Origin of the sequence: Streptomyces sp. NBC_00285 (assembly GCF_036174265.1) — a bacterium.
In the GTDB taxonomy this organism is placed as follows: Bacteria; Actinomycetota; Actinomycetes; order Streptomycetales; family Streptomycetaceae; genus Streptomyces.
Genome location: NZ_CP108055.1, coordinates 3,197,515 through 3,253,160, shown reverse-complemented (window position 1 = coordinate 3,253,160; position 55,646 = coordinate 3,197,515). Strand labels below are relative to the sequence as shown.

Annotated in this window: 54 protein-coding genes, 1 other RNA gene, 1 pseudogene and 1 riboswitch (1 of these 57 running past the window's edge); of the genes and pseudogenes, 27 read left to right on the top strand and 29 right to left on the bottom strand. The window is 70.2% G+C overall.

Annotated features, from left to right (window positions below; genetic code table 11):
• From OHT57_RS14990 to OHT57_RS14965, 6 genes are all read right to left on the bottom strand, one after another.
• Nucleotides 1-349, bottom strand: the 5' end (the start) of a protein-coding gene (locus OHT57_RS14990) for an ECF transporter S component (protein WP_328746893.1). It extends 515 nt beyond the left edge of the window; the window shows 349 of its 864 coding nt (coding positions 1-349); it begins with the start codon at nt 347-349; its stop codon lies beyond the left edge, outside the window.
• A complete protein-coding gene (locus tag OHT57_RS14985; RefSeq protein ID WP_328746892.1) occupies nt 346-2,061 on the bottom strand; it encodes an ABC transporter ATP-binding protein in 1,716 nt (571 codons plus the stop codon). The genes OHT57_RS14990 and OHT57_RS14985 overlap by 4 nt, the downstream gene beginning before the upstream one ends.
• Nucleotides 2,058-3,095, bottom strand: coding sequence for a CbiQ family ECF transporter T component (locus OHT57_RS14980; protein ID WP_328753204.1), 1,038 nt, complete (start codon nt 3,093-3,095; stop codon nt 2,058-2,060). The genes OHT57_RS14985 and OHT57_RS14980 overlap by 4 nt, the downstream gene beginning before the upstream one ends.
• A gap of 100 nt (nt 3,096-3,195) precedes the next feature.
• Complete coding sequence (locus tag OHT57_RS14975) at nt 3,196-3,822, bottom strand: SCO2322 family protein (protein WP_328746891.1); 627 nt, start codon at nt 3,820-3,822, stop codon at nt 3,196-3,198.
• Complete coding sequence (locus tag OHT57_RS14970) at nt 3,819-4,994, bottom strand: prenyltransferase/squalene oxidase repeat-containing protein (RefSeq protein WP_328746890.1); 1,176 nt, start codon at nt 4,992-4,994, stop codon at nt 3,819-3,821. Before OHT57_RS14970 ends, OHT57_RS14975 begins: the two co-directional genes overlap by 4 nt.
• Nucleotides 4,995-5,138: 144 nt before the next feature.
• Nucleotides 5,139-5,242, bottom strand: a riboswitch (cobalamin riboswitch).
• 77 nt (nt 5,243-5,319) lie between these two features.
• A complete protein-coding gene (locus tag OHT57_RS14965; RefSeq protein WP_328746889.1) occupies nt 5,320-6,345 on the bottom strand; it encodes an MBL fold metallo-hydrolase in 1,026 nt (341 codons plus the stop codon).
• A gap of 168 nt (nt 6,346-6,513) precedes the next feature.
• On the opposite strand from OHT57_RS14965, the gene OHT57_RS14960 reads away from it, so the two are divergent.
• The 3 genes from OHT57_RS14960 to OHT57_RS14950 are packed head-to-tail and all read left to right on the top strand — an operon-like array spanning nt 6,514 to nt 9,153.
• Nucleotides 6,514-7,971, top strand: a complete 1,458-nt coding sequence (locus OHT57_RS14960; RefSeq protein ID WP_328746888.1) for an aldehyde dehydrogenase — start codon at nt 6,514-6,516, stop codon at nt 7,969-7,971.
• A 3-nt stretch (nt 7,972-7,974) separates the two neighbouring features.
• Nucleotides 7,975-8,247, top strand: coding sequence for a ferredoxin (locus OHT57_RS14955; RefSeq protein WP_328746887.1), 273 nt, complete (start codon nt 7,975-7,977; stop codon nt 8,245-8,247).
• Nucleotides 8,248-8,286: 39 nt separating this feature from the next.
• A complete protein-coding gene (locus OHT57_RS14950; protein WP_328746886.1) occupies nt 8,287-9,153 on the top strand; it encodes a tetratricopeptide repeat protein in 867 nt (288 codons plus the stop codon).
• Here the strand turns inward: OHT57_RS14950 and OHT57_RS14945 are convergent.
• Nucleotides 9,150-9,818, bottom strand: coding sequence for a TetR family transcriptional regulator (locus OHT57_RS14945; RefSeq protein WP_443053447.1), 669 nt, complete (start codon nt 9,816-9,818; stop codon nt 9,150-9,152). The genes OHT57_RS14950 and OHT57_RS14945 overlap by 4 nt on opposite strands.
• A 230-nt stretch (nt 9,819-10,048) precedes the next feature.
• Here OHT57_RS14945 and OHT57_RS14940 point away from each other — a divergent pair, with 230 nt between their 5' ends.
• From OHT57_RS14940 to OHT57_RS14930, 3 genes are read left to right on the top strand one after another with little or no spacing between them, the layout of a single operon-like run.
• Nucleotides 10,049-11,458, top strand: a complete 1,410-nt coding sequence (locus OHT57_RS14940) for a glycosyltransferase family 4 protein (protein ID WP_328746885.1) — start codon at nt 10,049-10,051, stop codon at nt 11,456-11,458.
• Nucleotides 11,452-12,186 carry a class I SAM-dependent methyltransferase gene (locus OHT57_RS14935; RefSeq protein WP_328746884.1) on the top strand — a complete coding sequence of 245 codons (735 nt, stop codon included), beginning with the start codon at nt 11,452-11,454 and terminating at the stop codon, nt 12,184-12,186. Before OHT57_RS14940 ends, OHT57_RS14935 begins: the two co-directional genes overlap by 7 nt.
• On the top strand, nt 12,183-13,253 hold the full coding sequence (locus tag OHT57_RS14930; protein ID WP_328746883.1) for a prenyltransferase: 1,071 nt from the start codon (nt 12,183-12,185) through the stop codon (nt 13,251-13,253). The genes OHT57_RS14935 and OHT57_RS14930 overlap by 4 nt, the downstream gene beginning before the upstream one ends.
• 163 nt (nt 13,254-13,416) lie before the next feature.
• Here the strand turns inward: OHT57_RS14930 and OHT57_RS14925 are convergent, their stop codons facing one another.
• The 4 genes from OHT57_RS14925 to OHT57_RS14910 all read right to left on the bottom strand — a co-directional run bounded on the left by OHT57_RS14925 (nt 13,417) and on the right by OHT57_RS14910 (nt 16,726).
• Nucleotides 13,417-13,710, bottom strand: coding sequence for a hypothetical protein (locus tag OHT57_RS14925; protein WP_328746882.1), 294 nt, complete (start codon nt 13,708-13,710; stop codon nt 13,417-13,419).
• Nucleotides 13,711-13,750: 40 nt separating this feature from the next.
• Nucleotides 13,751-14,761 (bottom strand): LLM class F420-dependent oxidoreductase, encoded by a 1,011-nt coding sequence (locus OHT57_RS14920; RefSeq protein ID WP_328746881.1) that lies wholly within the window; start codon nt 14,759-14,761, stop codon nt 13,751-13,753.
• A 103-nt stretch (nt 14,762-14,864) separates the two neighbouring features.
• The gene (locus OHT57_RS14915) at nt 14,865-15,713 is read right to left on the bottom strand and encodes a DUF5336 domain-containing protein (RefSeq protein ID WP_328746880.1); all 849 of its coding nucleotides are present in this window, start codon (nt 15,711-15,713) and stop codon (nt 14,865-14,867) included.
• Nucleotides 15,714-15,799: 86 nt separating this feature from the next.
• Entirely contained in the window at nt 15,800-16,726 is a 927-nt protein-coding gene (locus tag OHT57_RS14910) for an N-acetylmuramoyl-L-alanine amidase (protein WP_328746879.1), read from the bottom strand.
• Between the two features lie 119 nt (nt 16,727-16,845).
• On the opposite strand from OHT57_RS14910, the gene OHT57_RS14905 reads away from it, so the two are divergent.
• Nucleotides 16,846-17,061, top strand: coding sequence for a chaplin family protein (locus OHT57_RS14905; RefSeq protein ID WP_328746878.1), 216 nt, complete (start codon nt 16,846-16,848; stop codon nt 17,059-17,061).
• A gap of 13 nt (nt 17,062-17,074) precedes the next feature.
• Here the strand turns inward: OHT57_RS14905 and OHT57_RS14900 are convergent, their stop codons facing one another.
• From OHT57_RS14900 to OHT57_RS14875, 6 genes are all read right to left on the bottom strand, one after another.
• Entirely contained in the window at nt 17,075-17,725 is a 651-nt protein-coding gene (locus OHT57_RS14900; protein ID WP_328746877.1) for a class I SAM-dependent methyltransferase, read from the bottom strand.
• 98 nt (nt 17,726-17,823) lie between these two features.
• Nucleotides 17,824-18,987 carry a sialidase family protein gene (locus OHT57_RS14895; protein ID WP_328746876.1) on the bottom strand — a complete coding sequence of 388 codons (1,164 nt, stop codon included), beginning with the start codon at nt 18,985-18,987 and terminating at the stop codon, nt 17,824-17,826.
• A gap of 56 nt (nt 18,988-19,043) precedes the next feature.
• Nucleotides 19,044-19,535: an RICIN domain-containing protein gene (locus OHT57_RS14890; protein WP_328746875.1), complete on the bottom strand. Its 492-nt coding sequence runs from the start codon at nt 19,533-19,535 to the stop codon at nt 19,044-19,046.
• A gap of 89 nt (nt 19,536-19,624) precedes the next feature.
• The gene (locus OHT57_RS14885) at nt 19,625-20,125 is read right to left on the bottom strand and encodes an RICIN domain-containing protein (RefSeq protein ID WP_328746874.1); all 501 of its coding nucleotides are present in this window, start codon (nt 20,123-20,125) and stop codon (nt 19,625-19,627) included.
• A 175-nt stretch (nt 20,126-20,300) separates the two neighbouring features.
• Entirely contained in the window at nt 20,301-21,290 is a 990-nt protein-coding gene (locus tag OHT57_RS14880; protein WP_328746873.1) for an AraC family transcriptional regulator, read from the bottom strand.
• Nucleotides 21,291-21,433: 143 nt separating this feature from the next.
• A complete protein-coding gene (locus OHT57_RS14875) occupies nt 21,434-23,173 on the bottom strand; it encodes an MFS transporter (protein ID WP_328746872.1) in 1,740 nt (579 codons plus the stop codon).
• Nucleotides 23,174-23,440: 267 nt separating this feature from the next.
• Between OHT57_RS14875 and OHT57_RS14870 the strand changes: the two genes are divergently transcribed.
• Together OHT57_RS14870 and OHT57_RS14865 are read left to right on the top strand one after the other, a co-directional pair.
• Entirely contained in the window at nt 23,441-23,980 is a 540-nt protein-coding gene (locus OHT57_RS14870) for a SigE family RNA polymerase sigma factor (RefSeq protein WP_328746871.1), read from the top strand.
• A 29-nt stretch (nt 23,981-24,009) separates the two neighbouring features.
• Complete coding sequence (locus OHT57_RS14865) at nt 24,010-24,792, top strand: hypothetical protein (protein ID WP_328746870.1); 783 nt, start codon at nt 24,010-24,012, stop codon at nt 24,790-24,792.
• A 4-nt stretch (nt 24,793-24,796) separates the two neighbouring features.
• Here the strand turns inward: OHT57_RS14865 and OHT57_RS14860 are convergent, their stop codons facing one another.
• The 4 genes from OHT57_RS14860 to OHT57_RS14845 all read right to left on the bottom strand — a co-directional run bounded on the left by OHT57_RS14860 (nt 24,797) and on the right by OHT57_RS14845 (nt 28,787).
• Nucleotides 24,797-25,429, bottom strand: coding sequence for a response regulator transcription factor (locus OHT57_RS14860; RefSeq protein WP_328753201.1), 633 nt, complete (start codon nt 25,427-25,429; stop codon nt 24,797-24,799).
• Nucleotides 25,430-25,633: 204 nt separating this feature from the next.
• On the bottom strand, nt 25,634-27,130 hold the full coding sequence (locus OHT57_RS14855; RefSeq protein WP_328746869.1) for a sensor histidine kinase: 1,497 nt from the start codon (nt 27,128-27,130) through the stop codon (nt 25,634-25,636).
• A 14-nt stretch (nt 27,131-27,144) separates the two neighbouring features.
• Entirely contained in the window at nt 27,145-27,861 is a 717-nt protein-coding gene (locus OHT57_RS14850; protein WP_328746868.1) for an ABC transporter permease, read from the bottom strand.
• The gene (locus OHT57_RS14845) at nt 27,861-28,787 is read right to left on the bottom strand and encodes an ABC transporter ATP-binding protein (RefSeq protein ID WP_328746867.1); all 927 of its coding nucleotides are present in this window, start codon (nt 28,785-28,787) and stop codon (nt 27,861-27,863) included. The genes OHT57_RS14850 and OHT57_RS14845 overlap by 1 nt, the downstream gene beginning before the upstream one ends.
• Before the next feature lie 586 nt (nt 28,788-29,373).
• On the opposite strand from OHT57_RS14845, the gene OHT57_RS14840 reads away from it, so the two are divergent.
• The 3 genes from OHT57_RS14840 to OHT57_RS14830 are packed head-to-tail and all read left to right on the top strand — an operon-like array spanning nt 29,374 to nt 32,291.
• Nucleotides 29,374-30,231 carry a MaoC/PaaZ C-terminal domain-containing protein gene (locus tag OHT57_RS14840; protein WP_328746866.1) on the top strand — a complete coding sequence of 286 codons (858 nt, stop codon included), beginning with the start codon at nt 29,374-29,376 and terminating at the stop codon, nt 30,229-30,231.
• Between the two features lie 30 nt (nt 30,232-30,261).
• Nucleotides 30,262-31,338 carry a Zn-dependent alcohol dehydrogenase gene (locus tag OHT57_RS14835; protein WP_328746865.1) on the top strand — a complete coding sequence of 359 codons (1,077 nt, stop codon included), beginning with the start codon at nt 30,262-30,264 and terminating at the stop codon, nt 31,336-31,338.
• Between the two features lie 14 nt (nt 31,339-31,352).
• Complete coding sequence (locus tag OHT57_RS14830; protein WP_328753200.1) at nt 31,353-32,291, top strand: 3-oxoacyl-ACP reductase; 939 nt, start codon at nt 31,353-31,355, stop codon at nt 32,289-32,291.
• Nucleotides 32,292-32,366: 75 nt separating this feature from the next.
• Here the strand turns inward: OHT57_RS14830 and OHT57_RS14825 are convergent, their stop codons facing one another.
• A complete protein-coding gene (locus tag OHT57_RS14825; RefSeq protein ID WP_328746864.1) occupies nt 32,367-32,519 on the bottom strand; it encodes a hypothetical protein in 153 nt (50 codons plus the stop codon).
• A 97-nt stretch (nt 32,520-32,616) separates the two neighbouring features.
• Nucleotides 32,617-33,846, bottom strand: coding sequence for a hypothetical protein (locus OHT57_RS14820; protein WP_328753199.1), 1,230 nt, complete (start codon nt 33,844-33,846; stop codon nt 32,617-32,619).
• A gap of 197 nt (nt 33,847-34,043) precedes the next feature.
• On the opposite strand from OHT57_RS14820, the gene OHT57_RS14815 reads away from it, so the two are divergent.
• The 3 genes from OHT57_RS14815 to OHT57_RS14805 are packed head-to-tail and all read left to right on the top strand — an operon-like array spanning nt 34,044 to nt 36,910.
• On the top strand, nt 34,044-34,883 hold the full coding sequence (locus tag OHT57_RS14815; RefSeq protein WP_328746863.1) for a Nif3-like dinuclear metal center hexameric protein: 840 nt from the start codon (nt 34,044-34,046) through the stop codon (nt 34,881-34,883).
• Entirely contained in the window at nt 34,880-35,623 is a 744-nt protein-coding gene (locus OHT57_RS14810; RefSeq protein ID WP_328753198.1) for a zinc ribbon domain-containing protein, read from the top strand. Before OHT57_RS14815 ends, OHT57_RS14810 begins: the two co-directional genes overlap by 4 nt.
• Nucleotides 35,624-35,635: 12 nt before the next feature.
• The gene (locus tag OHT57_RS14805) at nt 35,636-36,910 is read left to right on the top strand and encodes a bifunctional RNase H/acid phosphatase (protein ID WP_328746861.1); all 1,275 of its coding nucleotides are present in this window, start codon (nt 35,636-35,638) and stop codon (nt 36,908-36,910) included.
• A gap of 120 nt (nt 36,911-37,030) precedes the next feature.
• Here the strand turns inward: OHT57_RS14805 and OHT57_RS14800 are convergent, their stop codons facing one another.
• Both OHT57_RS14800 and yaaA read right to left on the bottom strand, forming a co-directional pair.
• Entirely contained in the window at nt 37,031-37,732 is a 702-nt protein-coding gene (locus OHT57_RS14800) for a bifunctional 4-hydroxy-2-oxoglutarate aldolase/2-dehydro-3-deoxy-phosphogluconate aldolase (protein WP_328746860.1), read from the bottom strand.
• 76 nt (nt 37,733-37,808) lie between these two features.
• On the bottom strand, nt 37,809-38,591 hold the full coding sequence (gene yaaA, locus OHT57_RS14795) for a peroxide stress protein YaaA (protein WP_328746859.1): 783 nt from the start codon (nt 38,589-38,591) through the stop codon (nt 37,809-37,811).
• A 75-nt stretch (nt 38,592-38,666) separates the two neighbouring features.
• Between yaaA and OHT57_RS14790 the strand changes: the two genes are divergently transcribed.
• The 5 genes and pseudogenes from OHT57_RS14790 (at nt 38,667) to rnpB (ending at nt 43,050) form a co-directional block, all read left to right on the top strand.
• Nucleotides 38,667-40,085, top strand: a complete 1,419-nt coding sequence (locus OHT57_RS14790) for an RNB domain-containing ribonuclease (protein ID WP_328746858.1) — start codon at nt 38,667-38,669, stop codon at nt 40,083-40,085.
• Nucleotides 40,086-40,267: 182 nt separating this feature from the next.
• On the top strand, nt 40,268-40,846 hold the full coding sequence (locus OHT57_RS14785) for a Uma2 family endonuclease (RefSeq protein ID WP_328746857.1): 579 nt from the start codon (nt 40,268-40,270) through the stop codon (nt 40,844-40,846).
• A 48-nt stretch (nt 40,847-40,894) separates the two neighbouring features.
• Nucleotides 40,895-41,719: a helix-turn-helix domain-containing protein gene (locus OHT57_RS14780; protein ID WP_328746856.1), complete on the top strand. Its 825-nt coding sequence runs from the start codon at nt 40,895-40,897 to the stop codon at nt 41,717-41,719.
• Nucleotides 41,720-41,729: 10 nt separating this feature from the next.
• Nucleotides 41,730-42,512, top strand: a pseudogene (locus tag OHT57_RS47450) (DMT family transporter); the annotation flags it as partial.
• Nucleotides 42,513-42,645: 133 nt separating this feature from the next.
• Nucleotides 42,646-43,050, top strand: an RNA gene (gene rnpB, locus OHT57_RS14770) — RNase P RNA component class A.
• Between the two features lie 23 nt (nt 43,051-43,073).
• Here rnpB and OHT57_RS14765 read toward each other — a convergent pair.
• The 3 genes from OHT57_RS14765 to OHT57_RS14755 all read right to left on the bottom strand — a co-directional run bounded on the left by OHT57_RS14765 (nt 43,074) and on the right by OHT57_RS14755 (nt 47,795).
• On the bottom strand, nt 43,074-46,604 hold the full coding sequence (locus OHT57_RS14765) for a type ISP restriction/modification enzyme (protein WP_328746854.1): 3,531 nt from the start codon (nt 46,602-46,604) through the stop codon (nt 43,074-43,076).
• A 271-nt stretch (nt 46,605-46,875) separates the two neighbouring features.
• Entirely contained in the window at nt 46,876-47,448 is a 573-nt protein-coding gene (locus OHT57_RS14760) for a Fic/DOC family protein (protein WP_328746853.1), read from the bottom strand.
• Entirely contained in the window at nt 47,445-47,795 is a 351-nt protein-coding gene (locus OHT57_RS14755) for a type II toxin-antitoxin system Phd/YefM family antitoxin (protein ID WP_328746852.1), read from the bottom strand. The genes OHT57_RS14760 and OHT57_RS14755 overlap by 4 nt, the downstream gene beginning before the upstream one ends.
• Nucleotides 47,796-48,444: 649 nt before the next feature.
• Between OHT57_RS14755 and OHT57_RS14750 the strand changes: the two genes are divergently transcribed.
• From OHT57_RS14750 to OHT57_RS14730, 5 genes are all read left to right on the top strand, one after another.
• Complete coding sequence (locus OHT57_RS14750; RefSeq protein ID WP_328746851.1) at nt 48,445-49,209, top strand: cyclase family protein; 765 nt, start codon at nt 48,445-48,447, stop codon at nt 49,207-49,209.
• On the top strand, nt 49,206-49,952 hold the full coding sequence (locus OHT57_RS14745) for a thioesterase II family protein (RefSeq protein ID WP_328746850.1): 747 nt from the start codon (nt 49,206-49,208) through the stop codon (nt 49,950-49,952). The genes OHT57_RS14750 and OHT57_RS14745 overlap by 4 nt, the downstream gene beginning before the upstream one ends.
• Nucleotides 49,953-50,191: 239 nt before the next feature.
• A complete protein-coding gene (locus OHT57_RS14740; protein WP_328746849.1) occupies nt 50,192-51,466 on the top strand; it encodes a beta-ketoacyl-[acyl-carrier-protein] synthase family protein in 1,275 nt (424 codons plus the stop codon).
• Nucleotides 51,463-52,704, top strand: a complete 1,242-nt coding sequence (locus OHT57_RS14735) for a ketosynthase chain-length factor (RefSeq protein WP_328746848.1) — start codon at nt 51,463-51,465, stop codon at nt 52,702-52,704. The genes OHT57_RS14740 and OHT57_RS14735 overlap by 4 nt, the downstream gene beginning before the upstream one ends.
• Nucleotides 52,705-52,757: 53 nt before the next feature.
• Nucleotides 52,758-53,015, top strand: coding sequence for an acyl carrier protein (locus tag OHT57_RS14730; RefSeq protein WP_328746847.1), 258 nt, complete (start codon nt 52,758-52,760; stop codon nt 53,013-53,015).
• An 81-nt stretch (nt 53,016-53,096) separates the two neighbouring features.
• On the opposite strand, the gene OHT57_RS14725 is transcribed toward OHT57_RS14730, so the two are convergent.
• Entirely contained in the window at nt 53,097-53,543 is a 447-nt protein-coding gene (locus OHT57_RS14725; RefSeq protein WP_328746846.1) for a nuclear transport factor 2 family protein, read from the bottom strand.
• 208 nt (nt 53,544-53,751) lie between these two features.
• Between OHT57_RS14725 and OHT57_RS14720 the strand changes: the two genes are divergently transcribed.
• Nucleotides 53,752-54,537 carry an SDR family NAD(P)-dependent oxidoreductase gene (locus tag OHT57_RS14720; protein WP_328746845.1) on the top strand — a complete coding sequence of 262 codons (786 nt, stop codon included), beginning with the start codon at nt 53,752-53,754 and terminating at the stop codon, nt 54,535-54,537.
• A gap of 20 nt (nt 54,538-54,557) precedes the next feature.
• Nucleotides 54,558-55,505 carry an aromatase/cyclase gene (locus OHT57_RS14715; protein WP_443053612.1) on the top strand — a complete coding sequence of 316 codons (948 nt, stop codon included), beginning with the start codon at nt 54,558-54,560 and terminating at the stop codon, nt 55,503-55,505.
• The last annotated feature ends 141 nt before the right edge of the window (nt 55,506-55,646 follow it).

Genomic DNA, 55,646 nt, shown 5'->3' with positions numbered 1-55,646 from the left:
GCTCGATCCCGGCGGTACCGGCGCCGATCGGCCGGAGCGCGGCGCCGGTCGCCGCGAGCACCCCGAGCATCGCCACGGCCTTGGGCCCCAGCCCCGACTCCGCGATCGCCGCGGCGAGAACCGCGACGAGGAGGACGAGCAGGCCCGCGAAGAGCCACGGGGCGTCCTGGGTGTGGGTGCCCACCTGGGATGTGGGCGGGGCCAGGAAGGGCCAGCCGAAGGCCACGACCCCCACGGCGCTGACCAGGGCGAGGGTGACGAGGGAACGGGGGCCGAGACGGACGGCCCGGGTCGTGGCGGGGGAGACGGGCGTGGGAGAGGGGCGGGTCATGTCAGGGCGGCGGGTCATGCCAGGGCCTCCCTCACCTGGGCGACCGTGAGCCACCGCTGCGGGGCCAGGATCTTGCTGACCTGAGGGGCGAAGGAGGGGGAGGACGTGATCACCTCTGCCGCCGGACCGTCGGCGATCACCTCTCCCTCGGCCAGCAGGATCACCCGGTGGGCGAGCTCGGCGGCCAGTTCCACGTCGTGGGTGGCCAGGACGATCGCGTGGCCGGTGGCGGCGAGTTCCCTCAGCAGGCCGACCAGGCGGGCCTTCGCCGAGTAGTCCAGGCCCCGCGTCGGTTCGTCGAGGAGCAGGAGGGGTGGGCGGGCGGTCAGGACCACCGCGAGGGCGAGGGCGAGCCGCTGCCCTTCGGAGAGGTCCCGGGGGTGGGTGTCGTCGCTCACGCCGGGGAGCAGGGTGTCGACCAGGGCGCGGCAGGAGCCGGTCGGCGCGTCGGCGTCGGTGTCGGCGGCCCGGCATTCGGCGGCGACCGTGTCGGCATAGAGGAGGTCCCGGGGCTCCTGGGGGACGAGGCCCACGCGGCGGACGAGGTCGCGGGGGGTGGCGCGGTGGGGGTCCGCTCCACCGACCCTGACCGATCCGGCGGAGGGTTCGACGAGACCCACCAGGGTGTTGAGGAGAGTGGACTTTCCGGCGCCGTTGCGTCCCATGAGGGCGATGGTCTCGCCGGAGGAGATGGTGAGGTCGATGCGGTTCAGGGCCTGGACGCGGGCGCGGCGGACGGAGAGGTCGTGGACCGCGGCCAGGGGGGAGGTGGTGGGTGCGGGTGAGGCGGATCGCTTTCGGAACGTCGGCCGTCGGAGCGTCTTGTTGTGGCTCCCACCCGCACCACCTGAACCACCCGCACCGCCCGCGCAACTTTCGTTGTCGGGTGCGGGTGCGCTGTCCATAGGTGCGTGCCCGGACAGCCGCTCCCGCAGTTCCCCCGCCCGCCGCCGCGCGTCCCGGACCGTCAACGGCAGCGGGGTCCAGCCCGCCAGCCGGCCCAGCGCCACCACCGGCGGGTACACCGGGGACACGGCCATCATCTCGGCCGGGGTGCCGAGCAGGGGAGGTTCCCCGGGGGCCGGGAGGAGGGCCACCTGGTCGGCGTACTGGATCACGCGCTCCAGGCGGTGCTCGGCCATCAGGACCGTCGTGCCCAGGTCGTGCACCAGGCGTTGGAGGACCGCCAGGACCTCCTCGGCCGCCGCGGGGTCCAGGGCCGACGTCGGTTCGTCGAGAACCAGGACCCGGGGGTGCGGGGTGAGGACCGAGCCGATCGCCACGCGTTGTTGCTGGCCGCCGGAGAGGGTGGCCAGGGGGCGGTCCCGGAGCGGGACCAGGCCCAGCAGGTCAAGGGTCTCCTCGACCCGGCGGCGCATCACCGTCGGCGGCAGACCCAACGACTCCATGCCGTAGGCGAGTTCGTCCTCCACCGTGTCCGTCACGAAGTGGGACAGGGGGTCCTGGCCCACCGTGCCCACCACGTCGGCCAGTTCGCGGGGCTTGTGCGTACGGGTGTCGCGGCCGGCCACCGTGACCCGGCCGCGCAGGGTGCCGCCGGTGAAGTGCGGGACGAGGCCGCTCACCGCGCCGAGGATCGTGGACTTGCCGACCCCCGACGGGCCCACGAGCAGCACCAGTTCACCTTCCGGCACCTCGAAGCCGACGCCCCGCACCGCTGGTTGGGCCGCACCGTCGTACGTCACGGAGACATCCTCGAAGCGGATCACGACGACGGCTCCTTGGCGGCGGGGGCGAGGAAGGCCGGCAGCAGACCGACCAGGACGGCCGCGGCGGGCCGGACGGGGAGGACCGGGGCGACCAGGGGGAGTACGCCGGGGTGCAGGGCCGCCGGATCGCCGGCACCCGCGAGGAACATCGCCGCCGCCACGGCCGCGCCGGAGCCGGCGACCAGCAGGGAGCGGGAGTTCCAGCGGTCCGGACGGTAACGGGTGCGCGGAGTGCGGCGACCGCCCAGCCGCAGCCCCGCGAGTGCGGCGGCCAGACCGGCGACGAGGACGGGGATGCCGTACGTGCCGCCCTCGGCGGTGAGGAGGCCGTAGGTTCCCGCGCAGACACCGAGCAGGCCGCCCACGGTGAGGGCGGTCGTCGTACGGCGCACTCGGGGCGGGACGTGTGCCGTACGGCCGTAGCCGCGGGCGTCCATGGCCGCGGCGAGGGCGACCGAGCGCTCCAACGCGCCCTCCAGGACCGGGAGTCCGACCTGGAGGAGGCCTCGGACACCGGAGTCGGGGCGGCCGCGGAGACGGCGGGCGGCGCGCAGGCGCTGGACGTCGGCGATGAGATGGGGGGCGAAGGTGAGCGCCACCACCACCGCGACGCCGAGTTCGTAGAGGGCGCCGGGGAGGGACTTGAGGAGGCGGTGGGGGTTGGCGAGGGCGTTCGCCGCGCCCACGCAGATGAGGAGGGTGGCCAGCTTCAGGCCGTCGTAGAGGGCGAACACGAGGGCTTCCGCGGTGACCCTGCCACCGAGGCGGATGCCCTGGGCCCAGTCGGGGAGCGGGAGTTCGGGGAGCGTGACCAGCACATGGGTGCCGGGGACCGGGGAGCCGAGGGTGATCGTGAAGACGAGACGGATGAGGAGGACGGCGAGGGCGAGCCTGACGAAGGCGGAGTAGGAGCGGGACCAGGGGGTCGGTCGGCGGCAGGTCGCCACCACATAGGCGGAGACGACGATCAGGAGGGTCAGCAGGAGGGGGTTGGTGGTACGGGTGGCCGCGACACCGAGGCTCAGCGACCACAGCCACCAGGCGCCGGGGTGTACGGGTGCCCCCGCCGTCGTTCGGACGGGGCCGCCGCTCTCCGCGAACCGTGAGCCGCCCGGAGCGTACGACTGCCCGGTACTACCCACGTCGACGCCGCCGCGCCTGCCACACCGCTGCCGCTCCCAGCGCGACGATCGCCGCCGACCCCGCCAGCAGACCCACCGACGGACCCCCGTCCGGCCTGCTCTTCCCCGAACCCGCCTCCTCCTGCGCCACCTGCTCCCCGCACCCCGCCTCCGGGTATCCCGCGATCGCGCAGAGCAGGGCGTTGCTGCCGTACCGCAGGGGCTTCGCCACCGCGGCCAGAGCCTCCGCGGTGGTGGCGTCCCTGGGGACCGACGCACACTCGGTGCGGCGCGACGGCGGCACTTCTCCGGGCGGGGCGTCCGCCGGCGTACCGAAGTCGAGGACCAGGGCCAGCCGCTTATGGCCGTCCAGCGCCGGTGTGTTCGCGCAGATCGTCCCGAACGACGCCGTCCCGCGGGGTGTGACCGCGCTCGCCGAGTCCTTGCTCACCGCGAAGCGGAACCCCTGGACGTCACCGTCCGAGGGGACCGCCGTCGACGGGCCCTGCGTGGCGTACGTCCAGGTCGTGCCCGTGCGGTCCCAGAAGGACCAGTAGCGGTAGCCGGCGGCGTGCGCGGGGCTCATGGCGGCGAGGAACAGGCCCGTCAGGAGGGAGAGGACGACCGCCCGGCGGGTCACGGCTGCTTCCTCTCGTTGCGGCTGCTGAGGAGGAAGCCGATGCCGGCCCCGGCGGCGAGACCCGCGCCGACCACCCACCACACGGAGGTGCCGGAGTCGTCCCGGGACGCGGTGGCCGGCGCCGGGCCCGTCGCGGTCAGCCGCTTCACCAGGTCCGTGCCGCCGAAGTCGCGGGGGTCGGCGCCACAGGCCCGCGCGGCGAGGATCAGCTGGGCGTAGGCCGCCGGGCCGCTCTGCGCGGCCCACTTCGCGGAGTTCCGCTCCAGCCAGCGCAGCGGACCCGCGGCCGCCGTCGTCCCGCCCCGCGCGGCCAGCGCCACGACCGCGTCGGCCGTGTTGCCGTAGTCGGGCTGGTCCTCGGCGCCGGGGAGGACGGACTGCAGATAGCCCTCCTTCGCGACCGCCTTCGCCAGGTACGCCGCGCCGTTGGCCGCCGCCCGCTCCGGGGTGGGGTGGGCCGCGTCGGCGCAGGTGAGGTCGGCCGGCGCACCGGCCTTCGCCGACGTCATACCCAGGCCCAGCACACCGACGACGGCCGCCGCCGTGGCGTCCGCGTTGGCCGTGAGCTTGCCCTTCTTGTCGGGCTGGTAGGCGAAGGCGCCCCCGTCGGCGCACGGCAGGGACAGCTTCAGCAGGGCGTCGTAGGGAGACCTGCCGTCCTTGAGGACCTTGGCGGGGTCGGCGCCGGAGGCGTTCAGCGCGCCGATCACCACGGACGTGGAGTTGGCGTCGCTGGCACCGCCGGGCGCGTACCCCCAGCCGCCGTCCTTGTTCTGGACGGACTTCAGCCAGGTCACCGCCTTTGCGGTCCTGGTGTCGTGGCCGCCGAGCGCGGACAAGGCCTGGACGGTGGCGGCCGTGCTGTTGGTGTCGAGCATGAGCTTGGCGTCGCAGGGTTTCGACGGGTCCGCGCGGAACGCCGCGAACGCGCCGTTCGCGCACTGCTGTCCGGCCAGCCATCCGACGGCCGCGGTGGCGGGCTCCACGTCCACCTGGTGCTGGGCGATCAGGGCGAGGGACTGGCGCCAGACCCCGTCGTAGGTGGGGTCGGTGCTGCCGTACAGCCCGGAGGGCAACGCGGGAGACGGGGACGGGGAGGCGGCGACGGCGGGCGTGGCCGTGCCGATCACGACGGTGGCGGCCAGGACCGCGGCGCTGTGGCGGACGTGCATGATCGGCGGATGCCCTTCTCACGGAAGGAGCCGGACAGCACGGGAGGACCGCCCCCGGGCGGCTCGGCTCCGTATACCTCGACGGTGCCGCGCACCGGCCGGTTGCCGGTGCACGTGAGCCGGTCACGAACCGTGCGGGGCAGTCCGGCTCACCGCCGGGAGGCGGATCACGGTTGCGGGTCAGCGCCGGAATTGCACCGGCTTCCCCCTGTACGGGTGTGATGACGACCTGGCCACTGTACTCGCCCGTAGGCAGGCCCCTGAGAGCCGCCTGTGCGGCCTCGGCGACGGCGCCCTCGCCCCCGCGCCGCTCCCCGCCCAACGGCTAGACGGCCACGTACGTCACCGGCTCGGTCCCCGTCACCGCCTCCGCCCGGCCCAGCTTCACCAGGCGCCGCAGATGTGCCTCGGCCTCCGAGACCGCGATGGTCCTCGACCCGTACGGGATCTGCTCCCAGGGCCGGTTCCACTCCATGCGTTCGGCGAGCTGCCAGGGGGTGAGGGGCTCGGCGAGGAGGGAGTGCAGGTCGGTGAGGCGTTCCTCGTGGTGGGCGAGCAACTCCCGTACCCGGGAGGCCGCGTCGGTGAAGGCGTACTGGTGGGCGGGGAGCACCTCGGCGGGGGCGAGGCGGCCGACGCGTTCCAGGGAGTCGAGGTAGTCGCCGAGGGGGTCGGTGACGGTGGCGTCGTCGGGGTCCTCGTACAGGCCGATGTGCGGGGTGATCTCGGGGAGCAGGTGATCGCCGGAGAACAGGCGGCCGTGGCCCGGGAGTTCGGCCGGGTGCTCCTCCTCCAGGTGCAGGCAGACGTGGCCGGGCGTGTGGCCCGGGGTCCAGATCGCGCGGAGCCTGCGGCCGGGAAGGTCGAGGAGTTCACCGGGGACGATCTCGCGGTCGGGCAACGCGGGGGAGAAGCCGGGGAGTTCGCGGCGGCGGGCGGTGCGCAGCGGCGCCACGTGTTCCTCGGGGGCGCCCGCCGCCTCCAACTTGGCCGTCATGTAGGTGAACCAGCGCTCGGCACGGGTCTCCCGGGTGCGTCGCACGATCGCGGAGTCCGCCGCGTGCATGGCGATCCAGGCGCCGGAGGCATCCCGCACCGCGCCCGACAGACCGTGGTGGTCGGGGTGATGGTGGGTGATGACCACACCGTGGATCTCACCGACGGCGGTCCCGCACGCGGTCAGTCCCTCGGCGAGGGTGTCCCAGGACGCCGGGTCGTCCCAGCCGGTGTCGACCAGCACCGGCCCGCGGTCGGTGTCGACGACGTGGACGAGGGTGTGGCCGAGGGGGTTGTCGGGGATGGGGACCTGGATGGACCGGACGCCGCCGCCGTGGTCGTGCACCTGCGCCATGGGCTCCCCAATCACCGCGTTCCCAGCACTATAACTAGAACGGGTTTCGACGGTAGCCCGAGGTCACCAACAGCCGTGGTGCGCGGGCCGTGGACTCCTCCGAGTGGAACTGGTATCAGTTCCGTATCTGATGGATCGTCAGTAAGCCGCCTCAGGGAGGCAGTCGCCATGGCCGAGCTCTTGGAACACGGACAGCTGTTCATCGGCGGGGAGTTGACCGACCCCCTGGGCACCGACGTCATCGAGGTGATCTCCCCGCACACCCAGGAGGTCATCGGACGGGTGCCGCACGCCTCCCGGGCCGACGTGGACGCGGCGGTCGCCGCAGCGCGCACCGCCTTCGACGAGGGACCCTGGCCGCGTATGACCCTCGACGAGCGCATCGAGGTCGTCACCAGGATCAAGGACGGCATCGCGGTACGGCACGAGGAGATCGCCCGCGTGATCTCCTCCGAGAACGGCTCGCCGTACTCCTGGAGCGTCCTCGCACAGGCCCTCGGCGCGATGATGGTCTGGGACTCTGCGATCACGGTCGCGCGCGGCTTCACCTACGAGGAGCAGCGCGACGGAGTCCTCGGGAAGATCCTCGTGCGCCGCGAGCCGGTCGGGGTCGTGGCGGCCGTGGTCCCGTGGAACGTCCCGCAGTTCGTGGCCGCCGCCAAACTCGCGCCCGCGCTGCTCACCGGCTGCACGGTGGTGCTCAAGCCGTCGCCCGAGTCGCCGCTGGACGCGTACATCCTGGCCGAGATCACCAAGGAGGCCGGGCTGCCGGAGGGCGTGCTGTCCATCCTCCCGGCCGACCGCGAGGTCAGCGAGTACCTGGTGGGACACCCGGGGATCGACAAGGTCTCCTTCACCGGGTCGGTGGGTGCGGGCAAGCGTGTGATGGAGGTCGCGGCCCGCAACCTCACCCGCGTGACACTGGAGTTGGGCGGCAAGTCGGCGGCGGTCGTACTGCCGGACGCGGATGTCGAGGCGGCCGTCGCCGGTATCGTGCCGTCCGCCTGGATGAACAACGGACAGGCCTGCGTGGCCCAGACCCGCATCCTGCTGCCCCGCTCCCGCTACGACGAGTTCGCCGAGGCCCTTGCCGCGGCGGCGAGTTCACTGGTCGTCGGCGACCCGCTCGACCCCGCCACCCAGGTCGGCCCGCTGGTCGCCGAGCGCCAGCAGCGCCGCAACCTCGACTACATCCGCATCGGCCAGGAGGAGGGCGCCAAGATACTCACCGGCGGCGGCCGTCCGGCGGGCCTGGACCGCGGCTGGTACGTCGAGCCGACGCTCTTCGGGGACGTCGACAACGCGATGCGGATCGCCCGCGAGGAGATCTTCGGCCCGGTCATCTGCCTTCTCCCGTACGGTGACGAGTCCGAGGCCGTCAAGATCGCCAACGACTCCGACTACGGCCTGTCCGGCAGCGTGTGGACGGCCGACGTCGAGCGCGGCATCGACATCGCACGGCGGGTCCGTACCGGCACCTACAACGTCAACACCTTCAGCCTCGACATGCTCGGCCCCTTCGGCGGCTACAAGAACTCAGGCCTGGGCAGGGAGTTCGGCCCGGAGGGATTCGGCGAGTACCTGGAGCACAAGATGATCCACCTGCCGGCCGGCTGGGAGGCGTGAAGGATGGAGGCGTCTCCCGCACGGGCGAACCCGGGCGTGGGCACGGGGGACCGCTGGCACGTCGAGGTCGACCGCTCGCTCTGCATCGGCTCGGCGCAGTGCGTGCACACCGCCCCCGACGGCTTCCGCCTCGACTCCGCCCGCCAGTCCCACCCCGCCGACCCCAAGACCGACGCCAACGAGAAGATCCTGGCGGCTGCCGAGAACTGCCCGGTCGAGGCCATCATGATCTCCCTGCTGGGCAGCGGGGAGCCGGTGTTCCCGCCCGAGGAGTGACGGCGTACGCTCCTGCGGTCGTCGTGGGAGTGGGGTGGCATGGAGAAGTCCGAGGCCAGGAAGCTGATCGAGCAGGCGCGCGCGGCCTGGGACGCCGAGGACTGGCTGCGCGCCGCCGAGTCGTACGAGCGGGTGCTCGCGCACTTCCCTGACCTGAACGCGAGCGCGGTGTGGTGGTACGACGCCGCGCTCGCCCACAAGTTCCTGCGGAACTGGGCGAAGGCGTACGACCTGGGCCGTGAGGCCGCGGCCCGGGCTCCGCGCGGCGAGGGCGACCCGGCGTACTGGAACCTCGGCATCGCCGCCACGATCCAGCGGGACTGGGCGACGGCCCGGGAGGCCTGGACCGGCTTCGGCATCGAACTCCCGGACGGCGAAGGGCAGATCGACGGCCGCTTCGGCCTCGCCTGCGTACGGCTCGACACCGGCGGCGAGCGCGAGGTCGTCTGGATCGAGCGGCTGTGCCCGACCCGCGGCCGGGTCGTCAACGTGCCCGTCTCGGGCGGACGGCGCTACGGCGAGATCGTCGTCCACGACGGCGAACCGAAGGGCGAGCGGGTCGTCGACGGCTCGACGTACCCCGTCTTCGACGAACTCCTGCTCTTCGAGGCGTCCCGACTACCCACCCTGGAAGTCACGGTGGCGGCGGGTGAGGCGGCCGACCTGGAGGCACTCGTCGACCTGTTCACCGAGCACGGCTTCGGCGCCGAGCCCGCGAGCAGCGTCCGCCTCCTGTGCGCCTGCTGCAGCGAGGGCACCCACGAACAGAAACGCGACGTCGACGCCGGCGCCCAGCAGGTCTCCCTCGCCGCCCCCGAGGACGAGGCCCGGCAGCTCCTCGATCGGTGGGCGGGCGGCGCAACGGCGACCGGGCGGAACTGGAGTGGGCTCACGGTTGTCGGCTAGGGCCGGGGCGACCGGGGCCGGACCTCCGTGAGGTCGATCAGCCGGCACACCGTCTCGATGTCTATCTTCACCTGGGCGATCGAGGCGCGGCCCGAGAGCCAGGTGATCAGGGCGGAGTGCCAGGTGTGCTCGATGACCCGGACCGCCGAGAGCTGCTCGGGGGTCGGGTCGTCGAGGCCCATGGCGTCCAGGACGATCAGGGTGGTCTGGTGGGAGACCTGGTCGACCTCCGGACTCACACTGCGGTCCGCGAAGGTCAGCGCGCGGACCATCGCGTCGGCCAGGTGCGGCTCGCGCTGGAGCGCCCGGAAGGCCCGCATCAGCGTCTCCGCCACCCGCTCGGCCGCCGTCTCCCCCTGCGGCGGCTTCTTGCGGAGCGTGCCGTGCATGTGCTCCAGCTGGTCCTGCATCGTGGCGACCAGCAGATGGATCTTGGACGGGAAGTAGCGGTAGAGGGTGCCGAGCGCCACCTGCGAGGACTCCGCGACCTCCCGCATCTGCACCGCGTCGAACCCGCCGCGGCTCGCCAACTGCGCGCTCGCGTGCAGGATCCGGCGGCGCCGCGCCTCCTGCCGCTCGGTCAGCGGCGCGACGTCGGACCGTGCGGTACCGGCTTCCACTCTGCCCGACTTGGCCACCTTGTCCACCTTGGTCTCCGTGGTCACGGAACCCGTTTCCGTGACGGTCCGTGAGAGTTCGCGATCACACAGCATGGCAGGGTGCCGGGTCGTAGGGCGGTCGCGGTGTTCGTGGCGTGAATCACCTGATCCACCCCTCACAGGGCCCCTACCTGCCGGTAGATTCAGAGCCTCCTGAACGATCAAGTCTGAAACTTGTTCTAGATTACCGTCTCGTCGTAATCTCGCGGGACAGTGCAGGCAGAAGGGGGCGCAGAGTGACCGCTGAGGCCAGTCAGGCGGGGTCTTTCGAGGACCTGGCCGCCGACGGCGAGCGACCGCTCCGAATCGCGCTCCTCACCTATAAGGGGAACCCGTTCTGCGGGGGCCAAGGCGTGTACGTACGGCACCTCTCGCGCGAACTGGCCCGCCTCGGCCACCGCGTCGAGGTCATCGGCTCCCAGCCGTACCCGGTCCTCGACCCCGGGTACGAGGAACTGAGCCTGACCGAGCTGCCGAGCCTGGACCTCTACCGCTCCCCGGACCCCTTCCGCACCCCGAAACGCGACGAGTACCGGGACTGGATAGACGCCCTGGAAGTCGCCACGATGTGGACCGGCGGCTTCCCCGAGCCGCTCACCTTCTCACTGCGGGCCCGACGCCATCTCCGGGCCCGCACTGGTGAGTTCGACGTGGTCCACGACAACCAAACCCTCGGCTACGGCCTGTTGGGCGACATCGGCGCCCCTCTGGTGACCACCATCCACCACCCCATCACCGTGGACCGGCAGTTGGAGCTGGACGCCGCCGAGACCCGGCAGCAGCGATGGTCCAAGCGCCGCTGGTACGCCTTCACACGCATGCAGAAGCGGGTGGCCCGTCGCCTGCCGTCCGTGCTCACCGTCTCCGGCACCTCCCGCCAGGAGATCGTCGACCACCTGGGCGTCCGCGACGACCGCATCCACGTCGTCCACATCGGCGCCGACACCGACCAGTTCTCGCCGGATCCGTCCGTGCAGGTCGTCCCCGGCCGGATCGTCACCACCTCCAGCGCCGACGTCCCCCTCAAGGGCCTGGTCTTCCTCGTCGAGGCGCTCGCCAAGGTGCGCACGGAACACCCCGGGGCGCACCTCGTGGTCGTCGGCAAACAGCCCGAGGAGGGCCCGGTCGCCGCGGCGATGGAGCGCTACGGCCTCCAGGGCGCCGTCGACTTCGTCAAGGGCATCTCGGACGCGGAACTGGTCGACCTGGTCCGCTCCGCGGAGGTCGCCTGCGTGCCGTCGCTCTACGAGGGCTTCTCGCTTCCCGCGGCCGAAGCCATGGCCACCGGAACCCCGCTGGTCGCGACGACGGGCGGCGCGATCCCCGAGGTCGCGGGCCGCGACGGCGAGACGTGCCTCGCAGTGCCGCCGGGGGACGCCGGCGCGCTGGCGGCGGGCCTGAGCCGCCTGCTGGGCGATGCGGACCTGCGCGCCCGACTCGGCCGGGCCGGCCGAGAGCGGGTCCTGACGAGGTTCACCTGGGCGAAGGCCGCGGAGGGCACGGTGTCCCGGTACCGCGAGGCGATCGCCGGCTCCACCGCCGGCGCGACGACCCGCACCGAGGCCGCGGCACCAGGCGGCACACCGACGACCACCCCCCGAGTCACCGACGCCGATATCCATCCCGAAAGCAGGGCCACGTGCTGACCGTCGACTTCTCCCGGTTCCCGCTCGCGCCGGGCGACCGCGTCCTGGACCTCGGCTGCGGGGCCGGCCGGCACGCGTTCGAGTGCTACCGGCGCGGCGCGCAGGTCGTGGCACTGGACCAGAACGCCGGGGAGATCAGCGAGGTCGCGAAGTGGTTCGCGGCGATGAAGGAGGCCGGGGAGGCCCCCGAGGGCGCCACCGCCACGGCGATGGAGGGCGACGCCCTGGCCCTGCCCTTCCCCGACGAGTCCTTCGACGTCGTCATCATCTCCGAGGTGATGGAGCACATCCCCGACGACAAGGGCGTACTCGCGGAAATGGTCCGGGTGTTGAAGCCCGGCGGCCGGATCGCCATCACCGTCCCGCGCTACGGCCCCGAGAAGGTCTGCTGGGCACTGTCCGACGCCTACCACGAGGTCGAGGGCGGCCACATCCGCATCTACAAGGCGGACGAACTGCTCGCGAAGATCCGCGAGGCCGGCCTCAAGCCGTACGGCACCCACCACGCGCACGCCCTGCACTCGCCGTACTGGTGGCTGAAGTGCGCGTTCGGCGTCGACAACGACAAGGCGCTGCCGGTGCAGGCGTACCACAAGCTGCTGGTCTGGGACATCATGAAGAAGCCGCTGGCCACCCGGGTCGCCGAGCAGGCGCTCAACCCGCTGATCGGCAAGAGCTTCGTGGCGTACGCGACCAAGCCGCACCTGCCCGTCGTGGACGCGCGGTGACCACTCCCCGCACCGAACACCTCGTCCTGCCCGGAGTCCTCACCGCCGACGAGGCCGCCACGACCGTCGCCGGGATCCTGGCCGTGCAGCGCGACGACGGGGCGATCCCGTGGTTCCGGGGGCACCACCTCGACCCGTGGGACCACACCGAGGCCGCGATGGCGCTGGACGCGGCGGGCGAGCACGAGGCCGCCGAGCGAGCCTACGAGTGGCTCGAACGACACCAGAACGAGGACGGCTCCTGGTACGCGGCCTACCAGGACGGGGACTTCACCAAGGTCACCGACCGGGGGCGCGAGACGAACTTCGTCGCCTACGTGGCCGTAGGGGTGTGGCACCACTATCTGTCCACCGGCGACGACACGTTCCTCGACCGGATGTGGCCGATGGTGTTCGCGGCGACGGAGTTCGTGCTGGGGCTCCAGCAGTCGGGCGGGCAGATCGGGTGGAAGCGCGAGGACGACGGCAGGGCGGTCGCCGACGGGCTGCTGACCGGGTCGTCCTCGATCCACCACGCCCTGCGATGCGCCCTCGCCATCGCCGAGCAGCGCGAAGAGGCGCAGCCGGACTGGGAGTTGGCGGTGGGCGCCCTGCGGCACGCGATCCGCAGGCACCCGGAACGCTTCCTCGACAAGGACCGCTACTCGATGGACTGGTACTACCCGGTCCTGGGCGGGGCGTTGACCGGCGCGGAGGCCACGGCCCGCATCGAGGCGGGCTGGGACCGCTTCGTCGTACCCGGTCTCGGAGTGCGCTGTGTCGTCCCCAACCCGTGGGTCACCGGCGGCGAGTCGGCCGAACTCGCCCTGGCCCTGTGGGTGACGGGCGAGTCAGACCGGGCGCTGGAGATCCTCCAGTCGATCCAGCATCTGCGGGACGCGGAGAGCGGTCTGTACTGGACCGGGTACGTGTTCGAGGACGCGGCGGTCTGGCCGCGGGAGCTGACCACGTGGACCGCCGGGTCACTGCTCCTTGCCGTCGCCGCGCTCGGGGGGCACGAGGCCACCTGTGCGGTGTTCGCCGGCGACCGGCTGCCGGTGGGGCTGGACCCGGACTGCTGCGCCTGAGGCTCAGGGGGTCTTGTCCGGCGGCGGGTACGGGTTGTGTGGTTGCCCGCGCAGTTCCCCGAGCCCCTGGGTCGGCCTTGCTGCACCCACTCAGGGGCGCGGGGAACTGCGCGACCAGCCACGACGGGCGCCGCAGATGACGACGGCACCCCTGGTGGAGCGTTCAGTGGCGGTGCGCCCGGTTGGCGATCGCGTGGCCGACGAACAGATAGACCACGGCGGCCAGGCCGTAGCCCGCGACCACGCGTGCCCAGGCCTTGTCGAAGGTGAACAGGTCGTAGGACCAGCCGGCGAGCCAGCGGGCGGCATCGTGGATGAACTGCACGAAGTCGTTACCGGGGTTGGCGTCCAGCAGGTACATCAGGATCCACAGGCCCAGGATGAGGGCCATGATGTCGGCGACGATCGCTATGACCGTCCCAGCTGAATTGGCACCACTGCGTGTGTGAGTGGACATGGTGTTCGAATGGCCCCGAATTCCCCGGCGAAACCTGCCGTCACGCGTTGAGCTCCGCCAGCACCCGCAGACTGTGCGGATCGGGCGCGAGCGCCAGCAGGTCCGTCACCGGGCCCTTGCGCCACAACTCCAGCCGCTCGGCGATCCGTTCACGCGGGCCGACCAGGGAGATCTCGTCGGCGAAGGCGTCCGGGACGGCGAGCACGGCCTCCTCGCGGCGGCCCTCCAGGAACAGCCGCTGAATTCTGCGCGCCTCCTCCTCGTACCCCATGCGGGCCATCAGGTCGGCGTGGAAGTTGCGGGCCGCGTGGCCCATGCCGCCGATGTAGAAACCGAGCATCGTCTTGACGGGCAGCAGCCCCTCGGCGACGTCGTCGCAGACCCGCACCTGGGTCATGGGCGCGACCAGGAAACCCTCCGGGGCGCCTGTGAGCGAGTCCGCGTACACCTCGGGCCGCTCCGGCGACCAGTACAACGGCAGCCAGCCGTCGGCGATCCGGGTCGTCTGGGCGACGTTCTTCGGACCCTCGGCGCCCAGCAGGAGCGGCAGGTCGGCGCGCAGCGGGTGGGTGATCGGCTTCAGCGCCTTGCCGAGACCCGTGCCGTCCGCGCCCCGGTACGGCAACGGATGGAAGCGCCCGTCCACTTCGACCGGCCCCGCACGCCGCAGCACCTGCCGGACGACCTCGACGTACTCCCGGGTCGCGGTCAGCGGCGACTTCGGGAACGGGCGGCCGTACCAGCCCTCGACGACCTGCGGCCCGGACAGCCCGAGGCCCAGCATCACCCGCCCGCCGGAGAGATGGTCCAGGGTGAGGGCGTGCATGGCGGTGGTGGTCGGCGAGCGGGCCGCCATCTGGGCAACCGCCGTACCCAGCTTGATCGTTGAGGTCTGTGCCGCGATCCAGGTGAGCGGCGTGAACGCGTCCGACCCCCACGACTCGGCCGTCCACACCGAGTCGTAGCCGAGCCGCTCCGCCTCCTGGGCCAGCGGCACATGGCCGGGGGCGGGGCCGCGACCCCAGTAGCCGAGCGCAAGTCCGAGTCGCACGACGCCTCCTGACGGTATGTCAGCACTTCGAGCCGCTCGCGAATGTACGGCAACGGCCCCCCGCCCGGAAGGGCGAGGGGCCGTCGTACGACCTGGAGAGGACTCAGCCGCGCTGGATCCCACTGGTGTCCTGGAGCACACCGCGGCGGCCGTCCTGGGTCTGGGCGACCAGGCTCGGACCACGCTGCTCGACGGCCAGGTACCAGGTACCCGGGGCGAGTTCGGCGATCGGCGTCGCCGAACCGTCCTCCGCGAACAGCGGGCGCGGCACCGGCACGGCGAACCAGAACGGCGAGAACTCCGCGGCCGGCGGCTGCGGTGCCTGCGGCTGGGGCTGCGCGCCGAACGGCTGCCCTGGCTGCGGCTGTCCGCCGTAGGGCTGCCCCGGCTGTCCCGGCTGCCCCTGCGGTCCGGGCTGGCCCGGCTGCTGGGCGCCCGGGTAGCCGTAACCGCCGGGCGGCTGGGCGCCGTAGGGCTGCGGCTGGGGCGGCTTCGGGGCCGGGATCAGGGCGGCCTGGAGGGCGGGGACGAGCGGGGAGGCGACCGCTGCCCCGGCCATGACCAGGGTCGCGACGAGAGCGAGGATCAGGCCGATGCCGGCGCTGATGGTGTCCGAACTGGAGCCGTAGTCCGCGGCACTCAGCGGGTCGAACACGTTGCCGAGTGCGCTCCAGGCGGCGAAGACGGTGAACGCGGTGCCCACCTGGCCGAGGTCGAGCCCCGCCACCTTGGGCAGCTGCGGCAGGCCCCGCGCCGCTACGACGAGGGCGGCACCGATGATGCCGGCGAGGACGACTCCCATCACGAACGGGCCGCTCGCCCAGGCGCTCGGGAGATCGGCGTCGTCGGAGGCCCCGTCGACCGAGTAGAAATCGAGGAACGACGCGATGAACAGCAGTACCGCTGCTCCGATCACCACGCCGTCGCCTCGAGTGAGGGAGCGGATATTCACTTCAAGTCCTTCGTAGGTCGTCTCGTCGTCGGTAGACCTTATCGTCCGCCCGCGCGGAGCGTACGACGGGATCGGAGCCCCGATCGTCACCCGCGCAGGAATCTCACGATTCCCTCAGAGATTCCTTGCGCGGCCTTCTGCCGCCAGGCGCCGCTGGTGAGTTGGGCGGCGTCCTTGCGATCGCGCATGTTGCCGCACTCGATGAACACCTTGGGGACCGTCGAGAGATTGAGACCGCCCAGGTCGGTGCGGGTGACCAGGCCGGTACCGTGACCGACGTAGTTGGAGGGCCCGCTGCCCGTCACGTGTCCGAAGCCGGCCGCGACGAACCTGCCGAGCGCGGCCGAAGGGGCCACGATCCGGCGGGTGTCGGCGATGCCCTTGTGGACGCGGCCCGGCAGGATCACGTGGTAGCCGCGCTGTCCGGCGGCCGCGCCGTCCGCGTGGATCGACACCACCGCGTCGGCCTTCGCCCTGTTCCCGATCCGGGCCCGCTCGTCCACGCACGGCCCGTACGGACGGTCGCCGTCCTGTGTCAGCTTCACCGTCGCGCCCTGCTTCTCCAGCAGCGTGCGCAGCCGGTGGGCCACGTCGAGGGTGAACTTGGCCTCCGCGTAACCGGAGTTGGTGGACGTCCCCGTCGTATCGCATTCCTTGCGGTTCGTGCCGATGTTCACCTTGCGGTTGATCTCGGCCGTGTGCCGGAAGTTGGTGAGGTTGTGCCCCGGGTCGATGACGATCACCTTGCCCCTGAGCGGGGTGGCGCCGAGGCCCTTGGCGTCGGCGCCGTTCGAGGTGAGAGCCGGGGGAACGAGCGCTGTCCCCGCCGTCGGGGACGCGGCCACCCCGCTCCCGGCGGGCGCGGAGCCTTCGTCGGCCGCACCGCTCACCCCCGCGTGGACGAGCCACCCGAGCAGCGCGCCCGGCACGAGCACGGCAAGCGCGACGGTGAGGGGACGGCGCCGGGGACGGCGGGGCTGGGGGGACTCGAATTCGGGGCCTGCGTACGACACGACAGCCACCTTAGCGCTGGGTCACCGGCACGGCGGGGCGGTGGCCGGTGAGCGGGTCCCTTCATCCGAACGGCACCGCCGGTGTCGCTCACGGCCGACCGATATGCCGAGAATCGCCCATGAGATCACCTGTGCGTGCGATATCCAGCGTCCTCATCACCGTCGCCGTCGCCGGGGCGGTCGTACTGGGCGCGCCGGTGGCCCAGGCCGCCCCGTTCCCCTGCACCCCGCCCGAGGACGCCTGTGCCGTCGACTACATCTACGGTCAGCCGGGCGTCGGTACGGGCAATGTCATCCAGACCCCGGTCGACATCGACATCAACGTGAAGCCCTGAGGCCCGCAGCGCCTCAGATCCCCGCACCCACCCGCCGCAGCACGCGCAGCGTGCCGGTGGCGGAGACCTCCGTGAACGCCCCCGACCGCAGGGCCCGCAGATAGATCCGGTACGGCGCCTGGCCGGTGAACTCGTCCTTCGGGTCCGGGTGCACGTCGTGGATGAGGAGCAGCCCGCCCTCCGCGACGTGCGGCGCCCAGCCCTCGTAGTCGGCGCTCGCGTGCTCGTCGGTGTGGCCGCCGTCGATGAAGACGAGGGCGAGCGGGGAGTTCCAGATCTTCGCGATCTGCGGGGAACGACCGACCAACGCGACGATGTGGTCCTCCAGGCCCGCCTTGTGCAGGGTCCGGCGGAACGTCGGCAGGGTGTCCATCAGGCCGATCTCGGGGTCGACCGTCTCCGGGTCGTGGTACTCCCAGCCGGGCTGCTGCTCCTCGCTGCCGCGGTGGTGGTCGACGGTCAGCGCGGTGACACCGGCCGCGCGGGCGGCGTCGGCGAGCAGGATCGCGGAACGGCCGCAGTACGTGCCTACCTCCAGGAGCGGCAGCCCAAGAGCACCGGCCTCGACGGCGGCCGTGTAGAAGGCGAGGCCCTCGTCCACCGGCATGAACCCCTTCGCCGCCTCGAACGCGGCCAGGATCTCGGGCTTGGGCGCCGCGGTCATGGGCGGGAGCCTTCCGGTCGTACGGGTGTGTGGGCGCCCCATGCTGCCGTACCCCCTGGTCGGCGGGCGACAGGGGGTACGGCGGTTGTGGTCGGGGATCAGGGAGCGTCGGAGATGTCGAGCTTGTTCACCTTGATGCGGGTGGTGTCGAACTCCCAGGTGACGAAGAACTTGCCCGGCGCGTACTCGTCGGCCATCGGGTACGTGTCCCAGCCCTTGCCGGTGCCGGCCGGTGTCGTGTCCTCCTCGCTCGCGAGGCCGTCGGCGAACTTCTTGGCGGCGCTCCAAGCCGTCGCGCCGGGGCGCTTGGTCTTGTAGTAGAGGGCCAGGCGGGTATTGGTGTCGCCGGTCGTGTAGATGTACAGGAGCTGGCCGTTGCTGTCCTTGCCGAAGTAGCTCCTGGCCGCATTGTTGCTCGGCAGGCCGGTGGCGGCTGTGAAGGCCGTCCAGTTCGCGCCGCCGTTGGTGCTCGTGGCCGTCATGGCGTTGGCGTTGTCGGCGCGGGCGACCATGATCAGCGTGTTCGGGCTGTCCGGCGAGACGACGATCTGGTTCTCACCGGCCTTGACACCGGTGGCGTTCCCGTTCGCGACGGTGCCGCCCTTGGTCCAGGTCTTCAGGTCCGGGTTCGTGGCGATCAGCACCCCGTTCTCGCGGCCCGTGCCCCAGTAGGGGAGGACGGTGTTGCCGTTGGCCAGCTTGATCGGGCGGCCGGAGATGGCGAGGTTGCCGATGGTCGGCATGGTGACGGGGTAGTCCTGCCACGTGTGGCCCTCGTCGGTGCTGCGCTTGACGACGGTGGCGGCGATCGGAAGGCCGTCGTTGTTCCAGGTGTCGCCGTCGTTGTCCTCGTCGGTCGGGTCCGCGATCGGGGTGCGCCCGAGGAACGCGAACAGCTCGCTGCCCGACTTGTAGAGCATGACGTAGTGCCAGGCGTACTGGTCGGTCTCCTGTGCCAGCGTCTGGGGGCGGCTCCAGGTCGTGCCGCCGTCGGTGGTGTAGGCGTACCGCATGTAGCCCATGTCCCGGTTGCCGGGCCTGAGGCCTTCCCGCCATGCCACGACCGCGTTGTTCGCGCTCGTGCTGATGATGTCCGGGGTGCGGGGGCCGTCGCCTCCGGTAGCCGTGTTGATGTACACGGACTTCTCGGCGGACGTGCCTTCGGCGGAGGCCGGACCCGGCAGGAGGAGGCTCGTCAGGACGGCGAGGACCAGCGCGGTCAGAACTGCGGTCCAGGCCCGCTTGCGGGTCACCACAGCCACTGCCGGTCCAGGTTCGGGCTCGTGGCGTTCACGGCGTCGCAGTTCCACTGGATGGCCTACGTGCCGGCGGTGGTGGTGCCGTTGGGGATGGCGAGACACAGGCCGGTCTTCGCGTTTCTCAGCTGGTCGATCCCGTCGTGGACCCAGACCTGCTCGTCGTTCTGCTCGTCGTCGCACGGCCACTGGACGGCCTTGACGCCGAGCGTCGTGCTCCCGCTGGGAATGGCCAGGCACTGTCCGCTCGCCTTGTTGACCACGTGGTTGCCACCACCGGTCATCGGCTGTAGCGACCAGTAGTTACTGTCGCTGTTGCTGCACGACCACTGGATCATCACGGTGCCGCTTGTCTGGCTGGAACTCGGATTGGCCAGGCACAGTCCGGTGCCCTGGTTGTAGAGGCGGGCGTAGACGGGGGTGCCGGCCGCTGCGGCGGTCGCCGTTGTCGCGGTGGTCTCCGCCGCCGACGCCGTGGCGGTCAGGGTGGAGCCCGCGAGGAGGGGCGTGCTCAGCAGGGCGGCGGTCGTCACAGCGACGACGTGTCTTCTCATTCGGATCTTCTCATTCGGAACGTTCCTCGGTTGCTGTTCGACGAGCAGGGAGCGGCCCTCCCCCGTGATGAGGGCCGCTCCGTTGTCTCCTACCAGAGCCAGCTCTGGTCGGCGCTGGTGGAGCAGGTCCACTGGATGGCCTCGGTACCGTTGGTCGTGCTGCTGTTGGGGATGGCGAGGCACTTGCCGCTGTTCAGGTTGTGCAGGCGGTCGGCGCTGTCGTAGATCCAGATCTGCTCGCTGCCGCCGTTGCAGGTCCACTGGATGGCCTGGGTGCCGTTGGCCGTGCTGCTGTTGGGGATCGCGAGGCACTTGCCGCTGTTCAGGTTCCGGACCAGGTAGCGGTCGCCGTTACCGCCTTCCACCCACTCCAGCTGCCACTGCTGCTCGCTGTTGCCGCTGCATCCCCACTGGATCAGGCCGACGCCGTTGGCCGTGCTCGCCTGGGGAACCGCCAGACACTTCAACGTTCCCGAGTTCAGGAGGGTGGCGTAGGCGGTCGCTCCCGCGTTGGCGGGAGTGGAGAAGGCCAGGGCGCACACGGCTGTGGCGGCGACTGCCGCGACTCTCGTGATCGTTTTCATGAACATGACGGCGATGGCTCCTTTGTGTCAGTTGAAGTGATCGGTCGAGTGCGACCGCCTGATCAGCATGGAGGTGGCCATCGGGACTGTCGTTAGCGATGCGTCCACTGCGACTTGGCGACGCGTCTACAGCCCTCTGCCCGTGCCCCTGGTTCCCGCCACGGCTCAACGGCCCTACGGTCTACGGCTGTTCGGCCGCCGCCCCGAACCGGTGCTCCCTGGGCGAGAGGCCGTAGGCGGCGCGGAAGGCGCGGGTGAAGTCCGAGGCGCGGGGGAAACCCCAGCGGGTCGCGATCGCGTGGATCGGCGTGGCAAGCAGCATGGGGTCCGCCAGGTCCCGGTGGGCCCCCTCCAGCCGTCGGCTCCGGATCCACGCCGCGACTGTCTCGCCCTGCGTCTGCTGCTGGAACAACCGGTGCAGATAGCTGAGCGAGATGTGGTGTGCGGCGGCGATCAGCGGTGGAGTGAGCTCCGGGTCGTGCAGGTTCTGCCGGATGAACTCCTGGACCCGCAGCCTCATGACCTGCCCGCGGGTCTCCGGCGACAGTGCGGCCTCCGCGTCCAGCGGCTCGGCGAACCAGACCGACAACAGGTCCAGCAGAATCGTGCCCAGACGCGATGTCGCGGACGGGGGGAGGAAATCGGCCTGCCGGTCCAGTCCGACGAGGAAGTCCGCCACCAGGGCACCCGTTCCCTCCCGCGCCGACAGCGGCCTGCTCAGCAGTGCCTCGACCCGGTCCGGTGACACGGGCAGCAACGCCTTGGGCAGCTGCACACCCACCGCGGTGATGACGTGCCCGCGCTCGGTGCCCAGCGATCGCACGTCGCACGGGCGCGAGGTGTCGCACACCCACAGGTCGCCCGTGCTGTAGGTGTTGGTCCGTCCGGCATGCTCGAGGCTGATCCTGCCCCCGCGTATCAGCGACAGCTGGTACTGCTCGGGGTCGTGCTTGCGGATCAGCTTCGGGTTGCGCCGGAACCGTGTCGGCGCGAAGACCGTGGGCCAGACCACCACCGGACCCAGCTCAAGGAACCGCTGCTCCGCCCGGTAGTCGGCGAAGTGGTCACTGATCACCTCGCTGGGGGCGATCGTCCGGCCCATCAGCTCACGCCAGTAGTCGAATCTGTCCGTCACCGGCACGTCCGTGCTCTTGAACAGCGTTCCGATCATCCCGTCCCCGTCCCCGTCCCCGCCCTCGGTCTCCGTCGGAGCCTGTCGACGACTCCGCCCCGCCAGGATTATCGGCCGTCGTACTCGGCGGAGGGACCCTGAGCGGGGCGGGGCGGGGCGGGCGGGGCGGGGGAAGGGCTGGGTCAGCGAACCGCGGCCGTGTCCGACGGCAGCGACAGGTCCATGTCGACCGCGGTGTCGTCGCCGGCGTGGGTTGCCGACGAGGCGAGCGGCCCGTGGCCGGTGGCGCGGGCGGCCAGGACGTACGCGCCGCCGGTCGGCACCACCAGCGCATAGCTGCCGTCCCCATCCGAGAGCGTCGCCCCCGCCTGCCGCCCGCGCCGGTCGATCAGCGTGACCTTGGCGCGCGGGACCGGGGTGCCGGCGGAGTCCAGAACGCGGCCGCGGAAACCGCTGAGCTTCTTCTCGGCGCGCTCCAGGTTGGCGTCTTCCTCGCTGCTCGCGCGCAGTTGCGGCGCACGGTTCGGGTTCGGCAGGAACAGGGCCATCAGCAGGCCGATCGCCACCGCGCCGGTCGCGATGAGGAAGGACACCCGGAAGCCGTGCATGGTCGGTACGGCGACACCGCCGACGTTGTTCGCGGTGTTCGCCAGCACCATTCCGATGACGGCGCTCGACACGGACGTACCGATGGAACGCATCAGAGTGTTGAGCCCGTTGGCCGCCCCCGTCTCCGAGGCCGGCACCGCGCCGACGATCAGGGCGGGCAGGGAGGAGTAGGCGAGACCGATACCGGCGCCCAGCACGACCGCGATCACGAGGCTCTGCCAGGCGGCGCTCATCAGGCCGAGTCCGGCGCCGTAGCCGATCGCGATGATCAGCATGCCGAGGATCAGGGTGACCTTGGGGCCGTACTTGGCCGACAGCCGGGCGTACACGGGAGCCGTGAACATCATCGTCAGGCCCAGCGGGGCCACGAGCAGACCCGCGGTGACCATCGACTGGCCGAGTCCGTAGCCGGTCGCCTTCGGGAGCTGGAGCAGCTGGGGAAGGACCAGTGAGACGACGTAGAAGCTGACGCCGACCATGATCGACGCGAGGTTGGTGAAGAGGACGGCCGGGCGGGCCGTGGTGCGCAGGTCGACCAGCGGGGCCTTCAGCCGCAGCTCCATGACGCCCCACAAGACGAGGACGAGAGCGGAAGCGGCGAAGAGACCGAGCGTGGTGCCGGAGGTCCAGCCCCAGTCACTGCCCTTGGTGATCGGCAGGAGGAACAGGACGAGGCCGGCGGAGAGACCTATCGCGCCCGCCACATCGAAGGTGCCCTCGGCGCGCGCCGGGGACTCCGGTACGACGAGGAGGGTGAGGGCGATCGCGAACGCGCCGAGGCCCGCGGCGCCGTAGAAGAGGGCGTGCCAGTCGGCGTGCTGGGCGATCAGGGCCGCGAGCGGCAGGGCGAGACCGCCACCGACGCCGATGGAGGAACTCATCAGGGCCATCGCCGAGCCCAGCTTCTCGCGGGGCAGCATGTCCCTCATCAGGCCGATGCCGAGGGGGATCGCGCCCATGGCGAAGCCCTGCAGGGCACGGCCGGCGATCATCGTGAGCAGGTCGCTGGTGAGCGCGCTGACCAGGGCGCCGACCACCATCACGGCGAGGCTGAGGATCAGCAGGCGGCGTTTGCCGTACAGGTCGCCGAGGCGGCCCATGATCGGCGTGGCGACGGCGCCCGAGAGCAGGGTGGACGTCAGGACCCAGGTGGCGTTGCTGGGCGCGGTGCCCAGCAGCTGCGGCAGGTCCTTGATGACCGGGACGAGCAGCGTCTGCATCACCGCGACCACGATGCCCGCGAAGGCGAGCACCGGGACGACAGCGCCGGACGCTCTCCGGGTGGGCGGCTGGTCGGTCGGCGTGTGCGTCATGTGAGGGAGGCCTCCGGGCCTGGAAGTCGGGTTACGTGTGGCTTGAACTACGTATGCATGGGCAACTATTCCGATGCTTCGGCGTACTAACGATTTCTTTATGTTCTCTTGGGGAAATGCGGGGCGGACGGGGCGTGGCTCGGCCTCGTGGCCGCCTCGGGTGGGGTGACCGTGCGCGGTCGCGCGCCTCGGCTTTCGGAAAACTTCATCGGGTGAGGCAACGGTCCTGGCAGCTCATGGACTCCTTTAGACATCTAGGAGGTGCCCATGGGGGATCGGAAGCAGGCTCGGGACGAGGAGTTCCAGAGCTTTGTCATCGGCCGCTGGCCACGGCTGATGCGAACGGCATTTCTCCTCACGGGGGAGCAGCACGCCGCGGAGGACCTGGTCCAGTCAACGCTCGAACAGGCCTACGTGGCCTGGCGCAGAGTCGGCTCGGCGGACGATCCGGAGGCGTATGTCCGGCGCGTGATGGTCAACGCACACGCACGAAAGCACCGCAGGAAACTCAGGGAGTTCCTGGCGCCCAAGGACGACTCGGGGCTCGTGCGCGAGGTCGCCGACACCGGTGACCGCATGGCCCAGGCCGATGACCGCAGCGCCCTGCTGAAGGCTCTGGCCAAGCTCCCGCCCAGGCAGCGGGAGGCGGTGGTCCTGCGCTACTGGGAGGACCTGACCGAGACACAGACGGCCGAGGCGATGGGCTGCTCGGTCGGCTCGGTGAAGAGCAACGCGGCCAAGGGGATCGCGAAACTTCGCGCCATACCCGCGCTGGCCGACATGGTGACGCAGGGAGGGCGTAAGTGATGAGCGCGGACCGGGAGAGGAACCACGACATGAGCGACAGCGACATCGCCCTCCTGCTGGCCGACGCCACCGACGAGGTCGAGATCGGCATAGCCCCCTACGAGGCGGTGATTCGCGGCGGCCGTCGGCGCAGGGCCCGCCGCTGGGCGGTGGCCGCGGCCACGGCACTGGTGCTCGCGGGCTCCTCGGCGACGCTCGCGGTGGCGGGGCTGCCGGGCGAGGGCGGGGGGCAGGTGACACCGGCTGCCACCCGGCCGGAGCCGGCCCCGTCGCATGTCTTCCACGACAAGCCCCACCGCACCACGCTGGCGACCGGAACCGACGACGGCAGGAAGTGGAATGTCGTCATCAACGTCTGGGACGCACCCCGCGACACCACCCAGGCCGAGGCCCAGCTCAGCGCGATGGCCCTGTACGACGAAACCCCGCCGGTGGGAGGGGGAGCCTCCGACCTGGTCGGCAAGATCACCTACTTCGTGTACCGCGGCTACGGCAGCAAGATGACCAAGATCATGGAAAACACGGTCTCCCCGTCCGACGCCATGACCGGCACGGATCTCATCTCCGGGTCCCTCCCGCTGGAGCCCGGCGCCAAGGCGGACGTACGTCTCGTCGTCGGCTACGTCGCCAGGACCGCCCACCGCGTCAACTGCACCTGGACGGACGAGACGGCGACGGTGGTGGAGCGGGCCGCCGCGGGGGCCGGCACCGACATCCCGGCGATCCGGTCCCCGGAGGGCTCCCCCTACGACTGGTTCGTGTGCCTGGCGCCGAAGGGTGCCGAGTACAGAACGGCGGAGGTGATCGGATAGGGGCTCACAGCCACCCCTGCTGCCGGGCCGCCCGTACCGCCTCCATCCGGTTGCGGGTGCCCGTCTTGCCGATGGCGGAGGAGAGGTAGTTGCGGACGGTGGACTCGGAGAGGTGGAGCCGGTCCGCGATGTCGGCCACCGTCGCGCCGTCCGTGGAAGCCTTGAGGACATCGCACTCACGGGCGGTGAGCGGGTTCGGGCCGGCGCTCAGGGCGGCCGCGGCGAGCCCGGGGTCGATCACGGTCTCGCCGGTCAGAACCCGGCGAATCGAGGCGGCAAGTTCCTCCACGGGGCCGTCCTTGACGAGGAAACCGGCGGCGCCCGCCTCCATGGCACGGCGGAGGTAACCGGGTCTGCCGAAGGTGGTCAGGATCAGTACCCGGCAGTCCGGCGCCTGGTCGCGCAGCTCGGCGGCGGCGTCCAGACCGCTCATGCCCGGCAACTCGATGTCGAGAAGCGCCACGTCCGGGCGGTGGATCAGAGCGGCGTCCACGATGGCGTCGCCCGCCGCGACCTGCGCCACCACCAGGATGTCCGGCTCCATCCCGAGCAACAGCGCGAGCGCCCCGCGCATCATGCCCTGGTCCTCGGCGAGCAGCACGCGGATGGACCTGGCGGGGCGGTGGTCCCGGGGCATCTCGTTCACGGCCCAAGCGTAGGGCGCCCGGCGGGGAGCGGCAGGGCTGCAGCTCCATTGCGCTGACGCGCAGGATCCTTGAGAACTGAAGAGCGGGTGGCTTTCGGGGGGCGGATGGGGTGGTCGGGAAGTGGACGGAGGCCGAAGAGCCGGAGAGGGCCGACGAGTGGGCGAGGGTCGAAGAGTGGCTGGGCTCATGCGGCATCACCCGGGCAGGTCCTTGGCCGCATCCCCTCCCCGGGCCTCGCGCACGGCCCTCGCCAGGTCATCGGGGTGCATCGGCCCCGGCCCCGTCACCCCCACCGGCGTCACCGCCTCGACCGGCAACTCGGCCCGCACCACAAACCCGCCGCGAGGCCCCGGTCCGGCCTCCAGTCGGCCGCCTGCCGCGGCGAGCCGCTCCGTGAGCCCCTTCAGGCCGGTGCCGCCGATGACCGGGGCCGGACGTGGGTTCGGAGCCGGGGCTGGGGCGGAGTTCCGAACCGGAGCGGAAATCGGAGCTGGAGTAAGGGTCGGAGTGGCCGGGGCCGGAGTCGTGACCGGCGGTTCCGCGTGGTCGCTCTCAGCGGCCGGTGTCCCCGTGGCCGGCCCCGTGTCCGCGGGCGCCCCGGGGCCATCGTCCCAGACACGCAGACGCACCCGTTCCGCCGAGCCCGCGACGGAGATCTCGCACCGCCTGGCCCCGCTGTGCCGTACCGCGTTGGTCACGGCCTCGCGCACCACCCATCCGAGCAGCACCTCGGTCTGGGCGGCGAGCGGGGGACCGGAAAGGCGTACGACGGGCTCGATGCCCGCGGCGCGCAGGGCGGAGGCGGCCCGGTCGAGGTCCGCGCTGAGGCTGCCCTCGCGGTACCCGGTGACGGCCTCGCGGATCTCGGTGAGCGCCTGGCGGCCGACCGACTCGATGTCGGACACCTGGAGGAGCGCGGCGTCGAGATCACGCGGGGCGAGCCGGCGGGCCGCCTCCGACTTCACCACGATCACCGACAGCGTGTGACCGAGCAGGTCGTGCAGATCGCGGGAGAACCGCAGCCGTTCCTCCTCGACCGCACGCCGGGCCAGTTCCTCGCGGGCTTCCCGCAACTGCCGTACCGCCTCCGAGAGGGACATGATCGCGGCCGTCACCATTGTGGAGATCCATGTGCCGTAGGCGGTGTCGAGGCCGCCCCAGCCCTCGCGGAGGACGGAGGCCGTGCCCGCGACCACGGCGACCACGGCACCGACCCAGCGCAGATGCGGCAGCCGTACGACCGCGCCCGTCGCGAGCCCGAACAGGGGGAAGAACAACAGCCAGTTGCCGCCGTATCCCATCGCCAGACCGCAGGTGACCAGCCCCATCAGCACCAGCGCCACCCGGGTGGAGAGCGCGTCGCGGGTCTTCTTGTGGAAGGCGCGGAAGGCGACGTAGATGTAGAGCGAGTTGAAGGCAAGCAGCCCGAGAGCGCCGATCCACGCGTTGGGGGTCTCGCCCTTGAAGAGGTTGGAGAAGGCACCCATCCCCAGCAGCAGCCACGGCAGCAAGCCGAAGCCACTGCCGCCCACGACCGCGTTCGCGGGAATCTCCCCGGCCTTCAGCGCGGCCTTGTACTCGGCATTGAGGCGCTTCTTGTTCGCCTTGTAGTACTGCTGGTGCTCCTGCGCCCCGCGGGCCCCCTCGCGGATCTCGTCCACGCGGCACGAGAGTTTGCGCGACCAGGACATGACTGTTCCTCCGCTCACACGTTTCCGGCGTGCCGCCGGTACGACAGGACAGCGTACGAACCGAACAGCAGCAGCCACACTCCCAGCACCAGGACCGCGCCGGCCGTGGGCGCGTGGCCCGCAGCGACCGACCCGCCCAGCTCGGCGAAGCGGTTGGTGGGGGTGTACGCGGACAGCGTGCGCAGCCAGCCCGGGAAGAGGGCGACCGGGAACCACAGGCCGCCGAGCACCGCGAGGCCCAGGTTGCAGGCCATGTTCGCCACGCCGGTGGTCTGCCCGGTGAGCCGGTAGCCGTTGCCAAGACCCAGCAGAGTGAACGGCACCGAGCCCAGCCACAGCAGCACCGCGATCGCCGCCCACTGCCAGAGGGCGAGCCGTACGCCGTTGACCAGCCCGCCCGCCGTGAGCACGGCCACGATCGCCGGCAGGACGGTCACGGAACCGGTCAGGGCCCGCCCGAGGACCACCTGGCGCGGCGGCATCGGTGTCACCCGCAGCTGCCGCAGCCAGCCGATCGCCCGGTCCTCGGCGACCCCGCCGCCGGTGTTCAACGCCGATCCGACCGCACCGTACGCGGCCATGCCCACCATGGCGCCGGTCCTCCAACCGGACTCGTCGGCGCCGAGATTGGTGAACAGCAGGTACATCATCACGGGCATCGCGATGCCGCCGATCACGAAACCGGTGTCCCGCAGGGTCCGGCGGGTCTCCAGCCACAGGTAGTCGAGCATCACATCGCCTCCAGGACCGACGAGGTGACCTGCGGGGAGTGCCGTGCGGTGAGCGCGAGGAACGCGTCGTCCAGTGAGGCCGGGGCGACCGTCAGGCCACGGATCGCACCCAGCTCGGCCAGGGCGATCACCGTCGCGTCGGAGTCGTCGGTGCGCAGCCGGGCCCGTCCACCGCGTACCTCCACCGACCGGACGCCGGGAAGAAGGCCGAAGCCCGCGGTGTCACGGCCCGCCGCGTCCACGGTGACGAGGCTGCCGCCCGCCGACCGCCGCAGCTGCTCGCCCGTGCCGTCCGCGACGATCCGGCCGTGGTCGACGACCAGGATCCGGTCGGCGAACGCGTCCGCCTCCTCCAGGTGGTGGGTGGAGAACAGGACGGTGTGGCCACGGCGGGCGTACCCCCGTATCGAGGCCCAGAAAGCGTGCCGTGCCTCCACGTCAAGGGCGGCGGTGGGCTCGTCCAGGACGATCAGTGCGGGGTTCCCGGCGAGCGCCACGGCGAACCGCACGCGCTGGGTCTGGCCGCCGGAGAGCCGGTCCACGCGCCGCTCGGCGAGCTCGGTGATCCCGGCCAGCTCCAGGGCCTCGGTGACGGGCAGCGGTGCCGGATAGCGACCGGCCACGAAGGCGACCAGCTCGCGGACGGTGACCCGTGGGACCGCCCGCGCCTCCTGGAGCATCGCGCCCACCCGGCCGGTCCGCACCGCGTCGGCAGGGGTCGCGCCGAAGAGCCGTACGGTGCCGGCGTCGGGCTCGTTCAGGCCGAGCAGCAGAGAGATCGTCGTCGACTTGCCGGCACCGTTGCGGCCGAGCAGCGCGACGGTCTCGCCGGATGAGATCTCCAGATCGATCCCGTCGACGGCGCGTACGGCGCCGAAGGTCTTGACCGCACCCGTGAAGGCGATGGCTGTGCTGGTCGCTGTCATGACGTCGACGCTACGAACTTGCCCCGCCCGCCCGGCAGATGCGCTTGTACGGAATCCGGCAGGACAAATGTCCCGGGTGCCGGACGGGAGGGACGGACGGGCCTGGAGGCCGACGGGCTCGGGACCGGCAGGCCTGGGAACAGACAGACAGACAGACGGGCCTGGGCCGAGGAGCTTGGATACCGGCAGGCTCTGGGACCGACGGGCTCGGGGACGGGGGCCTGGGGGCCGAGGGACTTGAGTACCGGCAGAGTCGGGACCGGCAGGCCCGGTACCGACGGGCTCGCGAACAGACCTGGACGCGAACAGACCCGGGGGCCGACACACCCGACCACGAACAGACCTGGACGCGGGCAGACCCGCGGGCCGACACACCCGACCACGAACAGACCTGCCAACCGACGCACCCGTGGAGCCACCCACCAAACCTGACACCCCGTCAGGAGCCTTCACAAGTGCGGTGTGCTCGGCTATACAGAGGTCGCCGGACTGGAACGCGTTCTAGATCGGCCCGCGACGACCTCGGTGCGGCCGACGGTGCGGACGGCCGTACCGGGGTCTTGAGTCCGCCACTGTCAGGAGCCGTATGCCCATCGATGCCGCCAAAGCCCTCGCCGCCGAACCCCGGACCGGCGAGATCTCCTGGACCTCGAAGGACGTCCAGCTCTACCACCTCGGCATCGGTGCCGGGACCCCCGCGGCCGACCCCGACGAACTGCGCTACACCCTCGAATCCCGCCTGCACGTCCTGCCCAGCTTCGCCACCGTCGCCGGCTCGGGCTCGCCGGGGGTGATCAGCGGACTGTCGATGCCGGGCATCGAGGTCGACCTCGCCCGCGTCCTGCACGGCGGGCAGAGTCTCGTGATCCACCGGCCCCTCCCGGCCGCGGGCACCGCCACCGCGACCAACCGGATCGCCGCCGTGTACGACAAGGGCAAGGCCGCGGTCCTGGTCATGCGGACCGAAGTGGCCGACACCGAGGGCCCGTTGTGGACGAACGACGCCCAGATCTTCGTACGGGGAGAGGGCGGCTGGGGCGGTGACCGCGGCCCCTCCGCCCGCCTGGAACCCCCGGCCGGCGAGCCGGACCGGACCGTCGAGCGCCCGATCCGCGAGGACCAGGCACTGCTGTACCGCCTCTCCGGCGACTGGAACCCGCTGCACGCCGACCCGGAGTTCGCGAAGGTCGCCGGGTTCGAACGGCCCATCCTGCACGGGCTGTGCACCTACGGCATGACGCTGAAGGCAGTCGTCGACACGCTGCTCGGCGGGGACGTGACCCGGGTGCGGTCCTACGCCACCCGGTTCGCCGGGGTCGTGTATCCGGGGGAGACCCTGCGGATCCGTATGTGGCACACGGCGGAGTCCACCCGGGTCGCCGTCGGCGCGATCGAACGGGACGACGCGCCCGTCCTCGCCGACACCATCGTCGAACACTCCTGAACCCTGGATGACCCTGAGGGGAGCCGCACCATGCGCGCAGCCGTACTGCACGAGATCGGCCAGGAAAAGCTCGAAGTCCTCGACGACGTCGAGGCGGTGGGGTTCGGGCCGGGCAGGGTCAGGATCCGGGTACGGGCCACGGGGCTGTGCCACTCCGACCTGTCCGCGATGGGCGGGGTCCTCCCGCAGCCCGCGCCCTTCGTTCCCGGGCACGAGGGCGCGGGCGAGATCCTCGAAGTCGGGGAAGGCGTCAGCCACTTGAAGCCCGGCGACCGGGTCGTCGTCTGCTGGCTGCCCGCCTGCGGAGTCTGTCCCGCCTGCAAGCGCGGCCAGACCGAACTGTGCCTGGCCGGGTTCATGAACGCGGGCACCCCCAACTTCAGGCGCCCCGCCGGGGACATCTTCGGCTTCGCCGGCACCGGCACCTTCGCCGAGGAGGTCGTCGTCGACGCGGGCTGCGCGGTGCCGATCCCCGACGACGTGCCCTTCGACATAGCGGCGCTGATCGGTTGCGGGGTCACCACCGGACTCGGGGCCGCGCTCAACACCGCCGATGTGGAGGCCGGTTCGTCGGTCGCCGTGATCGGCTGCGGCGGTGTCGGCATCTCCGCGATCCAGGGTGCCCGTCTCAAGGGCGCCGCCGAGATCGTCGCCGTCGACCCGGTCGCCTCGCGCCGGGAGGCCGCCCTGAAGTTCGGCGCCACCCGGGCCGTCTCCCCGGAGGAACTGGCCGACGCCAAGCAGCAGGTCACCGCGGGCGAGGGCTTCGACTACGTCTTCGAGGTCGTCGGCAGGTCGGCGACCGCCCGCACGGCGTACGACACCACCCGGCGCGGCGGCACCCTCGTGATCGTCGGCGCGGGAGCCATGGACGACAACCTCCAGCTCAACATGTTCGAGCTGTTCTTCGACGAGAAGCGCATCCTGCCGTCGATGTACGGCGGTGGCGACGTCCTGCGCTCCTACGAGCGGACCATCGCCCTGTGGCGGGCCGGCCGCGTCGACCTGGACGGCCTGATCACCCACCGGGTGCAGCTGAGCGAGATCAACGAAGCACTCGACCAGATGCGCACGGGCACCTCCCTGCGCACGTGCATCGAGATCTGAGGGCCGCGATGGCGATGCCACTGCCACTTGAGGGACTCACAGCGATCGTCACCGGCGCCGGCCGGGGGCTGGGCCGGGCCGAGGCGCTGGAACTGGCCCGGCTCGGCGCGGCCGTGGTCGTCAACGACTACGGACAGTCGGGCCGTGACGGTTCCGGTGAGGCCTCCGCGGGCCCCGCCGAGCAGGTCGCCGAGGAGATCCGGGCCTCGGGCGGACAGGCCACCGCCCACACCGGAGACGTGGCCGACCACCAACAGGCGGGAAAACTGGTCGAGTCGGCGATCGCCGAGTTCGGCAGGCTCGACATCCTCGTCAACAACGCGGGCATCCTGCGCGACCGCATGGTCTTCTCCATGACCGAGGGCGAGTGGGACGCGGTGATCCGGGTCCATCTCAAGGGCCACTTCAATACGACCCGGTTCGCTGCCGCACATTGGCGTGAGCGGTCCAAGGCGGCGAACGGGCAGGTCTACGGCCGTATCGTGAACACCTCCTCGGAGGCCTTCCTCGCCGGGTCCGCCGGACAGCCCAACTACGCGGCTGCCAAGGGCGGAATCGTCGGACTCACCACCTCGACGGCACTCGCGCTCGCCAAGTACGGCGTGACCGCCAACGCCATCTGCCCGCGTGCCCGCACCCGGATGACCGAGGACGTCTTCGCCGGTTTCGAGCAGCCGGAATCGGGACTCGACCCCCTCGCCCCCGAGCATGTCGCCCCGCTCGTCGGCTACTTGGCCTCGCCCGCCGCCGAGCGCGTCAACGGCCAGTTGCTCGTCGTGCACGGAGGGATGGTGGTGGTCGTCGAACGGCCTCGGGTGCAGGCCAAGTTCGACAGCAAGCAGGACGTGTTCACCTACGACGAGCTGGACGCCCTGCTCACCCCGCACTATGCGCGGCGGCCGACGGGGGAGACGTTCGCGGCGGCGGAAGTGCTGGGACTCAAACGGGAGTAGGCCGGTCTTCCGGCGCGGCGGACGCGAAACGGCCCCGCCCCTCGTACGAGAGGCAGGGCCGTGTGTCGTCCGCCGTCAGGCCGCGATCTCGGTCTGCTCGACCGACTTGCGGTGACGGCCACGTGGGGCCGACTCGCTGTCCTGGACCGAGACCGGACCCCGGTGCTTACCGTGGCCGGTGGGCTCCTGGACGTCGGCAGTCGAATGGTTCGTGCTGGCGTCGCTCATCGGAAGTAATTCACCCCGTCAACATGATCTTTCTTACAGCGGGGCGATTTTAACCAGCGGACCACGGAGCGAATCCAGACGGCCGGACCAACCGGCACTACTTCGTTACAAGATTGCCCAACGGGGCTTGCTGCAAAGGCACCGGACGGGCCACGACAGGCTCCGGAGGACCCGGTTCCGGCGACCGGGCGCCCACGCCGCCGCTGCCACCGTCCCCGTCCGGATCCTCCGAGCCCGCGTCCCCCGCCCCCGTTTCCCCCGGGCCCCCCGCTTCCCCGCTGAGGGCCCCGCTCCTCGATGCCGCCGCCCACCGCGCCACCCCGCACGGCGCGTCCGCCGTGGCGTACGGCAGCAGCAGCTCCCCGTCCTCGGTCCACAGTCCCGCGCCCGCCAACCACCCCTCGGGTGCCGGGAGATGCTCGACCTGCCGGGCCGCGGGCCGCCACACACCCACCCAGCTGCCCATTGGGCCGTCGACCCGCAGCGCCACCCCGCAGCTCTCCGGCATCAGGACCTGCCCCGGCTGGATCGCGAACGGCGTCACCGTGCAGTCCGGCACCCGCAGGCACTCCGGGAAACGCACCGGCAGCGTGCTGCCCAGCACCCCCCAGCCCAGCCGCTCACGCCCCGGCGAGGGCGCGTCCGAGGAGATCAGCAGCAGCCCGCTGTCCGGGTCGGCCAGCAGCAGCCGGTCGTTACTGCCGTCGGCGATCTGCAGCAGCGGCGACACCTCACCGCCCCGCTCCAGATCGACCACGACGGACTTGGTGCGGCCGCCCACCTCACGGTCGAGCACGAGCATCCGCCCGGCCGCGTCCAGCCACACCCCGCCCGAGCAGCGCCCCGGGATCTCCGCGAGGTGCTCGGGCCCGAAGGCACCGCCCGTCACCAGCCACACGGCACTGGAGCGCCGGCCCACGGCGAGGGCGTACGCCTTCTCGCCGCCCGGCGCCGGCGGCAGCAGCCGTAGGACCGTCCCTTGGTCCGGGCACTCGACCGCGCCCAGCGGCAGCTCGCCGGTGGTGGGGCCGGTCGGGTACAGCAGCGAGAAGTTGTGCCGCCCGTCCGCGAACCGCCTGATCAGCACCCGTCCGTCGCTCATCGGGTGCACTTCGGTACCGGGCTCCTCGGGCTGGTTGCCGGGCAGCGGCACCGCGTACGGCTCGGGGCCGTCCAGGGTCCAGCGCTCCGGGAACAAGGAGTCGCCGTCGCGGGCGAGGCGGGCCGCGTAGGAGCCGTCGACGGTGATCACGCAATCCGTCCGCGGGCTCTCCCCGTCGTCCCCGTCCTCGTCCGCCGCCGCGGGCTCGATGGCACAGGCCGTCATCGTCTGGTCACCTCCGGCCACGAACGTAGTTTTCGCACGCACAGACGTGGGACCGGCAAGCTTTCGCTTCACACAAAGGGATGGCCCAGGAACGATTCGCCTGAGGAAACCGGGACGACTGTGCTCGCCGGGGCCCGGGTTCCCGGAGACCGACGGCACAGGTTCTACCGGGAAGAACAGGCAGGTAGCCTTTCCCCGTGCCCCGTCTGTCTGAAGTCATCGCCGCGCTGGAGGACCTGTGGCCCGCCGAGCGGGCCGAGTCCTGGGACGCGGTCGGCACCGTCGTGGGCGATCCCGACCAGGAGGTCACGCGAATCCTGTTCGCCGTCGACCCGGTCCAGGAGATCGTCGACGAAGCGGTGAAGCTCGACGCGGACCTGCTGGTCACCCACCACCCCCTCTACCTGCGCGGTACGACGACCGTGGCGGCCTCGCACTTCAAGGGCCGTGTCGTGCACACGTTGATCAAGAATGACATCGCCCTGCACGTGGCCCACACCAACGCGGACACCGCCGACCCGGGCGTCTCCGACGCGCTCGCCGGCGCCCTCGACGTCCGTGTCGTACGGCCCCTGGTGCCGGACCCGACGGATCCGTCCGGGCGCCGGGGCCTGGGGCGCGTGTGCGAGCTGGACTCCCCGATGACCGTGCGCGAGTTCGCCGCGAGAGCCGCCGAGCGCCTGCCCGCCACCGCGCAGGGCATCCGCGTCGCCGGTGACCCCGAGGCGGTCGTACGGACGATCGCCGTCAGCGGCGGTTCCGGCGACAGCCTCTTCGACCAGGTCCGCGCGGCCGGCGTCGATGCCTTCCTCACCGCGGACCTGCGCCACCACCCGGTCTCCGAAGCGGTCGCCCAAGGCCCCCTCGTGCTGCTCGACGCCGCGCACTGGGCCACCGAGTGGCCCTGGTGCGAGCTGGCCGCCGCCCAGCTCGACGAGATCTCCGACCGCCACGGCTGGGACCTGCGCGTGCACGTCTCCAAGACGGTCACCGACCCCTGGACCAGTCACTCCCCTTCACCTGGAGCCCCCAACTGAACGCCGCGCCCGCCGACCAGATCCGCCTCCTCGACGTCCAGGCCCTCGACGTCCGCCTCCAGCAGCTCGCGCACAAGCGCAGGTCGCTCCCCGAGCATGCCGAGATCGAGGCGCTCACCAAGGACGCCACCCAACTGCGCGACCTGCTCGTCGCCGCGCAGACCGAGGAGAGCGACACCGCCCGCGAGCAGACCAAGGCGGAGCAGGACGTCGACCAGGTCCGCCAGCGCGCCACCCGCGACCAGCAGCGACTGGACTCCGGTGCCGTGACCTCGCCCAAGGACCTGGAGAACCTCCAGCGCGAGATCGTCTCCCTCGCCAAGCGCCAGGGTGACCTTGAGGACGTCGTCCTGGACGTCATGGAGCGCCGCGAGTCCGCGCAGGAGCGGATCGCCGAGCTCACCGAGCGCGTCTCCTCCATCCAGACGAAGATCGACGACGCGACGTCCCGCCGGGACACGGCGCTCGCATCGCTGGACGGCGACGCCGCCACGGCGACCAAGGAGCGCTCGGTCGTCGCGGGCACCGTCCCCGCCGACCTCCTCAAGCTCTACGACAAGCTCCGTGAGCAGCAGGGCGGCATCGGCGCGGCCAAGCTGTCCCAGCGCACCTGCCAGGGCTGCCGCCAGGAGCTCGCGATCACCGACTTCAACGAGATCCGCGCCGCCGCACCCGACACCGTGGTGCGCTGCGAGAACTGCCGTCGCATCCTGGTGCGCACGTCCGAGTCCGGTCTGTAAGGAGCTTCAGACGTGCGGGAGTTCATCGTTGAGGCCGACGGCGGCTCGCGGGGCAACCCCGGGCCCGCCGGGTACGGCTCCGTGGTGCTGGACGCGGTGACGGGGGAGACCCTGGTCGAGACGTACGAGTACCTCGGCGTCGTCACCAACAACGTCGCCGAGTACCGGGGACTGCTGGCGGGGCTGCGCGCCGCGCACGACCTCGACCCGACCGCCTCCGTGCACGTCCGCATGGACTCCAAGCTGGTCGTGGAGCAGATGTCGGGGCGCTGGAAGATCAAGCACCCGGACATGAAGCCGCTGGCCATGGAGGCGGGGCGGATCTACCCACCCGGGCAGGTCACGTACGAGTGGATCCCGCGCGAGCAGAACAAGCACGCGGACCGGCTGGCCAACGAGGCGATGGACTCCGGGGCGTCCGCCAGCTCGGTGCGGCGGGGGGCGGTTGTGGGGGCGAGTTCGTCTGTGAGGGCGAGTTTCTCCGTAACGAGTTCCGCTGTGACCGTGACTTCCTCCGCAACGACTTTCTCCGCGGCGGCGGGTTCCTCTGCGGCGGGGCCGGCGAAGTCCCCCGGCGGTGGAGCGGCCGGCGCCAGGTCGACGGCCGATGTGCGGGCGGCTCGCAATGTGGCGAGCCCGGGCTGGGCCCCGGCCGACATGGGCGCGCCCGCCACGTTCGTGCTCCTGCGGCACGGTGAGACCCCGCTGACCCCGCAGAAGCGGTTCTCGGGAAGCGGCGGTACCGATCCCGCTCTCTCGGACGTCGGCAGGGAGCAGGCGCAGAGGGCGGCGGAAGCCATGGCCCGGCGGGGCACGATCGAGTACATCCTCGCCTCGCCGCTGACCCGTACCCGGGAGACCGCCGCTGCCGTGGCCGACCGGCTCGGCCTGGACGTCACCGTCGAGGACGGGCTGATCGAGACCGACTTCGGCGCCTGGGAGGGCCTGACCTTCGGCGAGGTGCGCGAGCTCTACCCGGACGACCTGAACGCCTGGCTGGCCGACCCGGAGGCCGAACCGACCGGCGGCGGCGAGAGCTTCACGGCCACGGCGACCCGGATCGCGGCGACCAGGGACAAACTCGTGGCGGCGTACGCGGGCCGCACGGTCCTGCTCGTCACGCACGTCACCCCGATCAAGACGTTCGTACGCCTCGCGCTGGGCGCCCCGCCCGAGTCCCTGTTCCGCATGGAACTCTCGGCGGCCTCCCTGTCCGTGGTGGCCCACTACGCCGACGGCAACGCGAGCGTGCGACTCCTCAACGACACCTCACACCTGCGCCCGTAGCGTCCTCAGCCCGGCGGCCTCCGGGGCCAGCGCCGCCACCCGCCTCAGCCCGGTGTTCTGATGGGCCTGCGCCTGTGTCCGTCCTCAGCCCGGCGTCGCGGCCTGTAGTTCTGCTCGTCCTCAGCCGGTGGCCTCGCGGGCAGTGCCTTTACTCGCCCTCAGCTCGCGGCGCCGTGGGCCAGCGCCTCCACCCGTCCTCAGCCCGGCGGCCTCTCGGGCCAGCGCTTCCACCCGCCCCCAGTCCCGCGAGGCGACGGCGTCCGCGGGCAGCATCCAAGTCCCGCCCACGCAGCCGACGTTGGGCAGGGACAGATACTCCGGCGCGTTGCCGGGCCCGATCCCCCCGGTCGGGCAGAACCGCGCCTGCGGCAACGGCCCGGCGAGCGACGTCAGATACGCCGTACCGCCCGCAGCCTCCGCCGGGAAGAACTTCATCTCCGTCACGCCCCGCTCCAGCAGCGCCACGACCTCCGACGTGGTCGACACTCCGGGCAGGAACGGCAGCCCCGACTCCCGCAGCGCCGCCAGCAGTACGTCCGTCCACCCCGGGCTGACCAGGAAACGCGCCCCGGCGGCCACGCAGTCGCCCACCTGGTCCGGCGTGAGGACCGTCCCGGCCCCGACCACCGCGTCCGGCACCTCGTCGGCGATCGCCCGGACGGCGTCGAGCGCGGCCGGCGTGCGCAGCGTCACCTCGATCGCGGGCAGCCCCCCGGAGACCAGTGCCCGGGCGAGCGGCACGGCGTCGGCCGCGTCTATCAGGACGACGACGGGGACGACGGGCGCGATGTCGAGCAGCGAGGCATGCGCGGAGGAGGCCATGGCGTCATCCTGCCGAAGCGATGCGAGGTGCGCAAAGACCGTTGCGCGCTCTGCAATGGAACCCTTTGGGTGAGCCTCAGTGGATCTCGTCCACCAGCACATCCAGGGCCCACGCCTGCCCGGCCTTCGCGGGTGTCTGCGCCTCCACGACGTACCCGAGCTCCCGCAGCGCCTCCACCAGCTCGGCGGGCCCCTTCGGCGACATCCCGGCCGACAGCAGACTCCGGACCATCCGCCCCTTCGTCGCCTTGTTGAAGTGGCTGACGACCTTCCGGGTAGGCGCGTGCAGGACCCGCACGGTCGCCGTCCGCCCCGCGACCTCGCCCTTCGGCTTCCACGCGACGGCGTAGGCGGAGGACCGCAGATCGAGCACGAGTCCGTTCCCGGCGGCTTCGGCGACAACGCCGGCCATCGGAGTACGCCAGTGCGTGCCCAGCGCCTCGAGCCCCGGCAGCTTCACCCCCATCGAGCAGCGGTAGGAGGGAATCCTGTCGGTCACCCGTACCGCACCCCACAACCCCGAGAACACCAGCAGTGAACGCCCGGCCCGCCGCTTCGCGGCCGCGTCGAGGGAGGCCAGGTCGAGAGCGTCGTAGAGCACACCCGTGTAGATCTCCCCGGCGGGCCGTGCTCCCGCGGTCCTGAGCTCGACGTTCTTCGCGACCTCGCCCCGCAGCCCCTCGCTCAGCCCCAGCACCTCGCGCGCCTTCTCCTCGTCCCCGGCACACAGCTCCAACAGCGCGTCGAGGACCGACTCCCGGCTCTCGTTGAGCTCCGGCAGCGAGAGCGACTCCAGCTTCAGCGGGGCGCCACGACCGGAGGACGCCTTGCCTTCGGAGGGAGGCAGCAGGACCAGCACGGAAGATCTCCTTCTGTTGAACTCCGCCACAGCGTACGGCGTGCCCGTCGGTGCGCCCGGCCCTACGCTCGCTGTATGCCCCGCCGCCGCATACGCGTGACCGACGTCCCGCTGGAGGCCGCCTTCGACGCCCTGCGCACCGAACTCGGCGTGCCGTCGGACTTCCCGCCCGACGTGACGGAAGAGGCGAAACGGACGCCTCCGCTGCAGGCCTACGACGACGCCACCGACCTCCCCCTCCTCACCATCGACCCGCCCACGTCCACCGACCTCGACCAGGCCATGCACCTGTCCCGGCAGGGCACCGGCTACCGCGTCCGGTACGCCATCGCCGACGTCGCCGCCTTCGTCGTACCGGGCGGCTTTCTCGACGCGGAGACGCATCGACGGGTCGCCACTCTCTACTTCCCCGACGAGAAGGTCCCCCTGCACCCGCCCCTGCTCAGCGAGGGCGCCGCGAGCCTGCTCCCGGACCAGGTCCGCCCGGCCGCCCTGTGGACGATCGACCTCGACGAGGAAGGCCGTACCACCGCGGCCGACGTGCGCCGGGCCCTGGTCCGCAGCCGGGCCAAGCTCGCCTACGAGGGCGTGCAGAGGGCGATCGACTCCGGCACCGCAGAGGAACCACTCCTTCTGCTCAAGGAGATCGGTGCGCTCCGGGAAAGGCTGGAGGTCGAACGCGGCGGCATCTCTCTGAACGTCCCCGAACAGGAGATCGTCGAGCGGGACGGCACGTACGCACTGACCTACCGCGCCCCGCTGCCCGCCGAGGGCTGGAACGCCCAGATCTCCCTGCTCACGGGCATGGCGGCGGCGGACCTGATGCTCACTCACGGCACGGGAGTGCTCCGCACGCTCCCGGCCGCACCGGACGGCGCGGTCGGCCGCCTCCGCCGGACCGCCCACGCCCTGCACATCGACTGGCCCCACCATGTGTCGTACGCGGAACTGGTGCGGTCCCTGGACCCGGCGATCCCCCACCACGCGGCTTTCCTCCTGGAGTGCACGACGTTGCTGCGCGGCGCCGGCTACACGGTCTTCCGCGACGGCGTCCTCCCGGCCATCACCACCCACGCGGCCGTGGCCGCCCCCTACGCCCACTGCACGGCCCCGCTTCGGCGTCTGGTCGACCGCTATGCCTCGGAGATCTGCCTGGCAGTGGTGGCAGGGGAGACGGTGCCGGACTGGGTTCGGGCCGCGCTGGACGCACTGCCGGGTGAGATGACCGAGGGGTCACGGCGGGCGAACAAGGCCGAGCGGGCGTGCGTCGACATCGTCGAGGCGGCCCTGCTGAAGGACCGGGTGGGCGAGGTGTTCGACGGCTGCGTGGTGGACGTCGACGAACGCCGACCGACGGTCGGAACCGTGCAGTTGGAGACGCCGGCGGTGATCGGGCGGGTGGAGGGGACGGGGCTGCAACTGGGGGAGCGGCTGCGGGTGCGACTCACGCAGGCGGATCCGGCGGCGCCGAAGGTGCGGTTCGCTCCTGCCTGAGTTCCTGCTGGCAGGCCTCCACGGTCGAGCGCTTCGTTCGCGGATGCCGGCCCCCGTCACGGTCGACGCCGCCTGACGCCGCTCGTGATCGTGTGCCACGATCGAGGGAACGATTCCCGATCTCTCGGACAGGTGATCTTCCGATGTCCCAGCCTGGTGAGCGACAGAAGGAGGGGCGTGACATGACTGCCATGGCCCATGAGCCGCTCGCTCAGGAGGAGGTCCTGCTGGAGGGCTTCCTCGCTCTGGACACGCCGGAGGGCTTCCGGGCCGAGCTGATCGATGGGGAGATCGTTGTGACGCCGCCGCCGGACGGGGAGCATGAGAAGTACATCAGCAGGCTCGTGCGGCAGGTGATCAAGCAGTCCCGGACGGACATGGACTTCTCCGGAAACAAGGGTCTCCTACTGAAGAGCGGCGAAGCCTGTCCCAAGAACCACGTGGTGCCCGACGTGACGTTCGCTCCCCTTGGCCTCGACCTTTTCGCGCATGCGGGATCCTGGATGCCATGCGACGGCGTAGCCATGGTCTTGGAGGTGACGTCCACGAAGCCCAAGGCCGACCGTGAGGCCAAGCGCCGCTGCTACGCACGCGGCGGCATTCCCCTCTACCTTCTGGTCGACCGGGACGCAGGCTCGATCACGCTGTTCAGTGACCCGGAGAAGGACGACTACCGCGAACTCCGCACCCGGCCCTTTGGCAAGCCGCTCACCTTCCCCGCCCCCCTTGCCTTCGACCTGGAGACCGCGGACTTTCTCTGAGCTCTGCGGTGTTGCCCCTTGAAAACATTGGACAGGGGGCGGCGCCGCATGGAACAAGCACTGTGGACGAGAGCCAGGCTGGGCCGCTGCGGCCCCCCGCTCGACCTCCTGACCGCCCGCTTCGACAAGCACATCTACGCCCCCCACTCCCACGACGAGTACACGATCGGCGTGTGCGTGGGCGGCTCGGAGATCATCGACTACCGCGGCGGCCACATCCGCACGGGCCCCGGCTCGATCGTCGTCCTGGCTCCGGGGGAGATGCACACGGGCGGCCCCGGCACCACCACCGACGGATACGCGTACCGCGCCCTGTACGCGGCGCCTTCCCTCATGTCTGCCGAGGTCGACCTCCCCCACTTCCGCGAACCACTCCTGGACGACCCGGAACTGGCCGCGGCCCTCCTCTCCGCCCACACCGAACTCAGCGCCTGCCCCGACCCGTTGGAGACGGAGTCCCGCCTCCCCGGGCTGTTGACGGCCCTGGCCTGCCGCCACTCCACGGCACGCGTGACGACCCGCGTGATCCCAGGCGCGGACGCGGTGGCGAGAGCGGTACGCGACCGCCTGGCCGACGAGTTGCTCTCACCCCCGTCCCTCGCCGACCTGGCCGCCGACCTGGGCCTGTCCCGCTACCAACTCCTCCGTGCCTTCCGTACGACGACGGGGGTGCCGCCGTACGCATGGCTGGCCCAGTACAGGGTCGGCAGGGCTCGCGTCCTGCTGGAGTCGGGCCGGCGCCCGGCAGAGGTGGCAGGTCTGGTGGGCTTCGCGGACCAGGCACACCTGACGCGCTGGTTCCGCCGGGTGCTGGGGGTGACCCCGGCGGCTTACCGCAACAGCGTTCAAGACGGCGGCCGTCCACGACGCTGAACATGACCGCATGACTGCACGCGGCTGGTTCCTGTTCTCCCTGATGGGAGTGGTCTGGGGCATCCCCTACCTGATGATCAAAGTGGCGGTGGACGCCCCGCTGTCCACGGCGACGGTGGTGTTCGTACGCTGTGCCGTGGGCGCGCTGCTCCTGCTGCCGTTCGCGATCCGGCAGGGAGGTCTGACGTCGACCGTACGGTCGCACTGGCGCCCCATGCTGGCCTTCGCGGTCATAGAGATCATGGGCCCCTGGTACACGCTCACGGACGCGGAACGCCACCTCTCCAGCTCCACCGCCGGTCTGTTGATCGCGGGCGTACCGATAGTCGGCGTGGTCCTGGCCCGCTTCTTCGGCGACACGGAACGGCTGGGCGTGCGGCGGGTGACGGGCCTGGGGCTGGGCCTGGCGGGTGTAGGGGTACTGACGGTCCCGCACCTGACGGGAGGCGACGCGAAGTCGATGGCCGAGGTGCTGGTGACAGTGGTGGGGTACGCGACGGCGCCCCTGATAGCCGCGCGCCACCTGAAGGACGTCCCCTCCCTCCAGCTCACGGCACCGTGCCTGGCCCTCGCGGCCCTGGTGTACGCCCCGGGCGCGGCACTGACCTGGCCCTCCTCCATGCCCTCCGCCTCGGTCCTCGCCGCCCTCGCGGGCCTCGGCGTGATCTGCACGGCGGTGGCCTTCGTCGCCTTCCTGGAACTGATCAAGGAGGTCGGCCCGACGAGGGCGACGGTGATCACGTACGTCAACCCGGCGGTGGCGGTGGTGGCGGGTGTGCTGTTCCTGTCCGAGCCGCTGACTGTGGCCGTTGGCGTCGCCTTCGCCCTGATCCTGACGGGCTCGGTCCTGGCCACGGCGGGCCCGGTCAAGGTCACCGCGGAACCATCCTGCTGCGAGTCCCCGGTAACATGGTCCCCACGGCAGACGAGCCGGGCGGACGGCCGCGTGGAATCCTCCCTCGGAGGACTCCCCGAGGAACGTCCGGGCTCCACAGGGCAGGGTGATGGCTAACGGCCACCCGGGGTGACCCGCGGGAAAGTGCCACAGAAAACAAACCGCCGGGGACCTCGGTCCTCGGTAAGGGTGAAACGGCGGTGTAAGAGACCACCAGTGCCCAGGGCGACCTGAGCAGCTAGGTAAACCCCACCCGGAGCAAGGTCAAAAGGGAACACCCCGGTGTTCCTGCGGGAACGTTCGAGGGCTGCCCGCCCGAGTTCCCGGGTAGACCGCACGAGACCGGCGGCAACGCCGGTCCTAGATGGATGGCCGTCTCCCCGGCCGCCGCGAGGCGCCCGGGCGACAGAACCCGGCGTACAGCCCGACTCGTCTGCCGCTTCCGCTCTCGCCTAGATATCAGGCTGGTGGATGTCCTTTCGGCCTTCCCTGTGAGCTGCGCCGTTTGTGGGTCTGGAGCGCTGGATTGGGCAGTCTGTCCCGTGCCGGGTTCAGTGGCTGTACTGGTGACGGTGGCTGCCCGTCGACATCGCCCATTCCTGGCAACATCTCCTCATGGGCGTTGGCCTGCCTCGGTGCCTTCGTGTACGCCGGAGGTTGGAGCACCCCGCGGCGGATCAACTCGGCCATGTCGATCAAAGGGCCACTCAGGACTCGTTCCAGTAGTGAGGCCTGTGCGGGCTCCAGCCTCGTCAACTGCTGAAGTACTTTGAGTACTTCGGTAAGTTCATTGCTCCATCCTGGTTTCCAGCGCTCGCTGCGGATCTCGTCCAAGTCGCTGAGGTTACGCCCCTTGGCTTTACCGCAGCGTGCGGCGAGCCAGCTGTCCAGTACCTTTCGACCGCCCACGTCGTAGTGCCGTATGCGTTCGCTGACGCCCAGGAAGACTCCTGTGCCAACCAGTAGTGCCTGACGTTCTGAGTCATAGGAAAGAGAATGTGGAAGATCTGATGGGTCGACGCGTACTGAATATGTGACGGACTCCGTTCGGTTCCCGTCGTCCTCGTTACTTTCATTGTTGAACAATTCACCGAACGTCGATGCGTGAATAAGTTTCCGCCCGATTCGTGTGGCGTCGAGCCATAGCTGGCGGTCAGCGGTGATCGGAATTCTGACGCCCGGCGAATTAAGCTCTCCAGTGAATCTCTGAGTGAAGGCAGGGTGTGCCGTGATGCCTGCGATATATGCAGCTAAGTCGGCTGCTGAGACTGTGGCTAGGCCGTACGAATTTTCCAGGTGCGCCAGTAGGCCGGGAGCAATGTTGGGTGAGCCGTCTGGATGCAGCAAAGGAAGCACTCTGCCGCCGTCGTTGTTGAAGCAATGCATGTCCGGGATCAGGCTGGAGAAAATCACGGCGGGCCCTGATTTTATAGGCCGACTATGCTGTTCGATGAGGAAACACTGGTCATCGTGGTCTGCGTCCCAAAGGCCTGGTCTAGGGTAATCGATGACCCTGCTGTCCGGAATGACGAACTGCCGGTCAAAGCTCCGGTGGAGGATCTGCTTCAGAGGTGGGCAGTCTCCCTGTTCATATATGAGTGGCTGCTCGGGTTGGTTGGGCAGTCGATAGGTGACGGTGCTTTCTAATTTTCGATCGCGGGATTCGCTGAAGAGTAGTCGCTTCACTTCTGTTTCGGGTTCGTGAATCAATCTGCTCCAGCGTAGCCGTAATTTCTCCTCGTCGACCCCGTAGACCCATGTTCGTTTCGTCTGCATACCTTGTCGCGACCACGGCATGATATCGCTCAGTGCGGGAAAATCGGCCCATCGGGTTGTTGGGGCGGGCGTGAAGGGGTCCTGCTTCGCCGAATGGCATGGCTGCCATTCTGAGCTATCGACGTGCAATCTGGATAGTTGTCCTAGCTTTTCTTCCCGAGTGCCAGTCGCTGCCGTGTAGTGCACAGGTGCGAGAGCCTTCGGATCTGAGTCATTCCTGCGGACAAACAGTGCTATTGTCAGCTCCTGTTGAACGCCGGGAAAGAACCTGGTTCGGACCGGAGGTTGCTTTCCCTCGGGGGTCAGGTCGATGATCCAACCCTCTGAGCAGGTTGTGCGCAGGTATTCCCGCATCCCCTTGAATCCGGGACCTCGAAGGAAACCAGCAGTGGTGACGAAACAGACTATTCCTCGGTGATGCGCCGGACGGTGCTGTTCGAAGACCTTGTAGGTGGCCCAGCGCCAGAAGTACACATAGAGGTTCTTGAGCTTCTTCTCGTACAGGCCGTTGGCGCCTCGCAGTCGGAAGCGATCCAATAGCGGTGGGCCGTGCCCCTCAGATCCTTTCTCGATCCAGCCGCCTTCGCCTTGAGCATCCTCGCGATCAGGAGGGTTCCCAAGGACAACCGTTACTTGCTCTTCTCGCTTGATATGATTCGCAGCTTCGGTCTCCCTGCGTAGAACATCGGCTCCAGCGCCGCTGAATAGGGTGGGGTGGCCCCAAGGGTCTGCGAGGGTGTCATTCAGGTGCAGACGAAGGTCATTTAACTGGGTGTCGGAGTCATGGGCACGCAGGGTCTGTGAGATACGCATCTGTGCCACGGCGTAGGCGGCCATCTGCTTCTCAAATCCTATGAGTCGCTGCGAGAGTTCCTCGACAGCCTCGGCCCGGAATCCCTCGTTTCCCTCAGCGGAGCGACGCTCGGCGACGAGGTCGATGATCGAACTGAGGAAGGTGCCTGTACCCATTGCTGGATCGATGATCGTCACTCGGGAATCGGCGAAACCTTGGGAGCAGCCCAGACTCCGGCACAGTACCTCGTCGACGAGTCGCACCATCTCTTTTACTAGAGCGGCGGGCGTGTAGTAGGTACCCGAAGCTTTGCGGAGATCGGGGTCATATTCCTGAAGGAAGTGTTCGTAGAGAAGTACATGAGCATCGGGTTCGCCTTCAAGGATGGCATCCCAGTCCACTGCATGGATGACTCGCACGAGAACGTCGAGACTGTTCTTGAACTGCTTGCCGACATGGTCTGTGAGAATCTGTAGAGCTTTTCCCATCACTGTGTGCTCGGCGCCCAGTAACTCGCCGATCTCGTGTAATCCGTGATCGGTCAGGGATATCTTATCGGCGCGTGCGAGGAGTAGTGCGAAGGTGACGGTCTGGGCGTAGCGGTCAGAGAAGGCCGTTTTGTGGTCTCGCTCATCGGTGTGCGGGAAGAGGAAGTTCTCCCACGTTTCTGCCAGCTCGGTGAACGGGCGGCCTGGGCCGCGTCGGGTTCCACTTGGGCCGCTGATGTGCTCTTCTTCCCGGAGCCTGTCATGGACCTCGGCCCGTAAGAGTCGGCACAGTGGCGCTATGGTGGTGACCAGTTGTCGTACTGTCGTCAGCGGACTGGGCTGCCAGAGCAGGAAATCGCGGAGCATCTTCTCGAATGCCTCGCCTGTGCTGCCAGGGGCTCGTAGTCGGCGTCCGGCCCGATATATATCGCCTTCCAATTGGACAGAGCGTCCCTGTTGTTGGCCCTCCTGATAGAGGAACCAAGTCTGTCCGTTGGTGTAGATGACATTCGGGAGGCGAGACATGGCTTCCCACTGTTTCCTGTCCCTGCCGCGTAGGCCGCCTGGACTTATGTCCCTCTTTCTGGGACTTTTCAACTCCACATAGCCAAAAGTGCGTTGTTTGTTCTCGCCGAGACTCGCGGCAAAGTCGGGGCGAATGCCTAGATCCGTCAGACGGGCCTCAGGGTGAAGGCGCAGGTGAAGCCCCAGTTCTGTGGCTGCCGCGCCGAGCAGTTGCTCGACCGCGCTGCGGATCCCGGCTTCATGCTCGCCTACGCCCAACACCTGCTTGCATTGTGCGCCGAAATCGGCGACGACTCGCTCGATCCAACTGCCGACCCCCATGTACGCCCCCCGAGAAAACACTGCGGGGCGCGTCGGCTGCAAGGTGCGGCTCTCCGGATGCGCGCCCGCATGCATCGCGTTGATCATGCTGGTGTCGTGCGAACTGGCCTCGAAAGCCTGCCCATGACAGGTCGAAGCCAATCGTTCCAGGAGCGCTGTGCTGGTTGAGAGCTTCCGGAGTCGGCTCGGCGATCAGACCTGCGGATCCACTGAACGCAGTAGTTCCAGCAGCCCCTGTGCGGGAAGCAGCTGATCGTCGGTGATGGGGTGGGGACTGAAGTGCATCAGGCTGTTGCGAAAGTTCCGGCACTCCTCCAGCGTGGTCAGACTGAGGGGGGTCGCCACCTGGCCCTTGCCCTTACCCCGCGGTGGTGATGAGCTCGTTGAGTAGCTGTTCCAACAGGCTGTTGTCGCCGAGGAAACTTTTCACCGAGGCGTCCTCGTTGCGCTGGGGGTCTGTGCCCGACCAGTTCAGGGCATATCCCGCGTCCGTGCTGAGCTGGGCCAGGAACGCCCGCTGGGCACGGCCGTTGCCCTCGCGGAACGGGTGGAGGACGTTCATGTCGCCGTACAGCTCGGCCAGTTGGATGACGAATTCCTGCCGGGGGAGATTTTGAAGCTGACCGGAGGAGGCGAGACGGCCGAAGACCTCTCCGGCGTAGGGCACCAGGTTTCTCGCCGGGCAGAACGGTGTGCGCTTGGCGATGTTCACGGTGCGTAACTCGCCTGCCCATGGATAGATGTCACCGAAGACCGCGGCATGGATCGCTTGGAGATGGCCGAGGTCGTACGCGCCGGGTAGGGGACGTTCGGCGAGCATGACGAGGTGCGCCCGAGTGATGTCCGCCTCCGCTGCCGCGAGCAGTTGATGGTCGGTGATACCGAGCTTGTTGCGCAGCACGCCGTTGGGCATGGCGTACGGATCGTTCATCCTGCCTGCCGCTCCGACGTCTGTCGGTGGCGGGCGATCGCGCGGGAGACAAGGCTGTCCGCGTCGAGGTCGCCCTTCACGTACGCCTCGGTGTCGCGGTCGGAGGCATTGGAGGCATGGAGCCCCTCGGCCTCGATAGAACCGGTGGCTGAGGCGACGGCTGCACGTCGTGCCGCTCGGCCGCTCAGCGCCTCGAAGGCCTCGACGGATAGGAGGACGCCCTGGGGCTTGCGGTGGGCGCCGATCAGGACCGGGTCGGCATCCGCGCCGGACTCCGACAGGTCAGTCAGGATCCGCGACAGTCGTGCGCGCGCGTCGCTGACGGTCACGACCTCAGGAATCTCCATGCTGTCACCGTACCCATATAGAGGCTTGATTCTGTACAGATTCTAGTACGGATTCCGGTGAGTGTCCCGCCTCGGGCGGCCCTGGAGGTATCCCCAACCCCGTCCCGGAGGCTGTCACCAGCCGAGACTGCGAGGTCCTCGCCGATGTCGGCGGGGTTGAACTGGACCACCGGTGCATCGCGTTGCAGTGATTCTCCCCGGCGTACAGCCCGACTCGTCAGGGGCCCTTTTTGTCAGGCCGGGAGCTTGATCGAATCTCGGTCCGTATCGGATTGAAACGGACCTCACGGTTACGAACGTAGCCACGAAGGTAGCCACCCACGAGGCTCCTGTGGGCACTCGTCCTGATCACTGGGCTGCGGTGACTCTCCGCGCATTACAGCCCGGCTTGGAGGTGGTTGTACGTACGCCGGATCTCCTCGACGGCGACACGGCACAGAGCGCGGCAGGACGGCCGGCTCTGGGGAACTGTGGATGGGCCGGACCCGCGAGGACACGCCGGACAGCGCCGAGGGCCGTTCGCATCCGGTCGTGTCGTGGACGGGGCCAAGACGCGCCTCGATTCTGATTCGAGGCTCCGCGCGCACAGTTCCCCACACCGGTTTCGCCATCCGATGGGCGGAGTCGACGTTATGGACCTGGGGGCACGATGCGCATCATCGACCTGTCGTCGCCGATCGACGCGGAGGGCTGGGAGCCCGACCCGATCCGCCACGACATCATGACGCCCGCGGAGGGCGCCGTACACATGAGCCAGGAGATGAAGAAGCATTTCGGCCTGGAACTCGATCCGTCCGAACTGCCCGGGGGCGAACTGCTCTCGCTCGACACGCTGACGCTCACCAGCCACACCGGCACGCACGTCGACGCGCCTTCGCACTACGGCTCCGTCGGTACGCCCCGGGACATCGACCAGATGCCGTTGGACTGGTTTCTCCGCCCCGGCCTGGTGCTGGACCTGAGTGACGTCGGCACCGGTGTCATCGGCGTCGAGAGGATCGAGGCGGAGCTGGTCCGGACCGGTTGCCGACCCGCACCGTTCGACATCGTCCTGCTGCGTACCGGCGCGGACCGGTACGCAGGGACCCCGGAGTACTTCACTCGGTTCGCCGGTCTGGACGGTCCGGCCACGGACTTCCTGCTGGACCTCGGGGTACGGGTGATCGGAACCGACGCCTGGAGCCTCGACGCGCCGTTCGGCCACATGATCGAGAAGTACCGGAAGACCGGTGACTCGTCGGTGTTGTGGCCGGCGCACTTCGCGGGGCGCCGCAGGGAGTACTGCCAGATCGAACGGTTGAGCGGCCTCGACATGCTGCCCGGAACGAGCGGGTTCCGGGTCGCTTGCTTCCCGGTGAAGATCAAGCGTGGCGGAGCGGGCTGGACCCGGGCCGTGGCGCTGGTGGATGAGTGACCCGGCAGGTGCGACTGTTCTGCTTCCCGCACGCCGGTGCCGGGGCCTCCTGTTTCGCCCGCTGGCAGGGGGTGCTCGGGGACGTGGCCGAGATCGTCCCGGTGCCGCTGCCCGGCAGGGGCGGCAGCGTCCGCGAACCCCGCATCACTGCTCCGGAGCCGCTCCTGGAGATGCTCATGGAGAGGCTCGGACCGCTCCTCGACCGGCCCTTCGTGCTGTACGGGCACAGCCTCGGCGGTCATGTCGCCCACGCGTTGGCCCAGCTGATGGCGGCCACGGGCCCGGTCGTGCCGGAGTGCGTCGTGCTGGGCGCGGTACTGCCGCCGCACCGTCCCTCGCCGCTGCTGCCCCCGTCCGTCGCTCCGCCCTGTGACGAGGAGTTGGTGGATCGTCTGGCGGCGCACGAGATGCTGCCGCCGGCAGTACTGGACGGGCCCGCGGGCGGTATCTGGCGGCGCAGCGCCCTGCCGGTGCTCCGGGACGACTTCCGGCTCGCCGAGGCACTTCGCGTCCGTGACACCGGCCCGCTGCCGGTACCCGTGCTGGCCGTCGCCGGCAGCAGGGACACGGTGGCCCCGGCCGCGTGGGTCGCGGAGTGGCGGCAGTACGCGGCCGGGGGATTCGCGATGCGGACCGTACCGGGCGGGCATCTGTTCGTCCGCGAACGGCCGCTGCCGGAACTGCTCCGGGCGGAGATCGGGCACCTGGCAGGTGGGTTCCGCTGCGGGTCGAGCACGAATTGAGGGTCCCGGCGCATCGTCGATTTCACAGACAACCGAGCGATCACAGACAACCGAGCGATCACAGACAACCGTGCAGATCGCCCGAGGATCGAGCAGGTCGCCAAGGGATCGGACAAGTCACCCAGGGTTCGAGCAGGTCACACAGGACCGAGCAGAGAGGAAAGGCTCGTGAAGACAGCGCGCGTCCGTCACCACAGTCGGGCGGTCCGGCCGGTAACAGGGCGGACAGGCGGTCCGCGATGAGCAGGCGTGTGGCCGTCACCGGCATCGGGGTGGTCGCTCCTGGGGGCAGCGGGGGGATCGAGGCCTTCTGGTCGCTGCTGTCCGAGGGCCGTACCGCCACCCGGCCGATATCCCTCTTCGACGCCTCCTCGTTCCGCTCCCGGATCGCGGCCGAGGTGGACTTCGACACCGCCGCGGCGGGCCTCACCGTTCAGCAGGTCAGGCGCATGGACCGGGCGGCCCAGTTCGCCGTGGTCAGCGCCCGGGAGGCGGTTGCCGACAGCGGCCTGGAGCTCGGCTCACTGGATCCGCACCGCATCGGCGTCACCATCGGCAGCGCGGTGGGTGCCACGACCGGTCTGGACGTCGAGTACGACGTGGTCAGTGACGGCGGGGCACGCTGGCACGTCGACCACGAGTACGCCGTACCGCATCTCTTCGGCTACTTCGTGCCCAGTTCCTTCGCCGCCGAGGTGGCCTGGTCGGTGAACGCACAGGGGCCGACCGCGGTGGTGTCGACCGGCTGCACCTCGGGCCTTGACGCCGTGGGGCACGCCGTGGAGCTGATCAGGGAGGGCAGCGCCGACGTGATGATCGCGGGTGCCACCGACGCCCCCATCTCACCGATCTCCGTCGCCTGCTTCGACGCGATCAAGGCGACGACACCGCGCAACGACGACGCCGAGCACGCCTCCCGGCCCTTCGACCGTACCCGCAACGGCTTTGTGCTCGGGGAGGGTTCAGCGGTGTTCGTCCTCGAGGAGCTGGAGCGGGCGCGGGCCCGTGGGGCGCACGTCTACGCGGAGATCGCCGGGTTCGCCTCCCGCAGCAACGCGTATCACATGACCGGGCTCCGCCCCGACGGCGCTGAGATGGCCGAGGCGATCACCGTTGCCCTGGACGAGGCCAGGATCGGCGTGCACGAGGTGGACTACATCAACGCACACGGATCCGGCACCAAGCAGAACGACCGGCACGAGACAGCGGCCTTCAAGCGCAGCCTGGGACATCACGCCTACGAGACGCCCGTCAGCTCGGTGAAGTCGATGATCGGGCACTCCCTGGGAGCCATCGGCTCGTTGGAGATCGCGGCTTCGGCCCTCGCCATGGAGCACGGCCTCATCCCACCGACCGCCAATCTGCACGAGCCCGACCCGGAGTGCGACCTGGACTACACCCCGCTCACCGCCCGCGAGGCGCGCGTCGACACGGTTCTGAGCGTCGGCAGCGGCTTCGGCGGCTTCCAGAGCGCGATGGTCCTCACTCGGCCCGAACGGAGGTCCATGTCATGACCGACTCCCGCACCGAGCCGCCGGTCTTCACCGGGCTGGGGGTGGCGGCGCCCAACGGACTGGGCACGGAGGCCTGGTGGCGGGCCACCCTGGAGGGGCGCAGCGGCATCGGTCCCGTCACCCGCTTCGACGCCTCCGGATATCCGGCGAGGCTGGCGGGCGAGGTGCCGGACTTCGATCCGAAACGGCACATCCCCAGCCGGCTGTTGCCGCAGACCGACCACATGACCCGGCTCGCGCTCACCGCGGCCGAGGAGGCGCTGAACGACGCCAAGGCGGACCCGGCGCAGCTGCCCGAGTTCGCCGCCGGCGTGGTCACCGCGGCGTCGGCGGGCGGCTTCGAGTTCGGCCAGCGTGAGCTCCAGGCGCTGCGCAGCAAGGGCGGTCAGTACGTGAGCGCGTACCAGTCGTTCGCCTGGTTCTATGCCGTCAACACCGGTCAGATCTCCATCCGGCACGGGCTGCGCGGGCCCAGCGGGGTACTGGTGACCGAGCAGGCGGGCGGCCTCGATGCGGTCGCCCAGGCCCGCCGTCAGCTGCGCAAGGGAAGCCGCATGATGGTCACCGGAGGCGTGGACGGAGCCATCTGCCCCTGGGGGTGGACCGCCCAGCTGTCCGGCGGGCGGCTGAGTACCGTAGCGGATCCCGACCGCGCCTATCTGCCGTTCAGCGGCGCGGCGCGCGGTCATGTGCCTGGTGAGGGCGGCGCCATTCTCGTGTTGGAGGACGCGGGTGCCGCTCGGGAGCGGGCGGCCAGGGTCTACGGCCGGCTCGCCGGGTACGCCTCCACCTTCGACCCCGGGCCCGGCCGCGAAGCGGATCCGGGGTTGCGTCGCGCGGCCGAACTCGCTCTGGACGAAGCCGGGTTGGCGCCCGAGGAGATCGACGTGGTGTTCGCCGACGCGGCAGGTGTGCCGGAGCTCGACCGTCAGGAGGCGGAGGCCATCGGCCGTGTCTTCGGCCCGCACGGGGTGCCCGTCACGGCGCCCAAGACGATGACCGGGCGGCTGGCCGCGGGCGGCGCGGCCCTGGACCTCGGTGCGGCCCTGCTGTCCCTGCGCGACGCGGTGATACCCCCCACCGCGAACGTCGAGGGTCCGGCCGGGGGTTACGCGCTCGACCTCGTCACGGCCGCGCGTCGCGGCCCGGTCCGTGCCGCCCTGGTGCTGGCGCGCGGCCAGGGCGGATTCAACGCCGCCATGGTGGTGACTCAGGACCGCGCCGACGCACCCCGTTGATCGAACTCGTCTGTCCCCATACCGATCCGTAGAACGAACCGAAGGGGCCTGCCATGGCTGAGATGACGCTGGACCAGCTGACCCGCGTGCTGCGCGAGTGCGCCGGAGAGGAGGAGGGGGTGAACCTGGAGGGTGACGTCCTCGACACCACGTTCACCGATCTGGGGTACGACTCCCTGGCCGTTCTGCAGACCGTCGGTCAGATTGAGCGCGAGTACGGCATAAGCCTTCCCGACGAGACCATCGCCGAGGCCGGCACGCCGCGGCTGCTGCTGGCCTTCGTCAACGAGTCGCCTGCCAGTGCCGCCTGATCCCGACACCTGAACGACGACGACGGCGTCCGCCCGGAGCTCACTGCGCTCCGGGCGGACTGCGTCGTCGTACGGACCGGGTCAGTCCAGGTCGTCGCGGTGGATGTAACGGTGCTTGACCAGCCACCCCTGCGCGCCGCGTACCAGCAGGTCGCGGCAGCCCGTACTGGCACGCAGTTCGGGGCGCCCGCCGCGGGGTGTCTCCAGCACCTGCGCGTAGCAGGTCACCAGCACCTCGTCCGGCTGCCGCGGCTCCACCGAGAGCATGCCGAGCCAGTGCCGGCGCTGGATGCCGCGGGCCGTGAAGTCGTCGACGGCCCTGCGGGCCGCGGCGGCGACAGCGGAGCGGCCGGCGGCGGGCTCCGGGAAAGCGTTGCCGTCGAAGACGCCGTCCTCGGTGAAGGTCTCGGACCACCTCTCGGCCTCACCGTCGTCCAGCAACTGCATCTGCCGGGCGTAGAACTGCTGGATGTCCTGGTACAGCACGGCGGAACCCGAATCGGCGGGCGTGGTGCCGGTGACGGTCATGTGCGAGTCCTCCTGGCGGGTACGGACGGGAGCCCGCGAGAGACGCGGGAACGGTTTCGACGATGGTGAGGGCGGAACCTTCACGCTCCCTCGACGCCTGCTGGAGCGGCCCGCCGGCCGCCCGGCCGCCGTCCAGCGCTCTTCGACCCCCGTTCGAGCCCTTCCGGTCACCGTGGACTTCGACGACATGCGGAGGGAAGTGCTCAAGATGGCGGGAGAAGAACGGCGGGTCGCCCTGATCACGGGGGCCACCAGCGGGATCGGGCTGGCCGTGGCCGAGGATCTGGCGAGGAGCGGCCTGGCCGTATTCCTCTGCGCCCGGGACGCGGACGCGGTCAAGCGGACCGTGGAGGAACTGCGGTCCGCGGGCCTCGACGCGGACGGCACACCGGCGGACGTGCGCGACCTCGACTCGGTGCGGTCGCTGGTGGGTTCCGCAGTCGAGTCGTACGGCCGTGTCGACGTGCTGGTCAACAACGCGGGGCGCAACGGTGGCGGGGTGACGGCGGATCTCGCCGACGAGCTGTGGTACGACGTGATCGACACCAACCTCAACAGCGTCTTCCTGGTCACCCGGGAGGTGCTCAAGCAGTCCGGGATGCAGGACCGCGCCTGGGGCCGGATCATCAACATCGCCTCCACCGGCGGCAAGCAGGGGGTCGTGCTCGCGGCGCCCTACTCGGCGTCCAAGCACGGCGTGATCGGCTTCACCAAGGCCGTCGGCAAAGAACTGGCCCAGACCGGCATCACCGTCAACGCCGTCTGCCCCGGCTACGTCGAGACGCCGATGGCCCAGCGGGTGCGCTCGGGTTACGCGGCCGCCTGGAACACCACCGAGGACGAGATCCTTGAGCAGTTCCAGGCGAAGATCCCGCTGGGCCGCTACTCCACCGCACAGGAGGTGGCCGGTCTCGTCGGCTATCTCGCCACCGACACCGCGGCGTCCATCACGGCACAGGCGCTCAACGTCTGCGGCGGGCTCGGGAACTACTGAGCATCGACCAGGAAGGGACGATTCACGTGTCCGAACGGCACGCTGCCCTGCACACGACCGAGATCGACGCCCCGGCCGGGACGGTCTACGAGATCATCGCCGACGTGACCCGCTGGCCGCAGCTCTTCACCCCGAACGTGCACGTCGAGCACCTCGGCAGGGGCGAGGGCACCGAGCACATCCACATATGGGCCACTGCCAACGGCTCGGTCAAGAACTGGACCTCACGCCGGGAACTGGACCGCCCGCGGCTGACGGTCGCCTTCCGGCAGGAGATCTCCGCCCCACCCGTCGCCTCGATGGGCGGCACCTGGGTCGTCCTCCCCGAGGGTGAGGCCCACTGCCGGCTGGCGCTGCGCCACGACTTCACGGTCGTCGACAACGACCCCGACGGCGTGGAGTGGGTCAACAACGCGCTGGACCGCAACAGCGCGGCCGAGCTGGCCGGCATCAAACGGGTCGCCGAGGACCGTGCAGGGCTCGACGAGGTGATGTTCGCCTTCGAGGACACCGTGCACATCGCGGCGGACGGCGCCCTGGTCTTCGATTTCCTCAACCGGGCCGACCTGTGGCCCGAGAGGCTGCCGCATGTCGCCCGTCTCGACTTCGCCGAGGAGGAGCCCGGAGTCCAGGTGATGGCGATGGACACCAAGGCGGCGGACGGTTCGGTGCACACCACCGAGTCCGTGCGTGTGGTCTTCGGCACCGACCGGATCGTATACAAGCAGACCACGGTCCCCGCGCTGATGAGCGCACACACCGGCTGCTGGACGATCGTGCCGGCGGGCGACGGAGTCGACGTCACCTCGCACCACACCGTCATCGTCAAGCCCGAGGCCGTCGAGAAGGTGCTGGGCACCGGCAAAACCGTGGCGGACGCGCGTGCGTATGTCCGGCACGCGCTGAGCACCAACAGCCGGGCCACGCTCGGCCACGCCAAGGAGTACGCGGAGAGCCCGCGCGGCTGAACAGATCGGAACAGGCCGGCCGACAGGCCGTGAGCGGCCGGGCGGAGGGAGACCTCGGCCCGGCCGTCCCGCTGTCGTGTCCGGCTCGATCGGCTTTCGAGTGAACCCTGTTGAGCTGTGCGGTGACGCCGGCAACAAGGC

Bases quoted from the DNA above. Each gene is read 5' to 3' on its own strand.
- OHT57_RS14965 (WP_328746889.1), bottom strand. From the start codon at position 6,345: ATGGCGCAGGTGCACGACCACGGCGGCGGCGTCCGGTCCATCCAGGTC.
- OHT57_RS14875 (WP_328746872.1), bottom strand. From the start codon at position 23,173: ATGACGCACACGCCGACCGACCAGCCGCCCACCCGGAGAGCGTCCGGC.
- OHT57_RS14740 (WP_328746849.1), top strand. From the start codon at position 50,192: ATGAGCAGGCGTGTGGCCGTCACCGGCATCGGGGTGGTCGCTCCTGGG.
- OHT57_RS14790 (WP_328746858.1), top strand. From the start codon at position 38,667: ATGCCCCGCCGCCGCATACGCGTGACCGACGTCCCGCTGGAGGCCGCC.
- OHT57_RS14780 (WP_328746856.1), top strand. From the start codon at position 40,895: ATGGAACAAGCACTGTGGACGAGAGCCAGGCTGGGCCGCTGCGGCCCC.
- OHT57_RS14860 (WP_328753201.1), bottom strand. From the start codon at position 25,429: ATGCCCCGGGACCACCGCCCCGCCAGGTCCATCCGCGTGCTGCTCGCC.
- OHT57_RS14730 (WP_328746847.1), top strand. From the start codon at position 52,758: ATGGCTGAGATGACGCTGGACCAGCTGACCCGCGTGCTGCGCGAGTGC.
- OHT57_RS14735 (WP_328746848.1), top strand. From the start codon at position 51,463: ATGACCGACTCCCGCACCGAGCCGCCGGTCTTCACCGGGCTGGGGGTG.
- OHT57_RS14725 (WP_328746846.1), bottom strand. From the start codon at position 53,543: ATGACCGTCACCGGCACCACGCCCGCCGATTCGGGTTCCGCCGTGCTG.
- OHT57_RS14950 (WP_328746886.1), top strand. From the start codon at position 8,287: ATGGAGAAGTCCGAGGCCAGGAAGCTGATCGAGCAGGCGCGCGCGGCC.
- OHT57_RS14845 (WP_328746867.1), bottom strand. From the start codon at position 28,787: ATGACAGCGACCAGCACAGCCATCGCCTTCACGGGTGCGGTCAAGACC.
- OHT57_RS14750 (WP_328746851.1), top strand. From the start codon at position 48,445: ATGCGCATCATCGACCTGTCGTCGCCGATCGACGCGGAGGGCTGGGAG.
- OHT57_RS14835 (WP_328746865.1), top strand. From the start codon at position 30,262: ATGCGCGCAGCCGTACTGCACGAGATCGGCCAGGAAAAGCTCGAAGTC.
- OHT57_RS14890 (WP_328746875.1), bottom strand. From the start codon at position 19,535: ATGAGAAGACACGTCGTCGCTGTGACGACCGCCGCCCTGCTGAGCACG.
- OHT57_RS14960 (WP_328746888.1), top strand. From the start codon at position 6,514: ATGGCCGAGCTCTTGGAACACGGACAGCTGTTCATCGGCGGGGAGTTG.
- OHT57_RS14765 (WP_328746854.1), bottom strand. From the start codon at position 46,604: ATGATCAACGCGATGCATGCGGGCGCGCATCCGGAGAGCCGCACCTTG.
- OHT57_RS14925 (WP_328746882.1), bottom strand. From the start codon at position 13,710: ATGTCCACTCACACACGCAGTGGTGCCAATTCAGCTGGGACGGTCATA.
- OHT57_RS14820 (WP_328753199.1), bottom strand. From the start codon at position 33,846: ATGACGGCCTGTGCCATCGAGCCCGCGGCGGCGGACGAGGACGGGGAC.
- OHT57_RS14905 (WP_328746878.1), top strand. From the start codon at position 16,846: ATGAGATCACCTGTGCGTGCGATATCCAGCGTCCTCATCACCGTCGCC.
- OHT57_RS14870 (WP_328746871.1), top strand. From the start codon at position 23,441: ATGGGGGATCGGAAGCAGGCTCGGGACGAGGAGTTCCAGAGCTTTGTC.
- OHT57_RS14825 (WP_328746864.1), bottom strand. From the start codon at position 32,519: ATGAGCGACGCCAGCACGAACCATTCGACTGCCGACGTCCAGGAGCCC.
- OHT57_RS14755 (WP_328746852.1), bottom strand. From the start codon at position 47,795: ATGGAGATTCCTGAGGTCGTGACCGTCAGCGACGCGCGCGCACGACTG.
- OHT57_RS14850 (WP_328746868.1), bottom strand. From the start codon at position 27,861: ATGCTCGACTACCTGTGGCTGGAGACCCGCCGGACCCTGCGGGACACC.
- OHT57_RS14785 (WP_328746857.1), top strand. From the start codon at position 40,268: ATGACTGCCATGGCCCATGAGCCGCTCGCTCAGGAGGAGGTCCTGCTG.
- OHT57_RS14880 (WP_328746873.1), bottom strand. From the start codon at position 21,290: ATGATCGGAACGCTGTTCAAGAGCACGGACGTGCCGGTGACGGACAGA.
- OHT57_RS14800 (WP_328746860.1), bottom strand. From the start codon at position 37,732: ATGGCCTCCTCCGCGCATGCCTCGCTGCTCGACATCGCGCCCGTCGTC.
- OHT57_RS14885 (WP_328746874.1), bottom strand. From the start codon at position 20,125: ATGTTCATGAAAACGATCACGAGAGTCGCGGCAGTCGCCGCCACAGCC.
- OHT57_RS14865 (WP_328746870.1), top strand. From the start codon at position 24,010: ATGAGCGACAGCGACATCGCCCTCCTGCTGGCCGACGCCACCGACGAG.
- OHT57_RS14855 (WP_328746869.1), bottom strand. From the start codon at position 27,130: ATGTCCTGGTCGCGCAAACTCTCGTGCCGCGTGGACGAGATCCGCGAG.
- OHT57_RS14955 (WP_328746887.1), top strand. From the start codon at position 7,975: ATGGAGGCGTCTCCCGCACGGGCGAACCCGGGCGTGGGCACGGGGGAC.
- OHT57_RS14840 (WP_328746866.1), top strand. From the start codon at position 29,374: ATGCCCATCGATGCCGCCAAAGCCCTCGCCGCCGAACCCCGGACCGGC.
- OHT57_RS14760 (WP_328746853.1), bottom strand. From the start codon at position 47,448: ATGAACGATCCGTACGCCATGCCCAACGGCGTGCTGCGCAACAAGCTC.
- OHT57_RS14830 (WP_328753200.1), top strand. From the start codon at position 31,353: ATGCCACTGCCACTTGAGGGACTCACAGCGATCGTCACCGGCGCCGGC.
- OHT57_RS14720 (WP_328746845.1), top strand. From the start codon at position 53,752: ATGGCGGGAGAAGAACGGCGGGTCGCCCTGATCACGGGGGCCACCAGC.
- OHT57_RS14970 (WP_328746890.1), bottom strand. From the start codon at position 4,994: ATGCACGTCCGCCACAGCGCCGCGGTCCTGGCCGCCACCGTCGTGATC.
- OHT57_RS14900 (WP_328746877.1), bottom strand. From the start codon at position 17,725: ATGACCGCGGCGCCCAAGCCCGAGATCCTGGCCGCGTTCGAGGCGGCG.